50 protein-coding genes (2 of these 50 running past the window's edge) are annotated in these 56,555 nt (G+C 67.0%); 26 read left to right on the top strand and 24 right to left on the bottom strand.

The genetic code is table 11. The annotated features are described in order from the left end of the window. Positions 1 to 700, bottom strand: partial view of a glutathione S-transferase gene (locus AC56DV_RS18895; protein WP_496315784.1) — the 5' portion only. It extends 8 nt beyond the left edge of the window; only the first 700 of its 708 coding nucleotides appear in the window; its start codon is at positions 698 to 700; its stop codon lies beyond the left edge, outside the window. 111 nt (positions 701 to 811) lie between these two features. Between AC56DV_RS18895 and AC56DV_RS18890 the strand changes: the two genes are divergently transcribed. Further along, positions 812 to 1,573, top strand: coding sequence for a sulfite exporter TauE/SafE family protein (locus AC56DV_RS18890; RefSeq protein WP_496315783.1), 762 nt, complete (start codon positions 812 to 814; stop codon positions 1,571 to 1,573). On the opposite strand, the gene cueR is transcribed toward AC56DV_RS18890, so the two are convergent. The 8 genes from cueR to AC56DV_RS18850 all read right to left on the bottom strand — a co-directional run bounded on the left by cueR (position 1,563) and on the right by AC56DV_RS18850 (position 19,749). Continuing rightward, entirely contained in the window at positions 1,563 to 1,949 is a 387-nt protein-coding gene (cueR, locus tag AC56DV_RS18885) for a Cu(I)-responsive transcriptional regulator (protein WP_496315782.1), read from the bottom strand. The genes AC56DV_RS18890 and cueR overlap by 11 nt on opposite strands. A gap of 14 nt (positions 1,950 to 1,963) precedes the next feature. Further along, entirely contained in the window at positions 1,964 to 2,806 is an 843-nt protein-coding gene (locus AC56DV_RS18880; RefSeq protein ID WP_496315781.1) for a FecR family protein, read from the bottom strand. After that, the gene (locus tag AC56DV_RS18875; protein WP_496315780.1) at positions 2,775 to 6,350 is read right to left on the bottom strand and encodes a two-partner secretion domain-containing protein; all 3,576 of its coding nucleotides are present in this window, start codon (positions 6,348 to 6,350) and stop codon (positions 2,775 to 2,777) included. Before AC56DV_RS18875 ends, AC56DV_RS18880 begins: the two co-directional genes overlap by 32 nt. A 9-nt stretch (positions 6,351 to 6,359) precedes the next feature. Further along, a complete protein-coding gene (locus AC56DV_RS18870; RefSeq protein WP_496315779.1) occupies positions 6,360 to 7,937 on the bottom strand; it encodes a ShlB/FhaC/HecB family hemolysin secretion/activation protein in 1,578 nt (525 codons plus the stop codon). Positions 7,938 to 8,186: 249 nt separating this feature from the next. Beyond that, on the bottom strand, positions 8,187 to 14,630 hold the full coding sequence (locus AC56DV_RS18865; protein ID WP_496315778.1) for a YDG domain-containing protein: 6,444 nt from the start codon (positions 14,628 to 14,630) through the stop codon (positions 8,187 to 8,189). A 32-nt stretch (positions 14,631 to 14,662) separates the two neighbouring features. Then, positions 14,663 to 15,679: a ShlB/FhaC/HecB family hemolysin secretion/activation protein gene (locus tag AC56DV_RS18860; protein WP_496315777.1), complete on the bottom strand. Its 1,017-nt coding sequence runs from the start codon at positions 15,677 to 15,679 to the stop codon at positions 14,663 to 14,665. 124 nt (positions 15,680 to 15,803) lie between these two features. Continuing rightward, on the bottom strand, positions 15,804 to 18,068 hold the full coding sequence (locus AC56DV_RS18855) for a CHASE2 domain-containing protein (RefSeq protein WP_496315776.1): 2,265 nt from the start codon (positions 18,066 to 18,068) through the stop codon (positions 15,804 to 15,806). 13 nt (positions 18,069 to 18,081) lie between these two features. Next, the gene (locus tag AC56DV_RS18850; protein WP_496315775.1) at positions 18,082 to 19,749 is read right to left on the bottom strand and encodes an HD domain-containing phosphohydrolase; all 1,668 of its coding nucleotides are present in this window, start codon (positions 19,747 to 19,749) and stop codon (positions 18,082 to 18,084) included. Positions 19,750 to 20,036: 287 nt separating this feature from the next. Here AC56DV_RS18850 and AC56DV_RS18845 point away from each other — a divergent pair, with 287 nt between their 5' ends. The 22 genes from AC56DV_RS18845 to AC56DV_RS18740 all read left to right on the top strand — a co-directional run bounded on the left by AC56DV_RS18845 (position 20,037) and on the right by AC56DV_RS18740 (position 41,370). Further along, entirely contained in the window at positions 20,037 to 20,930 is an 894-nt protein-coding gene (locus AC56DV_RS18845; protein WP_496315774.1) for an MBL fold metallo-hydrolase, read from the top strand. A gap of 75 nt (positions 20,931 to 21,005) precedes the next feature. Further along, the gene (locus AC56DV_RS18840) at positions 21,006 to 22,655 is read left to right on the top strand and encodes a sensor histidine kinase (protein WP_496315773.1); all 1,650 of its coding nucleotides are present in this window, start codon (positions 21,006 to 21,008) and stop codon (positions 22,653 to 22,655) included. Between the two features lie 7 nt (positions 22,656 to 22,662). Next, entirely contained in the window at positions 22,663 to 23,385 is a 723-nt protein-coding gene (locus AC56DV_RS18835) for a response regulator (RefSeq protein WP_496315772.1), read from the top strand. A 264-nt stretch (positions 23,386 to 23,649) separates the two neighbouring features. Further along, positions 23,650 to 23,796 carry a Flp family type IVb pilin gene (locus AC56DV_RS18830; RefSeq protein ID WP_496315771.1) on the top strand — a complete coding sequence of 49 codons (147 nt, stop codon included), beginning with the start codon at positions 23,650 to 23,652 and terminating at the stop codon, positions 23,794 to 23,796. A 66-nt stretch (positions 23,797 to 23,862) separates the two neighbouring features. After that, entirely contained in the window at positions 23,863 to 24,042 is a 180-nt protein-coding gene (locus AC56DV_RS18825) for a Flp family type IVb pilin (RefSeq protein ID WP_082552129.1), read from the top strand. 80 nt (positions 24,043 to 24,122) lie between these two features. Then, on the top strand, positions 24,123 to 24,299 hold the full coding sequence (locus AC56DV_RS18820) for a Flp family type IVb pilin (protein ID WP_496315770.1): 177 nt from the start codon (positions 24,123 to 24,125) through the stop codon (positions 24,297 to 24,299). Then, positions 24,296 to 25,405 (top strand): phosphatase PAP2 family protein, encoded by a 1,110-nt coding sequence (locus AC56DV_RS18815; RefSeq protein WP_496315769.1) that lies wholly within the window; start codon positions 24,296 to 24,298, stop codon positions 25,403 to 25,405. The genes AC56DV_RS18820 and AC56DV_RS18815 overlap by 4 nt, the downstream gene beginning before the upstream one ends. Further along, a complete protein-coding gene (locus tag AC56DV_RS18810; RefSeq protein WP_496315768.1) occupies positions 25,398 to 26,033 on the top strand; it encodes a prepilin peptidase in 636 nt (211 codons plus the stop codon). The genes AC56DV_RS18815 and AC56DV_RS18810 overlap by 8 nt, the downstream gene beginning before the upstream one ends. Further along, on the top strand, positions 26,030 to 26,662 hold the full coding sequence (locus tag AC56DV_RS18805) for a methyltransferase family protein (protein WP_496315767.1): 633 nt from the start codon (positions 26,030 to 26,032) through the stop codon (positions 26,660 to 26,662). Before AC56DV_RS18810 ends, AC56DV_RS18805 begins: the two co-directional genes overlap by 4 nt. 14 nt (positions 26,663 to 26,676) lie before the next feature. Then, positions 26,677 to 27,996 carry a DUF8689 domain-containing protein gene (locus tag AC56DV_RS18800; RefSeq protein WP_496315766.1) on the top strand — a complete coding sequence of 440 codons (1,320 nt, stop codon included), beginning with the start codon at positions 26,677 to 26,679 and terminating at the stop codon, positions 27,994 to 27,996. A 36-nt stretch (positions 27,997 to 28,032) separates the two neighbouring features. Continuing rightward, positions 28,033 to 28,884 (top strand): Flp pilus assembly protein CpaB, encoded by an 852-nt coding sequence (gene cpaB / locus AC56DV_RS18795; RefSeq protein WP_496315765.1) that lies wholly within the window; start codon positions 28,033 to 28,035, stop codon positions 28,882 to 28,884. A gap of 81 nt (positions 28,885 to 28,965) precedes the next feature. Beyond that, positions 28,966 to 30,468, top strand: a complete 1,503-nt coding sequence (locus AC56DV_RS18790; RefSeq protein ID WP_496315764.1) for a type II and III secretion system protein family protein — start codon at positions 28,966 to 28,968, stop codon at positions 30,466 to 30,468. Between the two features lie 9 nt (positions 30,469 to 30,477). After that, positions 30,478 to 30,759 carry a hypothetical protein gene (locus AC56DV_RS18785; protein ID WP_496315763.1) on the top strand — a complete coding sequence of 94 codons (282 nt, stop codon included), beginning with the start codon at positions 30,478 to 30,480 and terminating at the stop codon, positions 30,757 to 30,759. 8 nt (positions 30,760 to 30,767) lie between these two features. Then, positions 30,768 to 32,054: a pilus assembly protein TadG-related protein gene (locus AC56DV_RS18780; RefSeq protein WP_496315762.1), complete on the top strand. Its 1,287-nt coding sequence runs from the start codon at positions 30,768 to 30,770 to the stop codon at positions 32,052 to 32,054. A gap of 8 nt (positions 32,055 to 32,062) precedes the next feature. Then, positions 32,063 to 32,572 (top strand): TadE/TadG family type IV pilus assembly protein, encoded by a 510-nt coding sequence (locus AC56DV_RS18775; RefSeq protein WP_496315761.1) that lies wholly within the window; start codon positions 32,063 to 32,065, stop codon positions 32,570 to 32,572. Continuing rightward, entirely contained in the window at positions 32,569 to 33,021 is a 453-nt protein-coding gene (locus tag AC56DV_RS18770; RefSeq protein ID WP_496315760.1) for a TadE/TadG family type IV pilus assembly protein, read from the top strand. The genes AC56DV_RS18775 and AC56DV_RS18770 overlap by 4 nt, the downstream gene beginning before the upstream one ends. A gap of 17 nt (positions 33,022 to 33,038) precedes the next feature. Next, positions 33,039 to 34,193, top strand: coding sequence for a CpaE/TadZ family protein (locus AC56DV_RS18765; protein ID WP_496315759.1), 1,155 nt, complete (start codon positions 33,039 to 33,041; stop codon positions 34,191 to 34,193). Between the two features lie 35 nt (positions 34,194 to 34,228). Next, on the top strand, positions 34,229 to 35,605 hold the full coding sequence (locus AC56DV_RS18760) for a TadA family conjugal transfer-associated ATPase (protein ID WP_496315758.1): 1,377 nt from the start codon (positions 34,229 to 34,231) through the stop codon (positions 35,603 to 35,605). Positions 35,606 to 35,644: 39 nt separating this feature from the next. Continuing rightward, positions 35,645 to 36,616: a type II secretion system F family protein gene (locus AC56DV_RS18755; protein WP_496315757.1), complete on the top strand. Its 972-nt coding sequence runs from the start codon at positions 35,645 to 35,647 to the stop codon at positions 36,614 to 36,616. Positions 36,617 to 36,640: 24 nt separating this feature from the next. Next, complete coding sequence (locus tag AC56DV_RS18750) at positions 36,641 to 37,579, top strand: type II secretion system F family protein (protein ID WP_496315756.1); 939 nt, start codon at positions 36,641 to 36,643, stop codon at positions 37,577 to 37,579. Between the two features lie 10 nt (positions 37,580 to 37,589). Further along, complete coding sequence (locus AC56DV_RS18745; protein ID WP_496315755.1) at positions 37,590 to 38,900, top strand: LytR C-terminal domain-containing protein; 1,311 nt, start codon at positions 37,590 to 37,592, stop codon at positions 38,898 to 38,900. 139 nt (positions 38,901 to 39,039) lie between these two features. Further along, positions 39,040 to 41,370 carry an Ig-like domain-containing protein gene (locus AC56DV_RS18740; protein ID WP_496315754.1) on the top strand — a complete coding sequence of 777 codons (2,331 nt, stop codon included), beginning with the start codon at positions 39,040 to 39,042 and terminating at the stop codon, positions 41,368 to 41,370. 15 nt (positions 41,371 to 41,385) lie between these two features. Here the strand turns inward: AC56DV_RS18740 and AC56DV_RS18735 are convergent, their stop codons facing one another. The 9 genes from AC56DV_RS18735 to rpsF all read right to left on the bottom strand — a co-directional run bounded on the left by AC56DV_RS18735 (position 41,386) and on the right by rpsF (position 47,668). After that, positions 41,386 to 41,850 (bottom strand): GNAT family N-acetyltransferase, encoded by a 465-nt coding sequence (locus AC56DV_RS18735; protein ID WP_496315753.1) that lies wholly within the window; start codon positions 41,848 to 41,850, stop codon positions 41,386 to 41,388. After that, positions 41,847 to 42,845 (bottom strand): bile acid:sodium symporter family protein, encoded by a 999-nt coding sequence (locus AC56DV_RS18730; protein ID WP_496315752.1) that lies wholly within the window; start codon positions 42,843 to 42,845, stop codon positions 41,847 to 41,849. Before AC56DV_RS18730 ends, AC56DV_RS18735 begins: the two co-directional genes overlap by 4 nt. 72 nt (positions 42,846 to 42,917) lie before the next feature. Further along, entirely contained in the window at positions 42,918 to 43,928 is a 1,011-nt protein-coding gene (locus AC56DV_RS18725) for an inorganic phosphate transporter (RefSeq protein ID WP_496315751.1), read from the bottom strand. A gap of 37 nt (positions 43,929 to 43,965) precedes the next feature. After that, complete coding sequence (locus AC56DV_RS18720; protein WP_496315750.1) at positions 43,966 to 44,592, bottom strand: DUF47 domain-containing protein; 627 nt, start codon at positions 44,590 to 44,592, stop codon at positions 43,966 to 43,968. Between the two features lie 91 nt (positions 44,593 to 44,683). Then, the gene (locus AC56DV_RS18715) at positions 44,684 to 46,069 is read right to left on the bottom strand and encodes a replicative DNA helicase (RefSeq protein WP_057157700.1); all 1,386 of its coding nucleotides are present in this window, start codon (positions 46,067 to 46,069) and stop codon (positions 44,684 to 44,686) included. Positions 46,070 to 46,178: 109 nt separating this feature from the next. Then, a complete protein-coding gene (gene rplI / locus AC56DV_RS18710) occupies positions 46,179 to 46,631 on the bottom strand; it encodes a 50S ribosomal protein L9 (protein WP_057157699.1) in 453 nt (150 codons plus the stop codon). A gap of 33 nt (positions 46,632 to 46,664) precedes the next feature. Continuing rightward, positions 46,665 to 46,955, bottom strand: a complete 291-nt coding sequence (rpsR, locus tag AC56DV_RS18705; RefSeq protein ID WP_008450941.1) for a 30S ribosomal protein S18 — start codon at positions 46,953 to 46,955, stop codon at positions 46,665 to 46,667. Between the two features lies 1 nt (position 46,956). After that, complete coding sequence (gene priB, locus AC56DV_RS18700; RefSeq protein WP_057157698.1) at positions 46,957 to 47,259, bottom strand: primosomal replication protein N; 303 nt, start codon at positions 47,257 to 47,259, stop codon at positions 46,957 to 46,959. Positions 47,260 to 47,290: 31 nt separating this feature from the next. Continuing rightward, entirely contained in the window at positions 47,291 to 47,668 is a 378-nt protein-coding gene (rpsF, locus tag AC56DV_RS18695; protein ID WP_056394461.1) for a 30S ribosomal protein S6, read from the bottom strand. Between the two features lie 164 nt (positions 47,669 to 47,832). Here rpsF and AC56DV_RS18690 point away from each other — a divergent pair, with 164 nt between their 5' ends. From AC56DV_RS18690 to AC56DV_RS18680, 3 genes are all read left to right on the top strand, one after another. Then, the gene (locus tag AC56DV_RS18690; protein WP_496315749.1) at positions 47,833 to 48,870 is read left to right on the top strand and encodes an RpnC/YadD family protein; all 1,038 of its coding nucleotides are present in this window, start codon (positions 47,833 to 47,835) and stop codon (positions 48,868 to 48,870) included. Positions 48,871 to 48,973: 103 nt separating this feature from the next. Beyond that, a complete protein-coding gene (gene lexA / locus AC56DV_RS18685; protein WP_496315748.1) occupies positions 48,974 to 49,630 on the top strand; it encodes a transcriptional repressor LexA in 657 nt (218 codons plus the stop codon). 12 nt (positions 49,631 to 49,642) lie between these two features. Further along, positions 49,643 to 50,269 (top strand): glutathione S-transferase family protein, encoded by a 627-nt coding sequence (locus tag AC56DV_RS18680; RefSeq protein ID WP_496315747.1) that lies wholly within the window; start codon positions 49,643 to 49,645, stop codon positions 50,267 to 50,269. Between the two features lie 12 nt (positions 50,270 to 50,281). Here the strand turns inward: AC56DV_RS18680 and AC56DV_RS18675 are convergent, their stop codons facing one another. The 6 genes from AC56DV_RS18675 to accD all read right to left on the bottom strand — a co-directional run. Next, complete coding sequence (locus AC56DV_RS18675) at positions 50,282 to 51,526, bottom strand: cystathionine gamma-synthase family protein (protein WP_496315746.1); 1,245 nt, start codon at positions 51,524 to 51,526, stop codon at positions 50,282 to 50,284. A 50-nt stretch (positions 51,527 to 51,576) separates the two neighbouring features. Continuing rightward, positions 51,577 to 53,100 (bottom strand): amidophosphoribosyltransferase, encoded by a 1,524-nt coding sequence (purF, locus tag AC56DV_RS18670; protein ID WP_496315745.1) that lies wholly within the window; start codon positions 53,098 to 53,100, stop codon positions 51,577 to 51,579. A gap of 39 nt (positions 53,101 to 53,139) precedes the next feature. Continuing rightward, entirely contained in the window at positions 53,140 to 53,628 is a 489-nt protein-coding gene (locus tag AC56DV_RS18665; RefSeq protein ID WP_496315744.1) for a CvpA family protein, read from the bottom strand. Between the two features lie 17 nt (positions 53,629 to 53,645). Continuing rightward, positions 53,646 to 54,689 carry an SPOR domain-containing protein gene (locus AC56DV_RS18660; RefSeq protein WP_496315743.1) on the bottom strand — a complete coding sequence of 348 codons (1,044 nt, stop codon included), beginning with the start codon at positions 54,687 to 54,689 and terminating at the stop codon, positions 53,646 to 53,648. Positions 54,690 to 54,711: 22 nt separating this feature from the next. Beyond that, complete coding sequence (gene folC, locus AC56DV_RS18655) at positions 54,712 to 56,001, bottom strand: bifunctional tetrahydrofolate synthase/dihydrofolate synthase (protein WP_496315742.1); 1,290 nt, start codon at positions 55,999 to 56,001, stop codon at positions 54,712 to 54,714. 74 nt (positions 56,002 to 56,075) lie between these two features. Next, a protein-coding gene (gene accD / locus AC56DV_RS18650; RefSeq protein ID WP_056394440.1) for an acetyl-CoA carboxylase, carboxyltransferase subunit beta crosses the window boundary here: on the bottom strand, positions 56,076 to 56,555 show its 3' portion. Its footprint extends 393 nt past the window's final position; the window shows 480 of its 873 coding nt (coding positions 394-873); its start codon lies off the right edge, out of view; its stop codon occupies positions 56,076 to 56,078.

Raw genomic sequence — 56,555 nt, 5'->3', positions numbered from 1 at the left:
GCTCGGGGTAGCGGCGGAAGATGCCGTCCTCGTTGAAGGGGATGCGGCGCCTGGAGGCCAGGTAGGCGGCGATGTTGGGGCGCCCGGCCACCATGCCGTGCAGCGCCACCAGGCCGGGCCAAGCGGGCTCCAGTTTCGCCATCGCTTTCGGGAAGGCGTAGCGCAGGCCTTCGATCAGCTGGAAGATCGACAGGTCCACGTAGCTGAGGCGCCTGCCCACCATGTGGCGGCCGCCGTTGTTTTGCAGGATGTGCTCGAAGTAGCCGAGGAACTTGGGAATGCGCTCGGCGGTGAAGTCGGCGGCGCGCTTCTTCGCTTCCTTCTTCTGGTCTTCGTAGTACAGATTGGTGGACACCGGGTGGTGCGTGTCGTGCGCTTCGTTGACGATGTCGGCGATGGTGAGCTGCAGCTGGTGCGCCCACAGCCAGCCCGCTTCGGCGCGCGGCGCCAGGCCGTGCCTGCGGCCCAGATAGAGCAGGATGTTGGCGGTCTGCCCGATCAGCAGCTCGCCCGCGCGCAGCACCGGCGGCGCAAACGCGGCGCGCACTTCTTCGGCCGGATCGATGGCCGCCTCGGTGGGCGGCATGCCGCCTTTGGCGCGCGCCACGTCCTTGTAGGCGGCGCCCGCCTCCTCCAGCGCCAGCCGCACGAATTCGCCTCGCCCCTGGATGGTGGGCCAGTAATACAGTTCATAAAACATCGCCCGCTCCCCGCATATTACTGAAACGGCCATCATGCCCGAAACCGGGCCAGCCCGGCGCGGCCAAGCAGTGGCCGAGCGGCGGCGGGCCCGCCCGGCTATAATCCCCGCATGCCTCCCGTCCCTCCCCTCGAACTCCACACCGTCCTCCTGATCGCAGCCGCCGGCCTGTTTGCCGGAGTGCAGAACGCCCTCGCGGGCGGCGGTTCCTTCATCACCTTCCCCACCCTGCTGCTGGCGGGCCTGAATCCGGTGGCGGCCAACATGACGTCCACCATCGCCATGTTCCCCAGCCAGACCACCTCCGCCATCGCCGGCCGCAAGCTGGTGGGCGGCGTGGGCGGGCTGTCGTTCAAGCAGCTGTTCGCCATCAGCGTAGTCGGCGGCGTGCTCGGCGCCATCCTGCTGATGGTGACACCGCCGGTGTTCTTCTCCAAACTGGTGCCCTGGCTGGTGCTGTTCGCCACCTCGGTGTTCGCCTGGGGCAGTTTCCGCAGCCAGCCGCTGCATGCGGTAAGCGGCATGCCGACCGGCGTGCTGGTGGCGGTGCAAAGCTGCATTGCGGTGTACGGCGGCTATTTCGGCGGCGGCATCGGCTTCCTGATGCTGGCCGCGCTCACCATCGCCGGCCAGCAGATCCGCATGGCTACGGCCACCAAGAACATGCTGGCCATGGCGATGAACGCGTCGGCGGCGGCGATCTTCGCCTTCTCGGGCATGATCAGCTGGCCCGCAGCGCTGGCGCTGTGCGCGGGCGGCATTGCGGGCGGCTTGTGCGGTTCCTGGCTGATCCACCGCATGCCGGAAAAACTGATGCGGGGCTTCGTGGTGGCGGTCGGCGCGGCGCTGACCGTGTGGATGTTTATTCGCTGAGCGTTTGCAGGATGGGGCAGTCGGGACGCTGGTCACCGTGGCAGCAGGACGCCAGCGTGGCGAGCGTGTCGCGCATCTCGCTCAGTTCGCGGATGCGCTGATTCAGCTCGTCCACGTGCGCCAGTGCAATGCGCTTGACGTCGGCGCTGGCGCGTGCGCTGTCCTGCCAGAGCGACAGCAGCTCGCGGATCTGCTCCAGCGAGAAGCCCAGCTTGCGGGCGCGCTTGATGAAGCGTAGCGCGTGCAGGTCCTTCTCGCCGTAGATGCGGTAGCCGGCCTCGCTGCGCCGGCTTTCACTGACCAGCCCTATGCTTTCATAGTAGCGGATCATCTTGGCGGTAACGCCCGATGCTTGCGCGGCCTGGCCGATATTCATCGCTTGCTCCCGGCTTAGCGTACTTCGCAGTCGACCGCGTTGGACTTGGGCTGCGAGGTGGTCCCGCTGACCGGCGGGGGAGCGGAGAATGCCGGCGGCGGCGTGAACAGGAGGCCCGGATTCTTCGGCACAATGACCGGCGGCTGCATGGGGTTCGGCGTGAAGCCGAACTGGCCAGCCGAAAATTGCTGCGCGCCGCCCCTGTTACTGACATTGATCAGGCCATCGATCACGTGCACGTACAGGCCGGGCGGCATGACCGCCGAGCTGGGCGGCGGCCGTATCGGCAGTTGCGCCAGTTGCAGCGGCGCGATCGGCATCACGCTGTCGCCCAGCGCGGCGGTGCTGGCGTTGAGCCAAGCTTGCAGCGAAGCCATGCCGCGTTGCTCCTCCTCCGGTACATACTCGGCGATGAAGGTGGTGCCGCGGATGCCGATGGTGGCGCTAGGCGTCTTCAGTTCGAACTTTTCCTTGTTGCGCTTGCCCAGCAGGCCGGTGACCGAACGCAGGCCGCCTTTCACCAGGCTGAAATTGGCGCTGTCTTCATCCGGCTTGGCGTTGTCGAAGGCGTAGCTGTCGATCTTCATCGTGGTGGCCGGCTTAAGCGTGATTTCGCTATTGTCGATGAAACGCACCAGGGCGTATGTGTTCTTTTCCGTCACCAGCGTATCGCCGCTTTCGACTTCGGACTTGAGCGACAGGATCTTGACCGCGCCGCTGGCCTTGCGCGCCATCAGCGGGCCGCTCAGCTGCACCACGGTGCCCGCAACTTGCGCCGCCAGGGCCAGGGTGCAACTGCACCACAGAACCAGCAGCAGCAAGGCTTTAGTTGCAGTACAGTTTTTTAACTGGCTCATTTTTGATTCCCGGTTTGTCGTTTGAGGCGAGTTCTTTTGTGTCCGATTTGCTGTCGGTCTTGTCGTCCGGCGTGGAGGACGCGGCGGCCGGGCCGCCGGTTTCCGAACGCGGAGTGCCGGCGGTGACGGTCTTGATGACTTCATTGGCCGCCAGTTGCACCGGCTTGACCGGCTCGCTGGCGGTTGGCGGCGACAGCACCTGGCACAGCGCCGAATTCGGCGCGATGGTGCAGATGTCCGCGCTCGGCGGCGGCGTAACCACCGGCGGTGTCACAGGCGGCGTGACCGGTGGCGTTACCACGGGCGGCTCGACCGGCGGCGTGACGACCGGCGGCGTGACGACGGGCGGCGTGACGACGGGCGGCGTCACTACGGGCGGCGTCACCGGCGGTTCGACGGGCGGAGTGACCACGGGTGGCGTCACCACTGGCGGCGTCACCGGCGGCTCGACCGGCGGCGTTACCACCGGCGGCGTTACCACGGGCGGCGTCACCGGCGGCGTGACCACCGGCGGCTCGACTGGCGGCGTCACGACTGGGGGCTCCACCGGCGGCGTCACCACCGGCGGCGTCACCGGCGGGTTCTGGTTTGCCTGGGTGACCAGCTTGCCCGGCGCGGTCTGCACCGTGGAACTGCTCAAGCCCTGGATGGACGCGCCGGCGGTCAGCGTAACGCTGCCGCTGCCGGAGCTGACCAGGGCGCCGCTGCCGAAACTCAGCACGTCTGTGGCGGCGCCGCTGGAACCTGCCACCAGCTCGATATCGCCAGAATCGGTGCGCACCGCACCGTTGATGGTCAGCGGGCTATGCGCGGCCAGGGTCACCTTGCCGGTGCCTGCGCTCACGGTGCCCGCAGCGTCCAGCAGCGTGGCGCCGGTATTGTGCAGCGTGATGGAACCGCCGTTGCCACTGGCCAGCATGAGCTTCTTGATAGTCAACTGGCCCGCTTGCGACGATGCCGGATTGGCCGCGTAGTTGACGTTGTTGATGTCGATCGAATGGCTGCCGCTGCTGGCCGTGCTCTGCGCGGACAGTTGCGACACCACCGTCGAAAGCGCGTTGCCGGCGGCGCCGATACTGCCGCTGGCGGTCATATCCAGCGCGCCGGCGGTGATCTTGCCGCCGCCGTTGCTGATGGCGCCCGCCTTCAGCACCAGCGTGCCGGCGCTTGCAACCACGTCGCCCGCCACCGACAAATCCTGCGCCGTATTCAGTTGCAGCGTATCCGCCTGGATCGCGGCCAGCTCGGCGGCCGACAGCATCAAGGCGCCGGTGCTGCCGTTACTGCTGCCGCCGCCCAGCTGGATGCCGGCGGTGTCGCTATAGGTGGACAGGCTGGCCAGGCCGCTGGCGGTGATGGCGCCCGCCGTGCTACCCAGATCCATATTATCCGAACGCAGCAGGACGTTCTGCGCACCCAGCCTGCCGCCTGCGCCGAACTCGATGCCAGCCGTGCTGCCGTAGGTGCCAAGCGACAGCGTGCCGTTGGCGCTGCTGGCCTGCACCGTGCTGTTGATGGCGATGTCGCCCCCGCTTTCGATAAAGAGGTTGCGCACCTTGCCCAGTTCCAGCGCGTCGGCCACGACCACGCCGCCGCCGGTGCCGCTGCTGCCGATGTTCAGGTTCAGCGCCGATACGCGCCCCAGGTCCGCCGGAGCCAGCGTCAGCTTGCCCGCGTCGGCGGTGTTCGATACCAGGATGGCGCGGTCCGCCGTGTACGGCACGAAGGACACCGAGGTGCCCTCGCCCGCACCGCCGCCGTCCACGCTGCCCAGCAGGCTGACGTTGTCCGCCATGAAGAAGAACAGCGGCGAATAGGCCGCATCGGAACTGCCCGTCAAACTGCCGTTGGCGCCGATCACGATGCTGCCGCCGGCCCTGTTGGTGTGCAGGTCCGCGTCGCCCAGGCCGACATGTACGGCCGCGTTCAGCGCCACGCTGGCGCCGCTCAGCACCAGGTTGCCGCCGTTGGTGGACAGGGCGCTATTGATGTTCACCGCGCCGGAACCGGTGGCGGTGTCGCCCAGGTTGGCCTGCAGGATGACCGGGCCGCCATTGGTGGTCAGCGCCGCGTTGACGTTGATGTTGCCGCCCGCCTGCGCCGACACGCCCACGCCCTGCGCCGCGATGTTGACGGCGTCCACAAAGGTGATGTCGCGGCGCGCTTGCAGCGCCACATGGGTGGTGGCGCTATTGATGGTCTCCGGCGCGATCGACGTGATGCCGCTCGCCTCGCCGGCGCCGAAATTGGCCACGTCCTCGCGCGTGGCGGTGCCGCCGGTGGCGATGGTAATGAATTCAGGATCCAGCAGCCACAGGCCGGCCTTCCCGCCCTGCGCCTGCGCGCGGGTATCGACGCGCACGCCGTCCACGTCCAGGAAATGGCCCGAGGTTTCCACCAGGCCGCCGTTGCCGCCCGCGCGGCCGCCGCGCGCCGACAGCATGCCGTGCGCGCGCGCCGCCTGGTCGCCCCAGACGATGATCTTGCCGCCGTCGCCGAACGCGGTGGCGTCGGCCGAAACGCTGGCGCTCTGGCTGACGAAGCTGAACTGCGCGTTCGGCACCGCCGCGTTTTTCCCCTGGTAGTCGCCGCCGATCAGCACCGTGCCGCCGCCGGCCGCGCCGCTGGCGTCCACCGCCGCGTCGCCCGCCAGGCCCACGCGCTCGCCCAGCAGCTGGATCTCGCCGCCCTTGCCCGCGCTGTTGGCGGCGCTGGTCTGGCTGCCCCCTTCCAGCAAGGTGGTACCGTTGACGCCGCTGGCTTTCAGCACGATCTTGCCGTTGGCGCCCAGCGCCGCGCTGTCCGCGTTGACGCGCCCGCGCTGGTTCACCAGCGCGCCGTAAATGCCGACCTTGCCGCCGGCCGCCAGCACCTGGCCCAGGTTCAGCGCCTGGTCCGCCGGCGCCGACAGCACCACGTGCACGTCCGGGTTGGCCGAGTCGACCAGTTGCACGCTCTTGCCCGCAGCCAGCACCACCTCGCCCTGCGGCGAGGTGATCACGCCGCTGTTCTCCACGCTGGAGCCAATCAGGTAGACCTGGCCGCCGCCCGGCGTGGTGATGCTGCCCTGGTTGACCACCTTGCCCGCGCCGTCGCCGCTGAAGTGCAGTTTGCCGGTCAGGAAGTCGTTATTGCTGATGGCCAGGCTGGAGGCCACCAGGCCGTTTACGTCCACCCGCGCATCCTTGCCGAACAACACGCCGTTCGGGTTGATCAGGTAAACCTTGCCGTTCGACTGCAGCGAGCCGAGGATCTTGCTGGGGTCCTGGCCGACGATGCGGTTCAGCACCTTGCTGTCGCCGCCCTGCTGGATGAAGCGGGTGATCTCGCCGGCATTGATGGAGAAGCTCTGCCAGTTGATGATGGTGTTGGGCGTGTTCGTAATCGAAAACACGTTGCCTTGCTGGCTGAATTGCGCCTGCCCCGCCACCACTTGCGGCGCCATGGGATGGGCATGCGCGGCTGCGCCAAAACAGGCGGCCACGGTGGCCGCCAGCAGTTTGCGCTTCAGATTAAGGTGGCTTGGAAAATACGCTCGCATCATCTAACTCATTCAATAAGACAGTCCCAGCCGCACATGCAGCCGGTTGGCGCTACCGCGCCCTGTTGCGCCCGCCTGGACCACATGGCCGTAGTCGAGCTGCAGGTTAAGGTAAGCGGCCATCAGCACGCGCAGGCCGAGGCCGGTGCTGCCTATCGTGGTGCTGTCCAGTTCGCCGGGCAGCGCATGGTTGCGCGTGAGGTGGGCGGTGTCGTAGAAGGCCAGCGCGCGGCACTGCCAGCGCTCGCTCTTGCAGAAATTCGGCGTGTACAGCTCCAGGTTGCCGCTCACGCCCTTGTCGTTGGATATTTCGCGCTCGGCAAAGCCGCGCACCGAACTGGCGCCGCCGGCGCCGAACTGCTCGCCGGGAATCAGCGCGTCCGCCGTGTACTGCCCGTTGACGATGGCGCGCACCTGCCAGTCCTGCGGCAGGCTGCGGCTGTAGCTGCCCGACAGGCGCAGCAGGTTGTAGTCGGTTTTGGCGCCCGTGCGTGCGCGCGTGAATTCGGCCTGCCCGCCGCGCGAACCGCCGGACACGTTGTGCAGCACGGTCACCGAGCCGCCCAGTTCGCCGAACGCGGCGCTCCAGTTGGCCACGTAGTTCACGCTCAGCGGATGCACCGTCACGTCGTTGCCCAGTTCGGTGCCCAGCGCCACCACGCTGTTCTTGAAGGCCTTGTGATCCACGCCGTACACCATGCGCGATTCAAGCTTGCCGCGCTTGGCCAGGCCCTGCGTATAGCGGGCGCCCAGCACGGTGCCCTTGCCGCTCAACGCCAGGTCGATCAGGCCGGCCGAGACGGTGCCCGAATCGACGTTGGAATAGCTGCCGAAGAAGTCCAGCGAGTCGCCCTGGCTGTAGAGCGGAATGTGGTAGCCCACGCCGTACACCTTCACGCGGCCCGGTTCTTCGGCGGTGGTAGTGTACTGCAGGCTGGCCACGTGGTCGCGTCCCCACAGGTTGGCGTTTTGCAGCATGAAGCCCAGGTGGGTCTTGCCGGTTTGTCCGGTGCCGGTGTTGTCGGCATTGAGCATGCCTTTCCAGGCGCTCTCGTCGGTCACTTCAAGGCGCGCGTCGACCTCGCCGTCGGTGTCGCCGCTTTGCAGCTTCAGGTTGACCTTTTTGGACGGGTTCTCGTTGGCCAGGCGCAGGTTGTTGGACACCTCGTTCAGGTTGGGCGTGCGGCCTTCCTGCAGCGCGGGCAGGCTGCGGCGGATATTGGCCTCGTCGAAATAGCGGTTGTTCTGCACTTTGACGCGGCCGATCCTGGTTTCCACCACTTTCAGCAGCACCACGCCCTGATTCAGCTCCTGCTCCGGCAACTCCACCGTCACCACGTTGTAGCCGCGCGCGTGATACGCCGCTTCCAGTGCCTCCAGCGCGCGCTGCACGTCGCCGAAGTCGCGCCGCTGGCCCGTAAACGGCGCCACCAGGCGCTCCACCTCGGCCTGGGGCAGCAGGGTGTTGCCCTTCACGTCGAAGCGGCTGATCTCGAATCGGATGTCGTTGCCGGGCTCTTGCGCACAGGCGGCGCTAACTGCGGCGGCTAGCAAGGTGCCCGCGAAAACGCGCGCTAGTTTCAATGTCATATAGGCTCTTGGAGTTGTTTTGGTGCTGCGCTGGTGCGATTATTACCCAGGACCAAGGCAATTCCGCTGATTTTGCTGAAAAATCAAGGATATTGTCGTTCCAGAAGACACATCCAGTGTGCCGATGGCGAAATGCTAGCACGAATTGGCAATTTAATTCCCAATTGAAACAAATATTGCTTTAGGGGCGATTGCCAGGCGAGCGGGACGAACCTCGCTGGTCCGTCCTTCCGCTTAGTTGCAGCACAGTCAATTGCAGTACATTTTCTTGGTGACCTCTTCCTTGATCCCGGTCTTCTCGGCATCAAGCGCGCTCTTGCCGCTTTGCTTGTCCTCTTTCTTGTCGGATGATCCACTGTCGGGGGCTTCGGACGTGGCGCTGCCGCCCGAACTGCTGCCGGTGCCGGTGCCAGCTTGCTCGGCAGAAGCGGTGGATGGCTTGACGGCGGGCGCGGTGGAGGCTGAGCTGCCGATGGCAGTCGACGTGTTGATGATGTTGACCGTGGAATTGGATGCCTGGCCGGCCGGCTGGGTCGGGTCGTTCTGCGCTGCCGCAGCCGCAGCGTCCGCCGCTGCCTTGGCTGCCGCCGCATCGGACGCGGCTTTGGCCGCAGCGTCCGCTGCGGCTTTGGCTGCCGCGTCGGCCGCCGCCTTGGCCGCCGCATCGGCCGCCGCCTTGGCTTGCGCATCCTCAGCCGCCTTGGCCGCCGCGTCCGCCGCCGCCTTGGCCGCCGCGTCCGCCGCCGCCTTGGCCGCAGCGTCCTCTGCAGCTTTAGCCGCCGCCTCCGCCGCTGCCTTGGCCGCCGCTTCCGCCGCAGCCTTGGCCGCTGCTTCCGCCGCAGCCTTGGCCGCCGCTTCCGCCGCAGCCTTGGCTGCCGCTTCCGCCGCAGCCTTGGCTGCCGCTTCCGCCGCAGCCTTGGCCGCTGCTTCCGCCGCAGCCTTGGCCGCTGCTTCCGCCGCCGCCTTGGCCGCCGCTTCCGCCGCCGCCTTGGCCGCCGCCTCCGCCGCCGCCTTGGCTGCCGCCTCCGCTGCCGCCGCCGCGCCGTCATAGATGTCCGCCACGGTGCCGGCCTGGAACATGCTGGCCGGCACGTTCACCGAACCGCTGGCTGCCGCCAGCCGCGCCGGACCGCTGCTTGAAATGGAGGTGCCGCTGGCCGCCGTGATCGAACCGGCCTGCGCCAGCACGCTGATGCTGCCCGCAGTACTGGCCAGCACCCCGCCCAGCTGCACGCCGCTGCCGGCGTTCAGGCTGATATCGTGCGTGGCCAGCAATTCGGATGCCCCGGCCAGCGTGATCCCGGTGCTGGCCGACAGGCTGATGCTGTCGGCGGCGATCTCGTGGCCGACCCAGACCGGGCTGTGCGCCGTCAGCGACACGGCCCCTGCCAGCGCGCTCAGGTTGCCGGTGGTATGGATACCGCCAACGTTGTCGACCACGATGCCGCCCCCCGTGGTGGCCAGGTTGCCGACGCCCAGTTCGTCGCTGCCGCTCAGCACGTTGCGCAGGCTGATGCCGCCGCTGCCGCTGTTGCTGCCGCTGAAGTTGTGCACGTGGTTGGCGCTGTTGTCCAGCGTGGTGCCGCTGGCCGACACCGTGTGCAGGCTGCCGGTGCTGAGCGCGCCGCTCTGTGAAATGCTGCCGCTTTGCGCCGTCAGCGAAATGGCTTCCACCGCCGAGATGGCGCCCACCGCCAGGTTGCCGCTGGCCTGGTTGATGATGATATTGCCCGGCGTGGCAATGCTGCCGCCGGTCTGCGTGTACTGCGTGCCGACCGCCAGCGTACCCAGCCCGCCGATGGCGCCGCCGCTCAGGTTGAAGGCGCTGGCCGCCAGGTTGCCGCTGCCGCCCAGCGTGCCGCCGCTTTGCGCATAGCTGCCGGCAGCCAGCGAACCGGTGAGGCTCAGGCTGCCGCTGTTCAGGCTCACCGAGCCGGCCAGCACGGAGGCGTCGCCACTCTGCTTTCCCAGCGTGAGCGCGCCGCCGTTGATGGCCAGGCTCTGGCCGTTGCTGGCGGTGAGGCTGCGCAGGAAGGTATTGCCCGCGTCGTAAGTGACGACGCTGCCGCTGCCCCCATTCAAGAAGACGTTCAGCACATTGTTCGCATCCGGTATGGCACCGCCGTACCAGTTGGCGCCGTCGCTCCACAGGCTGCTGGCGCCGCCGATCCAGCTGACCGAATCAAGCTGGGTGATGTTGGCGCTGAGGGCGGGCGCGGTCACGGTGTAGTTGGCCGCGTCGCTGCCGGTCAGCGCCAGGCCGGACACGGTGACCGTCTTGCCGGTGCCGACGTGCCGGTCGGCAAAGGCGCCGCTGGCGTTGCCGGAGCTGAGGGCCACCGCGTCGCCGCTCACCGCGCCATACAGCTGGCCGCCTTCCACCAGCGAGAGCGCGGCGTTGGTGCCGCCGTTGTAGACCCGGGAGACGGCGCTGATGCCGCCCACCGTCAGCGCGGCAGGCGTGACATTGGCCGTGATGCCCGATGGCACCGAAGCCACTTGGTAATTGCCGCCGTCCGCGCCGGACAGCCCCGGCATGCCTTCAAACGACACCGGTTTGCCGGAGCCGGCGTTCTTGTTGTCGAAATAGGCCGTATAAGCACCGAGCTGTACCGTGTCGCCGCCGAGCACGCCGCTGAAGGCGGCGCCGCTCACCTGGGCCAGCGAACTGCCGTTGTAGACCCGGTCCACGCCACTGATGGAGGTGATGGCGAGCTGCGCCGGCGTGATGTCGGCCAGCACCGTGGTATAGGGCAGATAGTTGCCGGCGTCGCCGCCGCTCAGGGTCAGCGGCACCTTGACCGTTTTGCCCTCGCCCACGTTCTTGTTGCTGAAGGTGTAGCCGCTGCCCAGCACGGCGCCGACGTCGTCGTTGCCGATGCCGGCCGCCGTCAGCGTGCCGCTGATGCTAGCGGCAACGGTGGCGTCGTAGACACGGCTGACGCCGCTGATGCCGCTCACCGTCAGCGGCGCGCGCGTGATGTCGGCGCCGGCGCTGGTGGCTGCGCCCAGCACGTAATTGCCGGCGGCGGCGCCGGTCAGCATGCCTTCGCTCAGCGTGAGCGCCTTGCCGGTGCCGGCGTTCTTGTCGGCGAACACGGCCGAGAAACTGGCGCCCAGCGCGTCGCCGGCGACGGCGTTGCCGAAGGTGACCGCCTGGTTGGCCGCGTTCAGCGCCAGCGTGCCGTCGTAGACCTTGCTGCCGCCCACCTGGGCCGTGACGGTGCGCGGCGTGATGCTCAGCTGCGCGCTGCCGGCGTAGCCGATGTCGTACTTGGTCGACCACAGGCCGCCGACGGCGTAGGTGCCCACGTTGCGCGCCCCGGCCCAGCCCAGGGTGCCCTGCGTGGCGGTATCGCCATCGACAAAGCCGGCGCTGCTGCTGGTGCCGCTGAAGACGGCGCCGGTGACGCCGTCGTAGACCTTGGTTGTATCGCCGCTGACGGTCACGGTAAGCGGTTTCAGCAAGCCCTTCAGCAGTGGCGTGGTATGGCCTTCGTAGATGCGCCATACCGGCGAGCTTGTGAAATCGAAGCCGGTGAAGCTGGACTGCTGCATCATTTGCGCCGTCGTCAGCGCCGTGGCGCCGCTGGCGTCGCTGGTGGTGCCGGCCTTGACGGAATCGAAGTAGCCGTTCGTCACGCTGCCGCTGGTTACCAGCCCGACCAGGCCGTTGACGAAGCTGAATCCGGTGCCATTGATGGTGCTGCTGCTGAAAGCGTTGGCCACGGTACCGGCGTGGTTCTCGCCCAGCAGGCCGCCCATGTTGTACGGCACCACAGTGGGGCTGGCGTGCGCGCTGATGACGCCGCTGGCGTACACGTCCTGGATGCTGCCATTTCGGGCGTAGCCCGAGGTGTTGCGTCCCACCAGGCCGCCCACGTTGCGCCCGCCCTGCACGCTGCCGGAAGCATAGGACTCGCTGATGGCGCCGCCCGCGTTGTCGCCCACCAGGCCGCCGATGATCTCGCCGCTGGAACTGACGCTGCCGGTGGCGTACGAGTTATCGATACTGCCGTTGCCGCTGATGTCGGAATAGTTGGCGCCCACCAGGCCGCCGGCATAGCCCTGGCCGGTAGTGGTGACGCTGGCGCTCGAGTGCGAGCCGGTGATGCTGCCGAAGTTGTAGCCCACCAGGCCGCCGATATTGGAAGCGTACTGCACTGCATAGCCGCCGCTGACCGCGCCGCTGCTGCTGGCGTTGACGATCTGCGCGCCGCTGTAGCCGGCCAGGCCGCCCACGTTGCCGATGCCGCTGACCGTGCCGCCGACTTTCACATTGTTGATGCTGCCGTTGTTGCTGGCTCGGCCCACCAGACCGCCGACATTCATACTCCCGGCCACGCTGGCGCCGCTCAGCGCGAGGTTGCGGATGCTGCCGCCGTCCAGATAGGAGAACAGGCCGATGTTGGTGTCGCTCGGCATGGCGATCTTCAGCCCGCTGATGGTTTTGCCGCCGCCGTTGAAGTCGCCGCTGTAAGCCATGTCGCTAAAGCCGATCGGTCGGAAGCCTTTGGCCTCGTTCCAGCCCGCCGTGCCGCTGGCGTCGATGTCGCGGTCCAGCACATAGGAATGACTAAGGTTCAGGCTACCCACGCCCTGCAGGCCGTAGATATCCGCCAAGGCATAAGGCGTGTCGCCACTGCCATTGCCGCCCATCACGCGCAGAAAGCTGCCGCCGGAGATGCGGAAATCTCCCGCGCTGAAGGCCGGCAACGTCGAGATCTCTTGCTTCCAGTCACCGCCTTTGAGTTCGAACAGGCCGCTCACCGCGACCGCGCCGGTGGCGCTGATATCGCCCGCAGCGTCCAGCACCAGCGTCGGCGTGCTAACCGCCGCGCCCAGCGCAATATCGCCCGTCGCGAGCAAGGAGGCCCCCCCCGCAGTGACCGGTCCGCTCACGCTGAGATTGCCGCTGGCCGCCGTCACGGTCAGCGTTCCCGCCACATTGCTGGCACCAAGGTTGACCTGCGCGCCGGCGAGCGTGGCCGTGCCGTTACCGGTGTTTAGCGTGACCGGGCCAGCTATCTGGTTGCCGCTGTTGTTCAGCACGATATCGCCGGCGGCCAGCGCGCCCAGGCTTTTCACGGTCAGGCCGTCGATCGGGCTGGTGACTTGCACGATGCTGCCGCCGGCTTGCAGGCTGAGGGCGGCGTCGGACGCGGTGATGGCCGCTTTCAGGTGGATGTCCTTGTCGGCGTTCAGCGTCAGGCTGCGGCTGGTGGTCCAGGCCAGCGGGCTGATGACGTGGATCGAGCCTTCGCCGGTGCCGTCCGGGTTGGTGGTCTTGATGGTGACGTCGGTGGTCTGCAGCGCGGTTTGCAGCGCGCCGGTGGTCAGCAGCGAATCATGCACGGCGCCGGCCGGCAGGAACACGCCGGCCGCCTCGCCCAGCTGCGGCGCGCCGTTCAGCATGCCGCCGTAGAAGGCGGTGCCGGCGTCGGACGCGATGTAGATGTCGGTCGGGTCCAGCAGCAGGGTGCCGGTCTTGCCGCCCGGCGCCTGGGCGCGGGTGTCCACCTTGCCCTGCATGTCGAGATAATGGCCGGAGGTTTCCACCAGGCCGCCGTTGCCGCCCTGGGCCCCGCCGCGCGCCGACAGGCTGCCGAACACGCGCGTGGCGCCGTCGCTCCAGGCGATGATCTTGCCGCCGTCGCCCTGCCCGGTGGCGTCGGCGCGCACACTGGCGCCTTGCGCGATATGGGTTTGCTGCGCGCGCTGCACCGCCCCCGTGCCCTGGTAATCGCCGCCGATCAGCACCGTGCCGCCGCCGGCCGCGCCGCTGGCGTCCACCGCCGCGTCGCCCGCCAGGCCCACGCGCTCGCCCAGCAGCTGGATCTCGCCGCCCTTGCCCGCGCTGTTGGCGGCGCTGGTCTGGCTGCCCGCTTCCAGCAAGGTGGTACCGTTGGCGCCGCTGGCTTTCAGCACGATCTTGCCGTTGGCGCCCAGCGCCGCGCTGTCCGCGTTGACGCGCCCGCGCTGGTTCACCAGCGCGCCGTATATGCCGACCTTGCCGCCGGCCGCCAGCACCTGGCCCAGGTTCAGCGCCTGGTCCGCCGGCGCCGACAGCACCACGTGCACGTCCGGGTTGGCCGAATCGACCAGTTGCACGCTCTTGCCCGCCGCCAGCACCACCTCGCCCTGCGGCGAGGTGATCACGCCGCTGTTCTCCACGCTGGAGCCGATCAGGTAGACCTGGCCGCCGCCCGGCGTGGTGATGCTGCCCTGGTTGACCACCTTGCCCGCGCCGTCGCCGCTGAAGTGCAGTTTGCCGGTCAGGAAGTCGTTATTGCTGATGGCCAGGCTGGAGGCCACCAGGCCGTTTACGTCCACCCGCGCATCCTTGCCGAACAACACGCCGTTCGGGTTGATCAGGTAAACCTTGCCGTTCGACTGCAGCGAGCCGAGGATCTTGCTGGGGTCCTGGCCGACGATGCGGTTCAGCACCTTGCTGTCGCCGCTCTGCTGGATGAAGCGGGTGATCTCGTTGGGATTGATCGAGAAGTTCTGCCAGTTGATGATGGTGTTCGGCGTGTTCGTAATGCTGTACAAATTGCCTTGCTGGAGGAAGCTGGCTTGGCCGGCCACGACTTGCGGGGCGCTGGGATTGCCGTAGGCGGAACCGTAGCAAGCTGCAATCAACACCGCCAGCAGCTTGCGCCGCATGCCTTGGGGAACCGGACCTGTCATCATCGTTGACCTCATTGTGCGTATCTTTTTGCGAGTCACCAGCCCAGGTCCAACCTGATGTGCAGGCGATTCTTATCCTGTAGCGGCACCTGGCTGGAACGCAGCACATGGCCGTAATCCACTTGCAAATCCACGTCGCGGGACAGGCTGACGCGCAGGCCCACGCCCACGCTGCCGATCGCCTTGGTGCGCAGCTCGCCGCCCTGCTCGCGGTTGCGCTTGATCAGTCCCTTGTCATAAAAAACCAGCGCGCGGCAGCGCCAGCGCGCGTCGCCGCACAACTGTGGCGAGTATATCTCGACATTGGCGGTCAAGCCGCTGTCGTTTGCCAGGTCGCGCGCGCTGAAACCGCGCACCTGCGCGCCGCCGCCCACGGCGATCTGCTCGCCCGGCACCAGCGCGTCGCGCGTGTACTGGCCGTTCACGGCCGCGCGCACCTGGAAGTCGCGCGGCAGCTGCCGGGTCAAGCTGGCCGCCAGCCGCACGATGCTGTAGCCGGCGTCCGCGCCGGGGCGCGCCCGGCTGAAATCGGCCTGCCCGCCGCGCGGGCCGCCGGCAAGGTTGCGCAGCACCGTCACCGAACCGCTGGCCTCGCCCTGCCCGAACAGCCAGTTGCCGCTGTAGTTCACGGTGAGCGGATGGACCGTCACGTCGTGGCCCGCCTCGCTGTCCTGCTGCCAGCCGTCGGCGCGGAAGGCCTTGATGCCGGCGCCGTAGTTCAGGCGCGACTCATGGCCCTCGCCCTTGGCCAGCAGCTGGCTGTAGCGCGCGCCCAGCATGGCGCCCTTGCCGCCCTCGGCCCAGGCCCGGTCTTTCCAGGCATAGTCGGTCTGGTTGTAGCCGCCGTACAGGTCCAGCGTGTTGCCCGGCGCCGCCAGCGGCAGCCGGTAGTCCAGCCGCACGCCGCCGCCACTGTTGTCCAGGCTGACCGATCCGGTCAGGGCCGGCTTTACCTCAACGCTCTGCGCCGCGTCCTGTCCGGCCGGGTAAGCCGCGCCCGAGGCGGCGGCCAAAGCCGCAGCAGCCAGCAGTTGCACGACGCGGCATCGCATGATGGTCTCCGCCCGGACTTGACCTGAGAGAAATACTTATTACTCTCAGTTTAGTCCGAATTGCGTCTTCCGTCCGCTTTTTTTGATGAGCTGATGTATTTCCACACAGATACTTTACGCTTGTTTATTTCGTATCAAAGGTGGTGACGCCGTCCCAGTCCGCCGCCGGCGGGTGCGCGCGGTAGTGGCCGATGCGTTCCAGATAGAGCTGGTACAGGCCGTGCGGCGCGGCCAGCTGCAGCGCTTCCAGCGCCGCCTGCGCCGCGTCCCACTGCTGGCTGCGCACCAGCGCCAGCGCCGCCTGCCAGGACGCCAGTTCCGCGCGCGCCGCCTGGCCCAGCTCCGAATCGCGCGCCAGCGGCTCGAAAATGGCCACCGGCTCGTTCTTGCCCTTGACCCGCACCAGGTCCAGCTCGCGGTAGGCGAATTCCGGCGCCTCGGCGCGGGTCGCCTCGCCCACGGCGATGCCCACGCCGTACACCTTGGTGATGCCTTCCAGGCGCGAGCCCAGGTTGACCGCGTCGCCCATGACGGTATAGGCGCGGCGGATCTGCGAACCCATGTCGCCCACGTGCATCTGGCCGGTGTTGACGCCGATGCCGATTTTCAGCTCGGGCCAGCCGCGCTTGAGGAAGTCCTGGTTCAGGCGCTGCGCGCTGGCCTGCATCAGCAGCGCGGTGGCCACGGCGCGGCTGGCGTGGTCGGGGAAGGCCACCGGCGCGCCCCAGAAGGCCATCACCGCGTCGCCGATGTACTTGTCCAGCGTGCCCCGGTGACTGTCGCGGATGTCGGTCGACATGGCCGTCAGGTACAGGTTGATGTATTCGCGCAGCGCCTTCGGCGTCAGGCCCTCGGAGATGGTGGTGAAGCCGCGCACGTCGACGAACATCACGCTCAGCTCGCGGCTTTCGCCGTCCATATTGTATTTTTCCGGGTTCTCGGCCATCTCGGCCACCAGCTCGGGCGCCACGTATTCGCCGAAGCGCGACACCAGCGCGCGCCCGCGCCGCACCTCGAAGAAATAGCCCCAGGCCACGTTCAGGATGAACAGCGCCAGCGCCAGCACCAGCATGGACGAGACGTTGAACACCAGGTCGTGCGCGCTGTAGAGGTAAAAGTTGACGGCGCCGGCCGCGCCGATGGCCAGCAGCGACAGCAGGATGGACCAGAGCGGCGCCAGCATCGGCAGCGCCAGCGTCAACAGCAGCCCCAGCACCACCAGTTGCCCCGCTTCCACGCCGGAGGCGTAATCGGGACGCAGCTTGAAGCTGCCGTCCAGGATGGAGCTGATCATGTTGGCGTGGATTTCCACCCCCGGATACTGGGCGTTGACCGGCGTGGCCCGCAGGTCGTTCAGGCCGGGCGCGGTGGTGCCCACCAGGACGATGGCCCCGGCCAGCTGCTCGGCCGGCACCGCGCCGCGCAGCACGTCGGCCGCCGACACGTAGCGGTAGCCGCCGCCCTGCGGGCCGCCGGGGCCGCGGTACTGCACCGTGGTGGTGAGCCCCTCGCCGACCGGGATGCGGATATTGCCTTCCTCGTGGAACAGGGCGATGGCGTCCAGGCCGCCGTTGGCGCGCTCCGACTCGGACAGGGTGTCCACCGCGCCCTCGAACAGCGGCGCGATCGAGCGCGCGCGCAGCGCCACGGCGGTGGTGGCCAGGGACAGCGTGGGGTAGTAGCCCTTGCCGATTTTCTGCAGCAGCGCGGTGGAGCGCACCACGCCGTCGCGGTCCGGCATCGCGGTGAAGATGCCGGCGCCGACGGCCGCTTGCTGCAGGCGCGGGATGTTGGCCTCGTAGCCGGTCACCGCGTAGGCGTGCACGGTGCGGCCGTTCAGGGCGTCCTCGGTGAAGGCGGGCTTGGGCAGCATGCCCCTGGCCTGGGTGCCGGACAGGCTGTAGCCCAGCACCACCGGCTGGCCCTGCATGGCTTGCGCCAGCAGGCCGTCGTAATCGAGCTGCGGCTGCAGGCGCGCCAGCTGGCCTTGCAGGCCGGGCACCTGCTGCAGCTCGCCCCGGGCCAGCCGCTGCAGCACGTCGTAGCCGGAACTGGTGTCCGGCTCGGGGAAGGAAACGTCGAAGCCGACCGCCGCCACTTCGTATTTCACGGTCAACTGCTCGACCAGCCTGGCCATCACGTTGCGGCTCCACGGGAAGCGCCCCACTTCGGCCAGGCTTTTCTCGTCGATGTCGACGATCACCACGCGCGGATCGAGCACCGGCGTCTCGAGCCGCATGCGCAGGCCGGACATGAACGTGTCCATGCGGTCCAGCGTGTCCATGTGCAGCACGTTGGCCGTGTGCAGGATGGCGGCGGTGCACAGCAGCAGCCCCAGCGCCCAGCGGGCGCCGTACTTGCGCAGGAGTTTCAGCAACGCGGACACCATGGCGCCGGCCACGTCAGGGAACGTAGCCGGGGATCTTGGATTCGTCCACCTGGTCCAGCTGGCGCGCGTCCACGTTCTTGTGCGCGAACTCCAGGTAGACCTTGGAACGGATGAAGATGTCGAACAGGTCCGGGTCGATATGGCCGTTCAGGCTGAAATTGCCCAGGATGCGCAGCGACTCCGACAGCGGCTTGCCTTTTTTGTAAGGCCGGTCGCGCGCGGTGAGCGCCTCGAAGATGTCGGCGATGGCCATGATGCGCGCCTGCACCGACATCTGGTCCTTGGTCAGCCCGCGCGGATAGCCCTTGCCGTCCATCCGCTCGTGGTGGCCGCCGGCGTACTCCGGCACGTTCTGCAGGTGCTTGGGCCACGGCAGCGACTCGAGCATGCGGATGGTGACTGCGATGTGGTTGTTGATTTCCTTGCGTTCCAGCTCGGTCAGGGTGCCGAAGCGGATGTTGAGGTTCTCCACCTCCTCGGCGGTGAGGAAGTCCTGCTCCTCGCGCACGAACGGCGGCTCCTCGGCGCCCGGCTCCTTCTTGAACACGCGCGGGCCGGTCCAGCGGCGGCCGGCGATGCGGCGCACGCGCTCCTGGTCTTCCGGCTTCATGCCCTCGCCGCCCACATTGGCCACGCGCAGGAACTGGCGCTCCTGCTCCAGCTGCGCCAGCTCCTCGGCCAGCGCGGCGTCGATGGCGGCATGGGCGGCCGCGTCGCCGCCGGCCAGCTTGGCTTTCAGCGCGCGGATTTCCGCGTCCCGCATCAGCACCTCGAAACGGGTGCTGACCATGTGGATGCGGTCGAAGATGGTTTCCAGCTTGGTGCCCTTGTCCACCACGTGCACCGGCGTGGTGATCTTGCCGCAGTCGTGCAGCAGGCCGGCCAGCCACAGCTCCTTGCGGTCGCCGTCGTTCATGCGGAAATCGGCCAGCGGGCCGCTATCGGTGTTGTGCACCGCCTCGGCCAGCATCATGGTCAGCTCGGGCACGAACTGGCAATGGCGGCCGGTGTAGGGCGATTTTTCGTCGATGCCGATGTTGATCAGGTTGACCAGCGCTTCCAGCAGCTCTTCCAGCTGCTGGATCAGGCGCTGGTTGGTCAGCGCCACCGCCCCCTGCGCGGCCAGCGCTTCGATAAAGCGCTGGTCGGTCGGCGAGAAGGCGCGGATCTCGCCGTTGCCCGGGTCCTTCGCGTTGACCAGCTGCAGCACGCCCACCAGCTCGCCCTCGTGGTCGGTCATCGGCACCGTCAGGAAGGACTTCGAATGGTAGCCGCGCTGCTGGTCGAACGAGCGCATGCCGGAAAAGTTGAACACGTCCGCCTGGTACACGTCCTCGATGTTGACCGAGAGCCGGAAGTTGGCCGAATAGGCCGCCACCGAGGACAGGTTCTTGTCGCCCTGCTCGTCGAACAGCGGCACGGCCGGGATGTCGATCCGGTCGCCGTGCGCCCCGCCCTGGCGGATGCCCAGCGTGTCGTTGACCGAGATGTGGAAGCACAGGCTGGCGCCGTCCGCGCTGGGGCGGTACAAGGTGCCGCCGTCGGCATGCGTCATGCCTTTGGCCACCATCAGGATGCGCTCCAGCAGCTCGTCCGTCTCGTGGCTGGCGCCGAGGGCCACGCTCAGTTCGGTCAGCTGATCCAGCCTTTGGGCGATTTGTATGTGGTTCAGCTCTTGCATGGTGTTTTTTGTAATCTTTTTAAAGCACTGGCGTATAGTGCGAGTGTAGCCGCAGCGCAAGCCGCTGTACATTGGAAATGCGCTGAAATCACCCCGCTGTGATTCCACAGACGACACCGCGCCGCGCGCGGCGCTCAATTTCGCAACTTTTGGCCCAGAATTGATGAAAAAAAGGCTATCATCCAAGCGGGATCGCCACTTGTCTGTTCCATCATGATTCTTATTGAACAGACAACAGAAGAGCGGCAGTGACAGGACATGAGCGGGTCGAGTTAAGGGTAGAGAGCATGAAATTCAAATTTTGGGGGGTACGCGGTTCCATCCCGTCCCCGGGTCCGCGCACCACGCGCTACGGCGGCAACACCACCTGCATCGAAGTGCGCAGCGACGACGACACGCTGATCATCATCGACGGCGGCACCGGCCTGTTCGCGCTGGCGCAATCGCTGATCGCCCAAAAGAAAACCCCGGTGCAAGCCAATATCTTCATCACCCACAGCCACTGGGACCATATCCACGGCCTGCCCTTCTTCACCCCGCTGTTCATCAAGGGCAGCCGGGTGCGCCTGCACGGCACCACCGACCCGGACACCGGCAACGGCATCGAGCACGTGATGGGCGTGCAGCTGCAAAACAGCTATTTCCCGGTCAGCGAAACGCAGATGGACGCCACCATCGAATACCGCACGCTGGCGGTAGGCGAAGCCATCGAGGTGGGCGACGCCATGGTGTCGAACGTGATGATGAACCACCCGGTGATCGACCTGGGCTACCGCATCGACTGCAACGGCAAGTCGGTGTTCTTCACCGGCGACCACGAGCCGCACTACAACATCTACCCGGAACACCACCCCGAGCACGCAGCCTACCAGGAACACATCGAGGAACGCGCGCGCGCGCTGGAAGACAAGGTGCGCGGCGTGACCGCGCTGATCGTGGACTGCTCCTACACGCGCGAGGAATATCCGGCCAAGCAGGGCTGGGGCCACGGCACCTTCGACTCGGCCTTCGACATGGCCATCAAGGCCGGCGCCAAACAGCTCTATTGCACCCACCACGAACCGACCCGCAGCGACGACGAACTGGAGGCCGTGTTCGCCGAAGTGATGGCGCGCCGCGCGCCGCTGCCGGAGGGCTTGCAGGTGATCCTGGCGTACGAGGGCCTCGAGGTGATGTTGTAAAAATGCTATTTTCGCGTAGACAAGCGCGGACCGCCCCGTTAGACTGATCCATGTTGCACTGCGGCGGAGGGAACAGTGAGCGAACACAGCGCTATCCAATCCTGGCAAGACCCAGCCGATGCGGTCATGGTCAACCGCATGCGTTCGCTGCTCTCGGCGTCCTGCCTGCTGACCCTGTATATCGATCCGGGCGCCATGGGGCGCACCAACGACTTCGCCGCGCCGGTATTCGCCGCCTTCCTGGTCTACAGCCTGGCGCTGGACTACAGCCGGGCGCGCAGCTGGGCGCGCGCGGTGGCCTGGGTGGACGTGGTGTGGTTCTACCTGATCGTGCTCAGCACCGGCGGCTCCACCAGCTTCTTCTACCCCTTCTTCTTCTTCGCCATCCTGAGCGCGGCCTTCACTTCCGGCCTGGCCGCCGGGGCCCGCATCACCATCGCCTCCACCCTGCTGTTCGCCAGCACCGCCGCCTTCGCCACCAGCGAGGACGAGCTGGCGCGGGTGCTGCTGCGCGCCACCTTCATGCTGGCGCTCGGCTATATGATTTCGCACTGGGGCGGCCTGGTGGTGTCGCAGCGGCGCCGCCTGGAACTGCTGCACGAGGTGAGCCGGCAATCGAACCCGCGCTTCGGGGTCGACCACACGGTGGCCTCGGTGCTGGACAAGACTCTGGCCTTCTACGGCGCCGGCACCTGTTTGCTGCTGCTGCGCGACACCGGCACCAATGAATGGATGCTGCGCACCGCCAACGCCGACCAGCCCGGCCACGCGCTGCACGACAAGCGCCTCAGCGCCGAGGCGGCCGAACCGCTGCTGTGCGTGCGCAGCGGCCAGGTGCTGCTGTACCAGCGCCCGCTGTGGCGCTGGCTGCGGCGCGGCCACGAGGCGCACGAATGCCAGCGCGACACCCACAGCTGGAGCCGGGTCGATCCGGCGCCGGCGGGCCGCCTGGCCGAACTGATGGACGCCATTTCCCTGATCGCGGTGCAGGTGCCGCTGCGCCAGGGCGAGGGCTGGCTGATCGTCGCTTCCCGGCGCGACCACAGCCAGCAGGACGCGCTGTTCCTGCTGCAGATCGCCGGGCAGGCCTTCCCCATCATCGAAAACATCGCCCTGCTCGACCGCATGGCCTCGGAGGCGGTGCTGCGCGAACGCGAGCGCATCGCGCGCGACATCCACGACAGCACCATCCAGCCCTACATCGGCCTGCGCCACGGCGTGAGCGCCCTGCGCAAGCGGGCCGCGCCGGACAATCCGCTGCTGCCGGACCTGGACGCGCTGCTGGACATGATGGGCCAGGTCATCGTCGACCTGCGCCGCTTCGCGCAGACCTTCCGCAGCGGCGAGGCGCCGCGCGAACCGGAGCTGCTGGTGGCGCTGCGGCGCCAGGCCAGCCAGGTCAAGCAGTTCTACGGCATCGACATCACGGTCGACAGCACCGGCCAGCTGGCCGTCAACGACCGCCTGGCGGCCGAGGTGTTTCAGATCGTCAACGAGGGCATGAGCAATATCCGCAAGCACACCGAGGCCCGCAACGGCGCCGTCACGCTGGCCTGCGACAAGGGCGAACTGCGGGTGCGCATCGAAAACGACTGCCGCAGCCTGACCCAGCCCGACTTCCTGCCGCAATCGATCGCCGAGCGCGCCTTCGCGCTGGGCGGCAGCACCCGCGTGCACGCCGGCGCCGGCCGCCGCACGGCGATCGAAGTGGTGATTCCAGTCTGAACCGCCGATGGCTACCCCGACCGCTCCGCCCACCCGCGCCACGCCCGCCACACCCGCCGCGCCGGCGCGCATCCGCGTGCTGCTGGTGGACGACCACAAGACCATCCTGTGGGGCCTGGACCGCCTGGTCGGCAGCGAGGCGGACGGCATGGAAGTGGTGGGCGCGGCCTCCGACATGGCCGGCGCGCTGGCGCTCACGGCGCAGCTGGCGCCGGACGTGGTGGTGCTGGACCTGGACTTGAACGGCAGCAGCTCGCTGGAGATCCTGCCCACGCTGGCGGCGGCGCCCGGCACGCGGGTGCTGGTGCTGAGCGGCACGCGCGACCGCGAGCAGCTCGACCAGGCGGTGCTGCGCGGCGCGCGCGGCGTGGTGGGCAAGGACGCGGCGCCGGAAATCATGCTGAAAGCCATCCGCAAGGTGCACGAGGGCGAGCTGTGGCTGGAGCACGGCATGCTGGGCCGCATCTTCGAGGAGATGCGCAAGCCGGCCCACAATGCGCCGCCGCAGGCCGACCGCCTGGCCAGCCTGACCATCAAGGAACGCAAGATCTGCCAGCTGCTGGCCGAGGGCGGCGGCGCCGTCAACAAGGCGCTGGCCGAACAGCTCTACATCTCCGAACACACGCTGCGCAACCACCTGACCGCCATCTATCACAAGCTGGGCGTGACCAACCGCCTGGACCTCTACATCTACCTCACCACGCCCCCGAACGGCCGCCACGACGGCTGATTTCGCGCGACTGTTGTTTTTTGCCAAATTCTCACACTTTGTCACAGCCCGACACGGGAAATGGCGCGCTTTCATTCGGAGGCTACCGCCCTGAAAGCCGCGCCGTTACGTGCTTCCGTGACAAATGTCCTGCCTGTTGGAAATGAAAATAGGCAGTGTGTCATGCCCGAAAAAAGGACATTCGTCTGATGTAGCTCAATACCCCCAGGAATATATTGTTTCCATGGCGGCGCTAGTTAAGCACCGCCCCGCGAGGAGAACAGCATGCGTACAGCAGACAGCCGGCCGGTCTCCCCGAGGGGCTTCCTCGGCAGCGAAGAGGGCGCCACGTTTTACGAAGCGGTACTGCTGGCGGCACTGGTGAGCGTGGTCATCATCATCGTGCTGCTGGCGCTGGGCAAGGGAATCTGAACCGCCGCACCGCGGTTGCAGAGGTTACACATCGGGGTGCATTTTTTTTAACCAAGGAGAATCATCATGCAAGCAATCCAAAAGTTCTGGCAGCAAGAAGACGGTGTCACCGCGATCGAATACGGCCTGATTGCAGCACTGATCGCTGTCGCCATCATCGTCGGCGTCACCGCTGTGGGCACCAAGCTGAACACGATGTTTACCAACATCAGCACCAAGATCAGCGGCGTCACGCCAGCTGCCTGAGCAAAGATGGCGGTTCCGGGACGGGGCCAGCCCCCGTTCCGGGCCACCGGACACCACCTACCAGCCACAGCGAGGCCATCATGAAACGCCGCCTGCTCCGCTTCCCCCGCAACGACTCGGCTGTCACCGCCATCGAATACGCGCTGCTGGCCGCCCTGATCGCGGGTGTGGTCATCGTCGGCGCCACCGCCTTCGGCGACGCGCTCGGCCAACTGTACATCTATGCCAGGGACTTGATCGTCCTTGCCCTGCCATGAAATCCCTGACGACATCGGCGCCGGCAACCCTGCTGCGCGAGCTGGCTCCCGCGCTGCGCGCGCACCGCTGGCTGGCCCTGGCAGTGGCCGTGCACGCACTGGCCGCCGCCGCCATCCGCGCGCGCTACCACAGCGGCGCCGGGATCGGCACGCTGCTGGCCGGCTACGCCTCCTCGCTGCTGGTCGGCCCGCTGTTCGCGCTGGCCGGCTACGCGCTGTATGTCATGCTGTTCATCCGTCCCCGCCTGCTGCTGCGCCACCTGGGCCGGCAGCTGCGCGGCTACCTGAGCCGCGAGCGCGTGCTGTTCGCGCTGCCGGCCATGCTGCTGCTGTCGGTGTTCGCCGGCAGCTTCACCGAATTGAAAGCCGCCGTGCCGCTGATACAGCCGTTCGCGCTGGACCGCCGCCTGGCCGAACTCGACCTTGCGCTGCACGGCGGCGTCGCGCCCTGGGTCTGGCTGCAGACGGTGTTCGGCCATCCGCTGCCGACGGCCGCGCTGAACCTGGCCTACCACCTGTGGTTCTTCATCATGTTCGCGCTGATGTACTGGCTGGTGTTCAGCAGCGAGCGGGCCGCGCTGCGCATGCAGTTCCTGTTCAGCTTTGTGCTGTCCTGGGCCCTGCTGGGCAACGTGCTGGCGGTGCTGATGTCCTCGGCCGGGCCGTGCTACTACGGCTACGTGCTGGACGGCCCCAGCCCTTACGCCGCCCAGATGCAGGCGCTGTACCAGGCCGACCGCGAGGTGCCGCTGCTGGCGCTGCGGGTGCAGGAACTGCTGTGGCAGGACTACCGCCATGGCAGCAATATGTCCGGCATGGCGATCTCGGCCATGCCCAGCATGCACGTGGCCAGCTCGGTGCTGATGGCGCTGGCCGGCTGGCGCCTGAACCGCGCCGCCGGCATCGCGCTGACGCTGTTCGCGCTGCTGATCATGGCCGGCTCGGTGCACCTGGGCTGGCACTACGCGGTGGACGGCTACGTGGGCGCCATCGGCGCGGCGCTGCTGTGGAAACTGGCCGGCTGGCTGCAGCAGGTGTTGCCCCAGCCTGCGCCGCATCCGGCAAGCGGCGGCGCGCTGCCGGCAGGGAGGCCATATCATGGCTAACCCGGTGATCGATTCAGTCGCCGGCCTGGCCGCCAGGCTGGCCGCCGATCCGCGCATGGCGCTGCCGCTGTTGCTGCTGCTCGGCCTGCTGGCCGCCGCCGTCTGGCACGACGTCAAGGCGCGCCGCATCCCCAACGCGCTGGTGCTGCCGGGCGCGCTGGCCGGACTGGCGCTGCAGGGCGTGCTGCCGGCGGGCGCCGGCCTGTACAGCCAGCCCTTCGGCGCGCTCGGCCTGCTGCTCGGCCTGGCCGGCATGGCGCTCGGCCTGGCCATGCTGCTGCCCATGTATATGCTGGGCACCATGGGCGCCGGCGACGTCAAGCTGCTGGCCATGGCCGGCGCCTTCCTCGGCCCGCAGCAGGTGCTGGGCGCCGGCCTGCTGTCGCTGCTGGCCGGCGGCGTGCTGGGCCTGGCCGTGGCCGCCCGGCGCGGCGACCTGGCGCGGGTCTGGAACAATCTGCGCACCATGCTGCTGTCGACCGTGCTGCGCCGCATTGGGGGCGGCGGCGTCAGCGTCGATGCCCCCGCCACCCCTACCGGCCAGCTGCCGTACGCCATCGCCATCGCGGCGGGCACCGCCTTGCAGCTGCTGTTGTCCGATCTCCCTGCCTGGAGCGACCTGCTATGAAAACGACGACCTCCCCCCTGCGCACGCTGTTCGCTTCGCGCGCCCTGCACGCCTGCGGCGCCCTGCTGCTGGCCGGCGTCTGGATCACGTTCTGCTACAGCCACCTGCTGGCCTGGCAGCACAGCGGCGACGCCAGCTACCTGCTGTTCGCCGGCTCCGAGTCGCTGGTGGCCATGCTGTTCCTGCTGCGCGACCGGCCGGCCGCCGTGTCCGGCGCGCCGCTGGACTGGCTGCTGGCCCTGGCCGGCACCGCCACCCCGCTGCTGTTTACGCCGGTGGGCAACGGCGCGCTGCCGGGCGGCGCGGCGCTGATCGCCGCCGGCGTGCTGCTGCAGATCGGCGGCCTGCTGTCGCTGAACCGCAGCTTCGGCCTGGTGGCCGCGCGCCGCACCGTCAAGACGGGCGGCCTGTACCGGGTGGTCCGCCACCCGCTGTACGCCAGCTACCTGCTGATGTACGTGGGCTATGTGCTGGTCAACACCAGCCTGGCCAACCTGCTGCTGGTGCTGCTGGGCGTGGCGCTGCTGATGGCGCGCATCGTGCGCGAGGAGCGCTTCCTGGCGCGCGACCTGCAGTACCTGGGCTATATGGACCAGGTGAAGTACCGCCTGATTCCCCTGCTGTTCTAAGACGAGGCCATGCCATGCCAGCCGATACCGATCAAGCCGTCCTGCCCCATCCGCTCAAGGCCGCGCCGCGCAAGCCCGCGCCGCGCACCGTGGAGGAAACCGGCCTGCCCTTCCTGTTCCTGACCGAGCTGCTGGGCAAGATGCTGGCCCTGCGCGGCCAGCTGCGCCTGCCGGAACTGGCCGCGCTGAGCAAGCTGCCGCCCAGCGTGCTCGATCCGCTGCTGACCTTCATGCGCGCCGAGAAGCTGTGCGAGATCGGGCGCCGCGGCCAGAGCGGCACCGACGCCGACCTGTACTACAACCTGACCGAAGCGGGCCGCCTGCGCGCGCTGGAGGTGATGCGGCGCGACGCCTACGCCGGCCCGGCCCCGGTCACGCTGGCCGACTACGCGGCCCAGGTGCAGCAGGACAGCGTGCGCCACGTGGGCATCTCCCGCGAGCGCATGCAGGCCATCCTGGGCCACCTGGTGATCAGCCCCGAGCTGCTGGGCCAGCTGGGCGCGGCGCTCAACTCCGGGCGCGCCATGTTCGTGCACGGCCCGGCCGGCAGCGGCAAGACCTACCTGGCCGAGCGCCTGCGCCTGCTGCTGCAGGGCGAGATCACGCTGCCCTACGCGCTGATGGTGGACGGCGCCGTGATCGCGCTGTACGACCCGCTGGTGCACAGCATGATAGAGGAAGGCCTGCCGCCGCCCGGCATGTTCGACCGCCGCGCGCCGCGCGACCAGCGCTGGCTGCGCAGCACCCGCCCGGCGGTGCTGACCGGCGGCGAGCTGACGCTGGACATGCTGGACCTGCGCTTCGACGCCGGCTCGCGCCTGTACCTGGCGCCGCCGCACCTGAAGGCCAACGGCGGCGTGTTCATCATCGACGACCTGGGCCGCCAGCGCTGCTCGCCCAGCGAGCTGATGAACCGCTGGATCGTGCCGATGGACCGCCACCTCGACTTCCTGTCGCTGCAAAGCGGCTACAAGTTCCCCATTCCGTTCGACGTGACCGTGGTGTTCTCGTCCAACCTGGCGCCGGCCGACCTGGCCGACGCGGCTTTCCTGCGCCGGCTCGGCTACAAGATCCACGTCGGCGCGCTGACCGAGGCGCAGTACCAGCGGGTATTCCAGCAGCAGTGCGAACAGCTGGCCATCCCGTATGCCGAGGAGCACTTCCGCTACCTGCTGGACCAGCTGCACGGCCCGCAGCAGCGCGCGCTGATGGCCTGCTATCCGCGCGACATCCTGGGCCAGGTGTGCGACCTGGCGCGCTACCAGGGCTGCACACCGCAACTGGGCCGGCCGGTGCTGGACTGGGCCTGGAACAATTATTTCACTGGCGCCTGAACCCGGCGCAACGCCGGCAAGGCAGAGGAGACGGACATGAGAAACACACGCGCTTTGGTGATGATGCTGATCGCCGTAATCCTGGCCGGCGGCGCCGTGCTGGTGGCGGCACGCTGGATCAGCGGACAGGCCGCCAGCCAGGCCGGCACCGGCAAGGTGGCGGTGGCGCTGGTCGATATCGCGCTGGGCTCGCGCCTGAACCCGGACATGGTGCGGATGGTGGACTGGCCGGCCAACGCCATGCCGCCCGGCGCCATCAGCGACCCCAAGCTGCTGGCCTCGCGCGTCACGCGCTCCAGCCTGCAGCGCGGCGAGCCGCTGATGGAAGGCAAGCTGGCGCCGCCCGGCACCCAGGGCGGGCTGTCGGCGGTGGTGGCCGAGGGCAAGCGCGCCATGACGGTGCGGGTCAACGACGTGGTGGGCGTGGCCGGCTTCGCCCTGCCCGGCAACTTCGTCGACGTGCTGGTCAACACCCAGGAGGACGGGCCGCGCGGCATGAAGGACGCCAGCATCTCCAAGATCGTGCTGGAACGGATACTGGTGCTGGCCATCGCCCAGGAGGCCGGGCGCGACGAGACCAAGCCCAAGGTGGTCAACGCGGTGACGCTGGAACTGTCGCCGCAGCAGGCCGAGCGGCTGGACCTGGCGCGCAGCGTGGGCACGCTGTCGCTGGTGCTGCGCAACCAGGCCGACCCCGACCCGGTGCGCACCGCCGGCGCCACCAAGGCCAGCCTGCTGGACTCCAAACCGGCGGCCGCGCCTGCCGCGCCGGCCCCGGCGCCGGCCCGCGCCGCGGTGCTGGTGCGGCCCCGCGCAGCGCAGCCGCCGCGCGAAGCCGACATGGTGGAAGTGATGCGCGGCACCGCCGTCAGCTATGAACGCTATTGAACGCCATTGAATGCCATGAACACCACGAACGCCATGCACGCCATTGAGCAGCCGCTTCGGCCAGCCACAGGAGACCATCACATGAAACCACTCAGCACAAGGGCGCCGGCGGCGCGCCGGCACCTTCTGGCCATCGCGGCCTGCCTGGCGGCGGCCAGTCCGGCCGCCGCCCTGGCCGCCGCAGCAGCAGCCGGCTGCGAAGGCGTGACCACGGCGGGCGAGCCCGGCAAGGTGCAGGAGGCGCCGCGCCGCCTGCCGCCGGCCAAGGGCCCGGCCCACACCACGGCCGTGTCGCTGGCCGAGGGCCGCTCCGTGCTGCGTCCGCTCGACGCGCCGGTGGCGCGCCTGTTCGTCAGCGATCCCTGCGTGCTGGACGCCAAATACATCCAGCCCAACCAGCTCTACCTGATCGGCAAGCGGCCCGGCGCCGCCAACGTCATCATGTGGAACCAGCAGGGCGACGCCAGCATCCTGGACGTGACCGTCAGCATGGACACCGCCGTGCTCAAGGCCAGCTACGCCATGCTGCCGGAAAAGGTGAGCGAGTCGATCCGCATCACGCCGGCCGGCGACACCATCATCGTGTCCGGCACGGTGGCCGACGTGGTGCAGGCCGAGCAGGTGCTGGCGCTGGCCAATGCCCACCTGCAGCGCGGCCGCGGCCAGGGCGGCAAGGAGGAAGGCCAGGGCCAGTCCGCCGCGCCCAAGGTGGTCAACATGCTCAACATCGCCGCGCCGCAGCAGGTGATGCTGGAGGTGAAGGTGGCCGAGGTGTCCAAGACCCTGGTCGACCAGCTCGGCGCCAGCCTGGGCGTGAGCCGCACCGTCGGCTCCTGGACCTACTCGCTGCTGACCAACCTGCTGAGCAACAATCCGGCGCTGGTGGACGGCTTCAACAACCGCAACGGCAACTTCCTGACCCTGGACGCGCAAAAACGCGACGGCCTGATCAAGGTGCTGGCCGAGCCCACCATCATGGCCATCAGCGGCCAGGAGGCCAGCTTCCTGGCCGGCGGCAAGATCTTCATCCCGGTGGCGCAGAACAACAACGGCGGCCAGCAGACCATCACGCTGGAAGAGAAGGAGTTCGGGGTGGCGGTCAAATTCACGCCCACCGTGCTGGCCGGCGGCCTGATCAACCTGAAGGTGGCGCCCGAAGTGTCCGACCTGAACAAGGAAGGCGTGGGCATCACCGCCACCGGCGTCAACACCACCGCCATCCTGCCCTCGTTCACCACGCGCCGCGCCACCACCACGGTGCAGCTGCGCGACGGCCAGAGCTTCGCGATCGGCGGCCTGATCAAGAACAACGTGACCACCAACGTCAAGGCCTTCCCGGTGCTGGGCGAGATCCCGGTGCTGGGAGCGCTGTTCCGCAGCAGCGACTTCCAGACCGACCGCAGCGAGCTGGTGTTCGTCATCACGCCGCGCCTGGTGCAGCCGCTGCCGCTGGACTACAAGCTGCCCACCGACGGCTACATCCAGCCCAGCCGCAGCGAGTTCTTCTTGCAGGGCAAGCTGGAAGGCAAGCCGCCGGCCAGCGCCGCCGCCCCCGCCGCCGCCGGCGGTTTCGACCTCAAATAGGAGTCCATCATGAAGACCTCCAGCATGCTCCTCCCCGTGCTAGCCGCCCTGGCCGGCTGCGCCCAGCAGTCGCCGCGGCTCGACGCCCAGATGGATCAGTCGGTGCGCCTGCTCAACGTGCAGCAGGTGCGCTATCCGGCCGCCGGCCGCCAGGCCGCGCCGGCCGACGGCATCGACGGCCGCGCCGCCGCCAGCGCCTACGCCCAGTACCAGAAGTCGTTCCTGGCGCCGGAACCGCAGCCGCAAGCGTTCACCATTGGCATCGGCGGCGGCGCCGCCAAAGGCAAATAGGCGCCGCCATGTTCTCCTTCCTGCCCCCAGCCCGGCGGCGCCAGCGCGGCGCCGTGGCGGTCATCGCCGCCATCGCCCTGCCCATCCTGATCGGCTTCGCCGGCCTGGCGCTGGACGGCGGCCGCCTGTACATGCAGAAGACCGAACTGCAGAACGCGGCCGACGCCTGCGCGCTGGCCGCCTCGCGCGAACTGACCTGCGACCCGTCGGCCGGCGCCTGCGCCGCCAGCTTCCTGATCAACGCGGAGAACGCCGGCCTGGCCGTGGCCGGACGCAACCGCATCGACTTCCAGGGCAGCCCGCTGGGCGCGGCGCAGCTGAGCGCGGCCGACATCACCTTCAGCACCACCTACGGCCCGGCCTCGTCCTACCTGTCGCGCGCGGCCGGCGCCAGCCCGGCCTCCAAGTACGTGCGCTGCCAGCCGCGCCAGACCGGCGTGCTGCCCTGGTTCATGCAGGTGCTGGGCGTGGGCGCGCAATCCATCAACGCCGAGGCGGTGGCCTCGCTGACGCCGGCCCAGAGCAATTGCGCGATCCCGATCGGCATGTGCATGACCAGCACCGGCACCGCCGCCGATCCCTTCAACGGGTTGACGGTGGGCCAGTGGGTAACCAGCAAGCTGAGTTCCTCGGCTACTGGCAGCTTCGACTGGATCGACTTCACGCCGCCGGGCGGCGGCGCCAGCGAACTGGCCAACCTGTTCAAGGGCACCGGAGCCTGCAGTACACCGGCGGCGGGCACCAACGTGGGCGAGCAGGGCAACAAGGCCAGCCTGTCGACCGCCTGGAACACCCGCTTCGGCCTGTACAAAGGCAGCGACAGCGCCTCCAAGCCCGGCAGCGGAACGCCGGACTACACCGGTTACGGCTACTCGCCGACAAACTGGCCGTCCAAGTTCAACGCCTATGCCGGAACCAGCGGCGCCACCCCCAACTTCCTGGCGGCGCGGCTCGAGTTCAAGGCCTACGACGAGATCGCGACCGGCATCACGCCGCCCGGGGGTACCAAGGCGCCTGCGCAGCCGGCCGAACTGCAGCAATACGGCGCCGACCGCCGCCTGGTGACCGCCCCGGTGGTCGATTGCGCGGCCTGGGCCGGCGGCACCGGCTCGCAGCAGGTGCCGGTGCTGGGCTATGCCTGCGTGCTGATGCTGCACCCGATGGGGACGGACAACGACGAGGTGTTCCTCGAGTACCGCGGCAAATCGACCGACCTGTCCAGCGCCTGCGCCACCTCCGGCGCGGTGGGCGGTCCCAGCAGCATGGGGCCGCTGGTGCCGGCCCTGGTGCAATAGGAGCGGCCATGCGCACCGCCACCCTGCCCCTGCCCCGTCTCTGCCGCAGCCCGGCGCTGCGGCGCCAGGCCGGCACCGCCGCCATCGAGCTGGCCATCCTGGCCACCGTGCTGGTGCCGCTGACCCTGGGCGTGACCGAACTGGGACGCGCCATGTACCAGTACAACTCGCTGATCAAGGCCACCCGCGACGCCACCCGCTACCTGTCCGGCCAGGGCCCCGGCGACGCCGCCGACATCGGCATCGCCCAGTGCCTGGCCGTGTACGGCACGCGCGACTGCAGCGGCAGCGCGCTGCTGCCCGGCCTGACCACGTCCATGGTCAGCGTGTGCGACAGCACCAGCTGCGCCGGCACGCACGCCAACCAGGCCACCGGCAGCGGCGTGATCAACCTGGTCACCGTCACCATCAGCGGCTACACCTTCACCCCGGTGGTGCCGCTGCCGGTATTTACCAACCTGAGCGGCGCCAGCATCACCTTCAGCGACGTCAGCACCACCATGCGGCAGATCCTATGAAAACGCCAACCCTATCGCGCCGCGCCGCCCGCCAGCGCGGCACCACCGCAGTCGAATTCGCCATCGTGGTGGCGCTGTTCCTGATGCTGTTGCTGGGCATGATGGAAATGGGCCGCATGCTGTACTACTGGAACGCCGGCGTGGAAGCGACCCGCCTGGGCGCCCGCGTGGCGGCCGTGTGCGACATCAACGACAGCGCCATCAAGACGCGCATGCAGAACATCCTGGACATCCTGCCCACGGCCCAGATCAGCGTGTCCTATGCGCCGGCCGGCTGCGATCTGAACACCTGTACCAGCGTCACCGTCAGCGTGCTGGCCGGCACCACGGTGGCCACTTACATCCCCTTTGTCCCGCTGGCGTTGACGTTGCCGGCGTTTAGCACCACGCTGCCGCGCGAAAGCATGCGCAGCGCCATCGACGGCATCGCCAACCCGGTGTGCGATTGACCTCAAGGAGCAGCATCATGCGTATCATCGTAGTGTCGCAAGCGGAAAAAAATCTGCTGGAAATAGCCCGGCTGCTGCGCGAGCGCAGCACCGCCGACGAGATCGACGTGGTGGCCGGCCCCCTGTCGCGGCTGCAGGAGCCGCGCGGCGCGGCCGTGCTGCTGCTGCAGCAGGCCACGCTGGACAACGCCGACCTGGAGCAGCTGGAAGTGCTCAGCAGCCGCAACCCGGCCATGGCCATCGTGCTGGTGTGCCAGCCGCAGCCGGCCGAGTTCCTGCTGCGCGCCATGCGCAGCGGCGTGCGCGAAGTGCTGGCCGCGCCGCTCGACCCGTCGCAGCTGCAGGCGGCCATGCGCCGCATCGAGGACAAGCTCAGCGCCACCAACCGCTCGCTGGGCAAGGTGCTGGCCTTCATCTCCTGCAAGGGCGGCAGCGGCGCCACCTTCCTGGGCACCAACCTGGGCTACGCGCTGGCCACCCAGGAGAACAAGCGGGTGGCGCTGCTGGACCTGAACCTGCAGTTCGGCGACGCCTCGCTGTTCGTCTCGGACCGCAAGCCGCTGGCCACGCTGTCCCACGTGGCGCAGCAGATCCACCGCCTGGACGCGTCCTTCCTGGCCGCCTCCATGGTGCAGGTGTGCCCCAACTTCCACGTGCTGGCCGCGCCGGACGACCCGGCCCAGGCCAACGACGTCAAGCCCGAGCACGCCGAGCAGCTGCTGCAGCTGGCCCGTCTGCATTACGACTTCGTGCTGCTCGACATCGGCCGCAGCCTGGACGCGGTGAGCGTGCGCGCGCTCGACCACGCCGACATGATCTTCCCCATCCTGCAGCTGACCCTGCCCTACATCCGCGACGGCAAGCGCCTGCTGGGCCTGTTCCGCTCGCTCGACTACAGCCGCGACAAGATCCACCTGATCGTCAACCGCTACGCCGCCAGCGGCGAGATCCGCCTGAGCGACTGCGAGGAAGCGTTCGGCTCGCCCATGTACAAGACCGTGCCCAACCACTACGAGGCGGCCGCCGCCTCGGTCAACCAGGGCGTGCCCATCCTGCAGCTGGCGCGCACCAGCCCGGTCTCGCGCGCGCTGCTGGAGATGGCGCGCACCCTGGTCGGCGACAACGCCGAAGAATCGCGCAGCTGGCTCTCGCGCATGCTCAAGCGCGCCTAACCCCGACATCCACGCCCCTATAGGAGAAGCCCACCATGACCACGGAATCCCAATCGCTGCGCGACCGCCTCACCAACGGCGGCTCGGCCTTCGGCAGCACCGCGCCTTACGCGCTGCCCAAAGCGGGCGGCGTCGACAGCACCACCTACCAGGCCCTGAAGCACCGCACGCACCAGGCCTTGCTGGACCGCGTGGACCTGGAGGGCATGCAGCAGCTGAGCAAGGGCCAGATCCGCGACGAACTGGCGGTGCTGGTGAGCCGCCTGCTGGACGAGGACACCGTGGTCATCAACGACGCCGAGCGGCGCAGCCTGACGCGCGACATCCAGTACGAGGTGCTCGGCTTCGGCCCGCTCGAGCCGCTGCTGTGCGACCCGAGCGTGTCCGACATCCTGGTCAACACCCACAGCCAGGTGTACGTGGAGCGCGGCGGCCGCCTGGAGCTGAGCGAGGTGCGCTTCACCGACGACTCGCACTTGATGAAGATCATCGACAAGATCGTCTCGCGCGTGGGGCGCCGCATCGACGAGTCCAGCCCCATGGTGGACGCGCGCCTGCCGGACGGCTCGCGCGTAAACGCCATCATCCCGCCGCTGGCAATCGACGGCCCCATCATGTCGATCCGGCGTTTCGCCGCCGAGCCGCTGCGCCTGGCCGACCTGGTGGAATTCCAGAGCCTGACCGGCGGCATGGCCACCGTCCTGCAGGGGCTGGGCAAGGCCAAGGTCAACATCCTGATCTCGGGCGGCACCGGCAGCGGCAAGACCACCATGCTCAACGTGATCTCCGGCTTCATCAGCCACAGCGAGCGCATCATCACGGTGGAAGACGCGGCCGAACTGCAGCTGCAGCAGCCCCACATCGTGCGGCTGGAAACGCGCCCGCCCAACATCGAGGGTAAGGGCGAGGTGACGCAGCGCGCGCTGGTGCGCAACGCGCTGCGCATGCGGCCCGACCGCATCATCCTGGGCGAGGTGCGCGGCGGCGAGGCGCTCGACATGCTGCAGGCCATGAACACCGGCCACGAGGGCTCGATGGCCACCATCCACGCCAACAATCCGCGCGAGGCGCTGACCCGGCTGGAGAACATGATCAGCATGGCCGCCGCCACCTTGCCGGTGAAAGCCATGCGCCAGCAGATCAGCTCGGCCATCGGCGTGGTGGTGCAGGTGGCGCGCCTGACCGACGGCAAGCGCAAGGTGCTGTCGATCGCCGAGATCACCGGCATGGAGGGCGAGGTGATCACCATGCAGGAAGTGTTCAGCTTCAAGCAGAGCGGCGTCGACCAGAGCGGCAAGGTGATCGGCGCCTTCCGCGCCAGCGGCGTGCGGCCGCGCTTTTGCGAACGCCTGAAAAGCTTCGGCGTGACGGTGGACGAGGCGCTGTTCGATCCCAGCCGGGACCTGAGCTAACGAAGCCGGCGGCCACGCTGGCAGACAAGGAGCAGCATCGTGGACTATCTCTATTACATGTTCGGCATCCTGATCTTCATTGCCGTGGTGCTGGCGGTGGAAGGCCTGTTCCTGGGCTGGAACGCCACCCGCGGCCCCGAGGCGGAACGCATCGCGCGCCGCCTGCGCATGATGTCGGCCGGCGCCAACGGCCAGGGCAGCTCGATGATCAAGCAGCGCCTGCTGAGCCAGTCGCCGCTGATGCAGCGCCTGCTGCTCGGCATGCCGCGCGCGCACCAGCTCGACCGGCTGCTGGAGCAGTCCGGCCTGAGCTGGAGCGTGTCGCGCCTGCTGATACTGATGGGCCTGAGCGTGCTGCCGGTGGCGGTGGCGGCGCTGTGGGCCGGCCTGCCGCCGCTGCTGGCGCTGGCCGTGGGCGCGGCCGGCTGCCTGCTGCCGCTGCAGTACGTGCTGCGCTGCAAGCGCCGCCGGCTGCAGCAGATCGACCAGCAGCTGCCGGACGCGCTCGACCTGATCGGCCGCGCGCTGCGCGCCGGCCACGCCTTCCCCACCGCGCTCAACATGGTGGGCAACGAGATGCGCGACCCGCTGGCCGGCGAATTCGCCACCGCCTTCGACGAGGTCAACTTCGGCATCGCCATGCAGGACGCGCTGATGAACCTGGCCACCCGGGTGCCCAGCACCGACCTGCGCTACTTCGTCATCGCCGTCACCATCCAGCGCGAGACGGGCGGCAACCTGGCCGAGCTGCTGGACAACATCAGCACCATCATCCGCGAGCGCATCAAGCTGCTGGGCCAGGTGCGCGTGCTGTCGGCCGAGGGCCGCATGTCGGCCTGGGTGCTGGGCCTGCTGCCCTTCGGCGCGGCCGCCATGATACAGCTGGCCAACCCGGCCTTTCTGAACGTGCTGTTCACCGATCCGGCCGGGCGCATGATGCTGGGCTTTGCCGGCGGCCAGATGCTGCTGGGCTTTTTCGTCATGCGCAAGATGATCCATATCCGCGTGTAAAACTTGTAGAAGCTGGAGTCCGCCATGAGTCCATTCCAATTAGCCAGCCTGGCCCTGCTGTTCGTGGCCGTGTTCGGCGCCGTGCTGCTGGTGCTGAGCCGCCTGTCGCGCAACCCGGTGCAGCAGCGCCTGGCCGAAGTCGGCGAATCCGTCGGGCGCAAGCGGCGCGCGCCGGGGCCGTGGAGCGCGCGCATGACGCGCTGGGCTTCCGCGCTGGGGCAGCTGTCGGCGCCCGAGAACAGCTGGGAGAATTCAGCCATCCGCACCCGCTTCATGAACGCCGGCCTGCGCCACCCGACTGCGCCCACGCTGTATTTCGCGGCCAAGACGGCGCTGGCCATCGCCCTGCCGCTGGCGCTGTACCTGGGGCTGAACGTGGGCGCAGGCCGGCTGGAAGGCAACTCACTGCTGATGTGGCTGCTGATTGCGGCAGCCGCCGGCTACTACCTGCCCAACCAGCTGCTGCGCATCCGCGTCAAGCAGCGCCAGCGCGAGATCTTCGAGAGCTTCCCGGACGCGCTGGACCTGATGACGGTGTGCGTGGAAGCCGGCCTGGCGATCGACGCCGCGCTGGGCCGGGTGTCGCAGGAGATCAGCCTGCGCAGCGCCGTGCTGAGCGAGGAGCTCAAGCTGGTGACGCTGGAGCTGCGCGCCGGCAATCCGAAAGACCGCGCGCTGCGCAACCTGGCGCTGCGCACCGGCGTGGACGACGTCGACGCGCTGGTGGCCATGCTGATCCAGGCCGAGCGCTTCGGCACCAGCGTGGCCGATTCGCTGCGGGTGCAGTCCGAAACGCTGCGCACCAAGCGCCGCCAGCGGGCCGAGGAGGCCGCCGCCAAGATCGCGCTGAAGCTGCTGTTCCCGCTGATTTTCTTTATTTTCCCGTCCCTGCTGGTGGTGTTGATGGGGCCGGCTTTCATCCAGATCTACCGGGTGCTGCTGCCCGGCATGAGCAGCCAATAAGGAGTCTTCCATGTCCTGCGAATTCCTCTTCCCCGACCGCACCGGCCGCCTTGCCGGCATGCCCCGCCGGTCCCGCATGTCCCGGCTTCCCTCGCCGCTGCTGGCCGCTTGCGGCGCGGTATTGCTGCTGGGCTGCGCGGCGCCGCCGCCGCAGTCCACCGCGCTGGCTGTGCAGCCGCTGCTGCGCATGCAGCACAGCGGCGACCAGGGCGCGGCCGCCTGGTACCGGCTCGGCAAATACCACCAGGAGCGCGGCCAGATCGGCCTGGCGATGGGCGCGTACGCGCAGTCGCTGGCGCTGGACGGCCGCCAGCTCGACGCCCGCATGGCGGTCGCCGCCATCGATGCGCGCCATGGCCGCCTGGCCGAAGCGCGCGACGCCCTGCTGGCCCTGGTGGACGACTACCCGGCACAGGCGCAGCTGAGCAACAACCTGGGCTATGTATACCACCTGATGGGGGATCAGCAAGCGGCCATCGCCATGCTGCGCCGCGCCTTGGCGCTGGACGCCGCCAGCACCCGCGCGCAGGACAACCTGCGCCTGGCCGAAGCAGCGGCCGCCGCCGGCGCCGCCAACGCTCAGCTGGCCGCCGCGCCTGCGACTGCGCCAACGTCGACGCCGTCAGCGGCCGCGCCTGCGCCGCTCGCCGCAGCGCCCACCGTTCCCGCATTCTCCGCCGTGTCCGCCCTGCCCGGCGCACCTGCCGCGCCCGCCGCGCCTGTCCCGGCGCCGGCTTTGACAGCGGCGCTGCCGCCCGAGGCTATCGATGCCGGCTTGCCGCCGCCGACGCGCGCCGAACTGCGCGCGGTGCAGGAGCAATTGCGCCAGCTACAGCTGCGCCAGGCGGCGACCGAGGCCGCCGCCGCCGCGCCGCCGCCCGCTGCCCCCACTGCACCCGCCCTGCCAGCCATGCCCGCCGTGCCAGCCGTTCCAGCCATGCCGGCCGCTTCCGCCCAGCTGCTGGCGCAGTTGGAAATCGCCAACGGCAACGGCGCGCCCGGCCTGGCCAAGCGCTTCCGCCGCGCACTGGCGCAGCTGGGCATCCCGGTCGAGCGCCTGAGCAACGACAAGCCCTACCGCCAGCAGCACACCACCATCGAGTACCGCCCCGGCTACCGCCAGCAGGCGGCCGAACTGCAAGCCGCGCTGCGCGGCCAGGCCACGCTGCAGGACGCCGGCCCGCGCACGCGCACCGAGCTGCGCCTGGTACTGGGCAAGGACGCGCCAGCCCAGCTGGCCAGCGCGGAAAGCGCCGCCACGCTGCTGGCCGCGCTCGGCCCCGGCATCGGCACCAATAAGAACACGGGCATCAGCGATTGAGCAAGCGATCGAGCAATCGACTAAGCACGCTACTAAGCACCAACCAACAAATCCAACCACATCGGGGTGGCACATGCGAGACATATCGAGGTACCTACGACCAGCACGATTCCTGTTTGCCGCCGTCCTGGCGGGCGCGTTGACCGCCTGCGGCGGCGGCGGCAGCGGCCCCAACGGCGGATGCGTCACCCTTGACGCCGGGCGCGATCCAGCCCTGCCGTCCTGCGGCGGCAGCACCAGCGCCCCGTCCAGCACTGCCTCCACGTTGGCCATGGCCCTGACCGATTCGGCCGGCGCCGCCATCACCTCCATTTCGCAGTCGCGCAGCGGCATCCTGGTGCTCACGCTGAAAGACGCGCGCGGCAATGCCGTGCCCAACGTGACCGTCACCGTCGTCAGCACCGACAAGACGGCCGTCTTCACCCCCGCCGCCGGCAGCGCGCTGACCGACGCCGGCGGCGTGGCAAAAATCGGCCTGAACGCGGGCACGCAAGCGGGCGCCTTCACCGCCACCGCCACCGCCGCGCTGGCTGGCGGCAACATCACCTCGCAAGTGAGCTACGCCGTCAGCGCGCCGGCCAGCATGGTCACGCTCGGCCTTGCCGACACCGGCGGCGCCGCCACCAGCGCCATCTCGCCCGAGCGCAGCGGCACGCTCTCCGCCACCATCAAGGACAATGCCGGCGTGCCGCAGCCGAACGTCGCGGTCACATTTACCAGCAGCGACAAGACTGCCGTCATGGAGCCGCCGTCCGGCACCGCACTGACCGACGCAAGTGGCGTAGCCAAGGTCGGCATCCTGGCCGGCACGCAGGCGGGCGCCTACACCGCGCAGGCCGCCGCCAGCCTGGGCACTGCACCGGCATCGGCCTCGCTGAATTACAGCGTGGCGTTCAAGACGCTGGCGCTGAGCAGCCTGGCCATGACGCCGTCCACGCTGTCGGCCGGCGGCAACGCCAGCGTCACGGTGACGGTGCAAAGCGACGGCGCGCCCTACACGCCGGTGCTGCCGGTGAGCTTCAGCTCGCCCTGCGTCGCCGCCGGTAAAGCCGTCATCGGCTCGCCCGTGCTGACGCAGAACGGCGTGGCGACCGCCAGCTATTCGGACCGCGGCTGCGGCGTTGCCGACACCATCACCGCCAGCGCCACGCTGGGCGGCGCCACCGTCACCAAAACCGCTACCCTGACGGTACTGCCGGCAGCCACCGGCTCCATCAAGTTCGTCAGCGCCAACACCACCAATATCGCGCTCAAGGGCACTGGTGGATTCGGACGCCAGGAAGTGGCCACGCTGATCTTCCAGGTGCAGGATGTGACGGGAAACCCGGTCTCGGGCAAGCAGATCGACTTCGTGTTCTCCGACTCGATGGCCACCAGCACCATCGGCGGCCTGACATTGAGCCCCTCGTCGGCCACCTCGGCTGCGGATGGCACCGTCACCACGCTGGTCACGGCCGGCACCATACCGACTTCGGTACGGGTGCTCGCCAGGGTGCGGGACACGGAAACCACCACCTTGTCCAACATCCTGGTGATTTCCACCGGCGTGCCGGACAAGGCCCACATTTCGCTCTCCTCCTCCATCGGCAACTGCGAAGGGTACGATTTCGATCAGCTGTGCACCTACGTCACCGCCGCCCTGGGCGACCATTTCGGCAACCCGGCGCCGGACGGCACCGCCATCAACTTCAGCACCAATTCCGGCACCATCGGGGCGTCCTGCGTGACCGGTTCGCTGCCGCCGCCCGGCGCCACGCCGACCGGCCAGACCACCAATTCCCGCGTGGGTCCGGGTTCGGGCAATTGCACGGTTGAACTGCGCTCGGGCGCGCCGCGCAAGACGGACGGCAAGCTGGTGGTGCTGGCATATGCACTGGGAGAAGAAAGCCTACTCGACAGCAACGGCAACAACGTCTACAACGCCGGCGAGCCATTCGTCGACCTGAGCCCGGACATATTCCGCGACGACAACGAGAATCACGTGTGGAATCCGGGCGAGCCCTGCATTGGTCCGAACTTGAACGGCTTGTGCAGCACGCCCGGCGACGGCCTCTACAACGGCGTGCTGCGCTCGCCGCAGACGCGCAGCGCGTACGCCCAGTACATCTGGGCCGAACTGGGGCAGATCTTTTCAGGCAGCCGGGCCGTGATCAGCTTCTCGCCGGCCGCACCCGTGTGCAACGCCAATCTGACTGCCGATATCCTGGTGACCGTGAAGGACGAGAACAACAACATCATGCCGGCAACCACGGTGCTTGATTTCAGCGCCCTCTTTGGCCTGATTTCTCCGCCCGTCCTTCCGGGCAGCATCAAGGTGCCGAATGTTGTGCGGGCAGTCGGCCAGTCCATCATCCCACCGTCGTACCTGATCACGGTAGGGTGTCCGTCACAGGAATCGAAGGGGAAATTCACCGTGACCGTCACCACGCCGAACGGCGTGACCACCACCGCAAACACCACCATCAACTGAAGATGGCAGCCCGGGTCACAGCTGCTTTTCGAAGCAGGCCGACTCGGGCTTGACGGCGTAGCGGCCGAAGTTGGGAATCAGGCGGTAGCCGCGCGCCTCATAGAAGGCCACGGCGCGCGTGTTGACGCGGCGCGTCGACAGCCGCAGTGCCTGGTAGCCCAGCGCTGCGGCTTCCTGTTCCAGGAAGGCCAGCAGCGCGCGGCCGATGCCCCCCCCTTCGCCGGGCCGCGCATACATGCGCTTCACTTCCGCAATGCCCTGTTCCAGCGGCCTGAACGCGCCGCAGCCCACCGCCTCGCCGCGCCCGTTGCGCGCGACGGCAAAGCGCGCCAGCGGGCCGCGCACGTCGTCCGCGTCGAAGGACGACTGGCCGCTGTCGCCGGTGATGGCCGCCAGCACGGCCGACAGTTCCGCCATCAGCAGCAGCGCATCCGGCGATCCCGGATCGGCCGCCTGCACTTGCACCGCCGGGACGCTCATTGCCCCGCCCCCGCCCGCTCGGCGCGGCGCGCGAAGCGCTGCGCCAGCACCGCGCACGCCATCAGCTGGATCTGGTGGAACAGCATCAGCGGCAGGATCACCACGCCCAGCGACGAGGTGGCGAACAGCACCTTGGCCATCGGCACGCCGCTGGCCAGGCTCTTCTTGGAGCCGCAGAACACGATGGTCACCTCGTCCTCCCGGCAGAAGCCGAGCCGGCGGCTGAGCCAGCCCGTCAGCGTCAGCACCACCGCCAGCAGCAGGCAGCACAGCAGCGTCAGCGCCAGCAGCGCCGGCACGCCGGTCTTGAGCCACAGCCCCTCGCTGACGGCCTGGCTGAACGCCGTGTAGACCACCAGCAGGATGGCGCCCTGGTCCACGTACTTCAGCATCGGCTTGCGGCGGTCCACCCAGGCGCCGATCCAGGGCCGCAACAGCTGGCCAGCGATGAAGGGCAGCAGCAGCTGCAGCACGATGGACAGCACCGCATCGGCCGAGGACTTGCCCGCCGGGCCGTGCACCACCAGTGCGCTGACCAGCAGCGGCGTGAGGAAGATGCCAAGGAAGTTGGACGCCGAGGCGCTGCACACGGCGGCCGCGACGTTGCCGCGCCCGACGGCGGTGAACGCGATCGAGGACTGCACGGTGGACGGCAGCATGCACAGGAACAGCATGCCCAGGTACAGGTCGGGCGTGAGCACCGTCAGCGCCAGCGGCTTGAGCAGCAGGCCCAGCAGCGGAAACAGCACGAAGGTGCAGCACAGCACCAGCAGGTGCAGGCGCCAGTGCGTCATGCCCGCCACGATGGCGTCGCGCGGCAGCTTGGCGCCGTGCAGGAAGAACAGCGCGCCGATGGCCACCGTGGTGACCAGGCCGAAGCCCTCGGCGACGCGGCCGGCGGCAGGCAGGAAGCTGGCAATGGCGACAGTGAGCAGCAGGGCGAGCGTGAAATTGTCGGGCCGCAGGCGGCGCAGAAGAGCGAGGATCGAAGACATACCCGTATTCTAGCAGCCGCGGCCGGGGCGAAAAAAAAGGGAGCCGCAGCTCCCTTTCCTGTCCTTCCGGTATTACATGATGTGCTTGCCGACCCACCAGGCGATCGCCGCCACGAAGGCCGAGGCCGGGATGGTGAAGATCCAGGCCCACACGATGTTGCCCGCCACGCCCCAGCGCACCGCCGACATTTTCTGCGCCGAGCCCACGCCGACGATGGCGCCGGTGATGGTGTGGGTGGTGGACACCGGCACGCCCATGGCGGTGGCCACGAACAGCGTCATGGCGCCGCCGGTTTCGGCGCAGAAGCCGCCCACCGGCTTCAGCTTGGTGATCTTCTGGCCCATGGTCTTGACGATGCGCCAGCCGCCGAACAGCGTGCCGAAGCTGATGGTGCCGTAGCAGGCCACGATGACCCAGGTCGGCGGCGCCGTATCGGTCGCGGCCACGTGGCCGGAGGCGATCAGCAGCATCCAGATGATGCCCATGGTTTTCTGCGCGTCGTTGCCGCCGTGGCCGAGGCTGTAGGCGGCCGCCGACGCCATCTGCAGGCGGCGGAACCAGGTGTCGACCTTGCGCGGCGTGGTGCGCACGAAGATCCACGACACCAGCAGCATCATCAGCGAGCCGAGCACGAAGCCCAGCAGCGGCGCGACGACGATGAAGGTGACGGTCTTGATCAGGCCGCCGGAGATCAGCGCGCCGGTGCCGGACTTGGCCACCGCCGCGCCCACCAGGCCGCCGATCAGCGCGTGCGACGAGGACGACGGGATGCCGTAGTACCAGGTGATCAGGTTCCAGGCGATGGCGCCGACCAGGGCGCCGAAGATGACGTAATGGTCGACCACGGTGGGATCGATGGTGCCCTTGCCGATGGTGGTGGCGACCTTCAGCCCCACCACGAAGATGGCGATGAAGTTGAAGAAGGCGGCCATCGCCACGGCCGACTGCGGCTTCAGCACGCCGGTCGAGACCACGGTGGCGATCGCATTGGCGGCGTCGTGGAAGCCGTTCATGAAGTCAAACACCAGCGCCAGGAAGATCAACAGGCACAGCGCGTAGATGCTGATTTGTAGGGTTTGCATGGATTGTTCTTTTCAGTTCTTTTCAGGACAGCACGGCTTACGCGTTTTCGACAACGATGCCTTCGATGATGTTGGCCACGTCTTCGCAGCGGTCGGTGACCGTTTCCAGGATTTCGTAGATGGCTTTCATCTTGATCAGGTTGCGCACGTCCGGCTCGTCGCGGAACAGCTTGGACATGGCGGCGCGCATCACATGGTCGGCGTCCGATTCCAGGCGGTCGATCTCTTCGCAGATGGCGACGATCTGGCGCGAGTTGTCCATGTTGTGCAGCAGGGCCACCGCTTCGCGGACCTTCTCGGTGCAGGCCAGCACCAGTTCGGCCAGGCGCTTGGCTTCCGGCGTGACCGAGTGCAGGTCGTACAGCGACACGGTCTGGCCGGCGTCTTCCATCAGGTCCAGGATGTCGTCCATCTTGGTGATCAGCTTGTGGATGTCGTCGCGGTCGATCGGGGTGATGAAGGTCTTGTGCAGCATGTCCACCGTGGCGTAGGTGATCTTGTCGGCCTGCTTCTCGATGCCCTCGATCGCGTGCACGCGGTTTTCCAGGTCGTCGAAGTTGGTCATCAGGGCCAGCATTTCCTTGGCGCCTTTGACGCACAGGTCGGCGTGCTGGTTGAACAGATCAAAAAACTTGCCCTCGGTGGGCATCAGGCGTCCAAACATATCAATCTCCAATCAAGAATCATCATTACTGCAGGCAGCCGCCAGGCGGCGGCCTTAGAAAAGTTACGGGTACTGCGGGGGAAGGTAAAGCTTAGTCGCCCTGGTAGGTCGTCAGTGCACCGCTGTAATTGCCGAACTTGGTGTACATGCCCATCCAGGTCAGTCGTATTGCGCCGATCGGACCGTTACGCTGCTTGCCGATAATGATCTCGGCCGTGCCTTTTTCGGGCGAGTCGGGGTTGTAGACTTCGTCGCGGTACAGGAAGATGATGACGTCCGCATCCTGTTCGATAGCGCCGGACTCGCGCAAGTCCGACATCACCGGGCGCTTGTTGGGGCGCTGTTCCAGCGAACGGTTCAGCTGCGACAGCGCGATGACGGGACAGTGCAGTTCCTTGGCCAGGCCCTTGAGCGAGCGCGAGATTTCGGAAATCTCGGAGGCGCGGTTGTCGCCCGGCTTGCTGCCCTGCATCAGCTGCAGGTAGTCGACGATGATCAGGCCGAGCTTGCCGCACTGGCGCGACAGGCGGCGCGCGCGGGCCCGCATCTCGATCGGGTTCAGCGCCGGCGTTTCATCGATGAACACCTGGGCGTCGTTCATCTTCTGGATCGCGTTGGTCAGGCGCGGCCAGTCCTCGTCGTTCAGTTTGCCGGTACGTAGGCGGTGCTGGTCCAGCATGCCCACCGAGCCCAGCATACGCATGGCCAGCTGGGTGCCGCCCATCTCCATCGAGAAGATGGCCACCGGCAGGCCGGCGTCGACCGCCACGTTCTCGCCGATGTTGACCGAGAACGCGGTCTTGCCCATCGACGGACGGCCGGCCACGATCACCAGGTCGCCCGGCTGCAGGCCGGAAGTCATGCGGTCCAGGTCGATGAAGCCGGTCGGCACGCCGGTGATTTCGCTGGAATTGTCGCGCGAGTACAGCTCGTCGATGCGCTCGACCACCTGGGTCAGCAGCGGCTGCACCGCCAGCCAGCCTTGCGCGCCGCGCGCGCCCTGCTCGGCGATGGCGAAGATCTTCGATTCGGCCTCGTCCAGCATCTGCTTGACCTCTTTGCCCTGCGGGCTGAAGGCCTGGCCGGAAATCTCGTCGGCCACGGTGATCAGCTGGCGCAGGATGCCGCGGTCGCGCACGATCTCGGCGTAGCGGCGGATGTTGGCGGCCGATGGCGTGTTTTGCGCCATGGCGTTCAGATAGGCCATGCCGCCCACCTCGTCCGCCTTGCCCAGCATGGACAGCGCTTCGAACACGGTCAGCACGTCGGCCGGCTTGGAGCCGTTGATCAGGCGGACGATCTGTTCGAAGATGATGCGGTGATCATAGCGGTAGAAGTCGTCGGGATTCATGAAATCCGCGATACGGTCGAACGCGGCATTGTCGCGCAGCAGGCCGCCGATGACGGACTGTTCTGCTTCGATGGAATGCGGCGGAATGCGTAGCGAATCTACCTGTGGATCGGAGGGGGTGTTCATGGCGCGAATTATACCTGCTTCGGTGCAAGGGCAAAAAATAAAAAAGCCGGGCAAGCCCGGCTTTTCTATATGTACAACAGTCTATCCGTAGATTTCTCTACAACTAAACTTAGGCAGCTTCGCCAACGACGGCAACGGTCACGTCGACCACTACGTCGGTGTGCAGCGATACCGAAACGGCGTGCTCGCCGGTGACTTTCAGCGGGCCGTTAGGCATGCGCACGGCAGCCTTTTCAACAGCGAAACCAGCTTTGGTCAGCGCTTCGGCGATGTCGAAGTTGGTCACGGAACCGAACAGGCGGCCGTCAACACCGGCTTTTTGCGAAACGGTCACGGTCATGCCGTTCAGTTTCTCGCCTTGGGCTTGAGCGGCAGCCAGTTTAACGGCAGCAGCTTTTTCCAGTTCGGCGCGCTTGGCTTCGAATTCAGCCACAGCGGCGGTGGTGGCGCGGCGGGCCAGCTTTTGCGGGATCAGGAAGTTACGTGCGTAGCCGTCCTTGACCTTAACCACGTCGCCCAGGTTGCCGACGTTAACAACTTTTTCCAACAGAATGATTTGCATAGTTCTCTCCAGTTTCTAATCTGACTGCGCTAATTAAGCGTGGTGCAGATCGGTGTACGGCAGCAGGGCCAGGTAGCGAGCGCGCTTGATGGCGGTGTCAACTTGACGCTGGTAGTGCGCCTTGGTACCGGTCAGGCGTGCTGGCATGATCTTGCCGTTTTCCTGGACGAAATCTTTCAGCGTGTCTACGTCTTTGTAGTCCACTTGCTCAACGTTTGCAGCGGTGAAGCGGCAGAACTTCTTACGTTTGAACAGAGGATTCTGTTGCTTGCGCTTTTCTTTCAGCTTGAGCTTGTTTTTGTCGAACTTTTTACCGAATGCCATTTTAGGCTCCTGTATCTAATAAACTAAAATCAATGATGTGAAACACCAGGCTTCTGCTATTGCGGTTTTTCTTGGCCAGGAATCCTGTGAACCGATAAACACCACCCAGGGGCGCCGCTTCGAACCGTTTTGCCAGATCCCCTGCCGCCAGGGCCGGGACTTCGAATTCGGTGAGGCGGGCGATGCCTGCCTCCATCTGCTGCGAACTGTGCTGCAAGGTTGCAGTGACAATCGGCATGCCGGCCGGGGTGTACCTGATGGTGTCCCGTTCGGTGATGAGGGCGGTTACCTGTAGCTGGTTCAGTTCAGTTCCTGGTCAATACTCGACTGGCCGATTAGGCCGCTGCAGCTGCTTGTGCTTCGGCGCGATGGCTCTTGGCCGCGTCTTCACGTTGTACCGACTTCATCATCGGCGAAGGAGCGGTTTCCGCTTTCTTCATTTTCACGGTCAGGTGACGCAGCACGGCATCATTGAATTTGAATGCGGTTTCCAGCTCGACCAGGGTCTCGTTGTCGCACTCGATGTTCATGCAGATGTAGTGTGCTTTAGCCAGTTTCTGGATCGAGTAAGCCATTTGACGGCGGCCCCAATCTTCCACGCGATGTACGTTACCGCCGCGCGAGGTCACGCTGGCTTTGTAACGTTCGATCATCGCGGGCACTTGCTCGCTTTGGTCCGGATGGACGATAAATACGATTTCATAGTGACGCATGAAAACTCCCTTAAGGACTGTGAATATAGCCCACCCCGGCGTCAAGACGGGTGTGGGAAGAGGTAAGCCCGCGACTATAGCGCCTTTCCGCTGAAAAATCAAGCAGCAGCCCGCCTTGACCCCGCGCAAAGCCGGCCACCCCGGCTGCGCGCATGCTACCAGCCATGGAACCGCCCGCCGACGACTACGACACCCCATGGAAGACCGCCGTGATGCGCTATTTCCGCGAATTCATGGCTTTCTTCTTCCCCCAGGCGCACGACGCCATCGACTGGAAACTGGGCTACAGCTTCCTGGACCAGGAACTGTCGCAGATCGCGCGCGACGCCAGCCTGGGCCGCAGGCGGCTCGACAAGCTGGTGCAAGTGCGCGGGCGGGACGGCGCGCATCAGCTGCTCTACATTCATCTCGAGATCCAGCGCCGCCGCGAGATGGAATTCGCCGCGCGCATCTTCACCTATCACTACCGCCTGTACGACCGCTTCCAGTGCCCCATCGCCACGCTGGTGATCCTGGCCGACCCCTCCCCAGCCTGGCGGCCCGACTGGTTCGGCTACACTGCGCTCGGCTGCGAAACCAGTATCCACTACCCCACCGTCAAGCTGATGGACTACTGGCCGCACCTGGAAAGACTGCTAGCCAGCCATAACGCCTTTGCGATCTTGACCGTGGCCCATCTCATGACACTGCACACGCGCCACCAGCCCCAACTGCGCTTCGAGTGGAAAGCAAGGCTGGCCACACTGATGCACGAACGGCAATGGAGCACGCAGCGCATCCTGGACCTGTTCGATGTACTAGACTGGATGATGGCAATACCCGCGCCGCTTCAGCAACAGTTGGGTGCGAAAGTTGTTGAGCTTGAAAGGAGCATGACTATGCCATTCGAAAATCTCATCATCAAGATGCACAAGCAAAGGGCCCGTGAGGAAGGCCTCGAGGAAGGGCGTCAGGCGGGCCGCGCAATAGGCCGGGAAGAAGGCCGGGAGGAAGGCCGGGAGGAAGGCCGGGAACAGGGCCGGGAAGAAGGCCTGCTGGCAGGACACCGGGAAGCACTGACGCGGCTGCTAAAGCTGCGGTTCGGTCCGCTGCCGCCGGACACTACGCGGCGTATCGAGCAGGCATCGAAGGCCGACTTGGCCAGCTGGGAGGGGCAGATTCTGCGTGCGGACGCTCTGGATGACGTATTTGACGGCCGCTAAGTGAAAATATTTCGCGAGCAGCAATGAAATCCCTTGCATTAGCGCTCACACTGTACAAAAATACAGTCTGTCTATATCCACAGCTCTCAGAGCGAAACGCACCATGATCAAGCTCACCGCACGCCAGGAACAAATCCTTAATCTGATCAAGGATGCCATCGACAATACCGGCTTCCCGCCCACCCGCGCCGAGATCGCCAACGAACTGGGCTTCAAATCGGCCAACGCCGCCGAGGAGCACCTGCAGGCGCTGGCGCGCAAGGGCGCCATCGAGATCGCGGCCGGCACCTCGCGCGGCATCCGCCTGCTGGGCGCGCATGCCGAAAGCGCCGCCACCAAGGTGGCCAATGCGGCCGCCGCCGCCGCGTCCAACATGATGTCGCTGCCGCTGATCGGCCGCGTGGCCGCCGGTTCGCCCATCCTGGCCCAGGAAAACCTGGAAACCAGCTACAGCGTGGACCCCGCCCTGTTTTCCGCCAAGCCCGACTTCCTGCTCAAGGTGCGCGGCGAATCGATGCGCGACATCGGCATCATGGACGGCGACCTGCTGGCCGTCAAAAAGGTGGACAGCGCCAAGAACGGCCAGATCGTCGTGGCCCGCATCGGCAACGAAGTGACGGTCAAGCGCTACCAGAAGACCGGCTCCACCATCGAGTTGTTTCCTGAAAATCCGGATTTCAAAGTAATCACCGTCAATCCGGAGGCGGACGAGTTCGCGCTGGAAGGACTGGCGGTCGGCCTGCTGCGCAGCTGGCACTAAGAAAGAGCAACAATGGGTGCTTTCAAACTCTACGGCAATTGCGAGTCCGGCCACAGCTACAAGGTGAAGCTGGCCATGGAAGTGGCCAAGGTGCCGCACGAGTATGAAGAGATTGACCTGCGCCTGGAGCGCGCCGGGCGCCCCGAGCCTTTCCGCAGCCTGTCCAGGTACTGCGAAGTGCCGCTGCTGGTGCATGACGGCCAGGCCTACGTGCAGTCGAACGCCATCCTGCTGCACCTGGCCGAACACCTGACAGCGTTTGGCGGCGAAACGCAGCAGCGCCTGGAGCGCGTGCGCGAATGGCTGTTCTGGGAGGCCAACCGCATCGGCTTCTCGATGGCGCACCTGCGCTATGGGCAGAAGTTCGATCCGGCGGCCTACGCCGGCACCGTGCTGCCGTGGTTCCGCAACCGCTTCAACGCCGACATCGAACGCCTGGAGGAAGAACTGTCCGACGGCCGCGCCTTCCTGCTCGACGACCACGTCAGCATGGCCGACTTTTCCATCTGCGGCTATATGTACTGGCCGGAGCAGGCCAACGTCGGCTACCCGCCGCGCGTGCAGGCCTGGCTGGACCGCATCGCGGCGCTGCCGGGCTGGCGCCATCCATATCACATGGAAGGCGCGCAGCCCTGGTAACGCCGCCTGCGCTTAGCAGGCTTCCAGCGCGCAGCTGAAGTCTTCTAGCAAATCAGCCGTGTCCTCGATGCCGACCGACACGCGTATCAGCGATTCCGCAATCCCCATCGACGCCCGGCGCTCCGCGCCCATCTCGTAGAAGATGGTGTGCGCCACCGGGATGATCAGCGTGCGCGTGTCGCCCAGGTTGGAGGCCGGCACCGCCAGCTTCAGGCGGTTCAGGAAATCGAAGCAATCGATGCCGTCCTTCAGCTCAAAGCTCAGCAGCGAACCATGCGCGCGGAACAGCTCCGCCGAGATGGCGTGCTGCGGATGCGACTTCAGGCCCGGGTAGTACACCGCCGCCACGCGCTCGTCCGATTCCAGCAGTTCGGCCAGCGCCTTGGCGTTGGCGCAGGTGCGCTCCATGCGCAGCGCCAGCGTTTCGGCGCCGACCGCGATGTGGTGCGCCGCCTCCGGCCCCAGCGAGGCGCCGAAGTCGCGCAAGCCCTTGGCGCGGATCTGCGTGATGCCCCACTGCGCCGGCGCCGCCTTCTTGTAGTTCTCGAAAATGTTCGGGAACCGCGTCCAGTCGTAGGCGCCGGTGTCGGTCAGGCTGCCGCCCAGCGCATTGCCGTGGCCGCAGATCGACTTGGTCAGCGCGTTGACCACCAGGCCGGCGTGCACCGACTTCGGCAGGAAGAGATACGGCGTGGTCATCGTGTTGTCGACGATGTAGAGGATGCCGCGCTCCTGGCACAGCTCGCCGATCCGCTTCAGGTCCGCCACTTGCGTACGCGGGTTGGCAATGGTTTCGACGAACACGATGCGGGTATTCGGCTGGATGGCGGCCGTCACATTGGCCACGTCGGTGGCGTCGACGAAATCGACCGCCACGCCCTGCCCCGCCACGGTTTGCCACAGCGAGTTGGTGTTACCGAACAGGAAGGACGACGACACCACGTGGTCGCCCGCGCGCAGCAGCGCCTGGAACACGGCGCCGATGGCGCCCATGCCGGTGGCGAAGCACAAGGTGGCCACGCCCTGCTCCATCTTGTTCACCTTGTCTTCCAGCGCCGACACGGTGGGATTGCCCTGGCGGCCATAGCGGAAGCCCGGCTCCTTGCCCTGGAACACCGAGGCCAGCTGGCGCGCGTCGCCGTAGCCGAAGGCCACCGAGGTGTGCACCGGCTTGTGCAGCGAGCCGTGCTCGATGCCCTTCTGGCGGTCGTTGTGCAGGATGGTGGTGGTGAAACCGTAATTTTTCTTTTCTGTCATGATCTTCGGTCAAAAAAAAGCCCGGTGCCGTGGGGCACCGGGCTGCGACATCAGCCTTCGGCGGTCGCTGCGTTCAGGTTCAACTGGGTGCGGCCGGTATCCTCCGCCGCAGCCGGTTTCGGGTTGTGGCGGTTGTATTCCAGCTTGTCCAGGTAGTCCGGCGACACGTCGCCGGTGACGTAGATGCCGTCGAAGCACGACGCTTCGAACTTGGTCAGCTTCGGATTCACGTCGGTGATCGACTGTTTCAGCGCGTCGATGTCCTGGTACACCAGGTAGTCGGCGGTGATTTCCTTGCACACTTCCTCGGTGGTGCGGCCGTAGGCGATCAGCTCGTCGCGCGTCGGCATGTCGATGCCGTACACGTTCGGGTAGATCACCGGCGGCGCGGCCGAAGCGAAGATCACTTTCTTGGCGCCGGAGTCGCGCGCCATCTGCACAATCTCGCGCGAGGTGGTGCCGCGCACGATGGAGTCGTCCACCAGCAGCACGTTCTTGCCCTTGAACTCGTGCGGGATGGCGTTCAGCTTCTGGCGCACGGATTTCTTGCGCGCCGCCTGGCCCGGCATGATGAAGGTGCGGCCGATGTAGCGGTTCTTGATGAAGCCTTCGCGGTATTCCACGCCCAGGCGCAGCGCCAGCTGGATCGCGGCCGGACGCGACGAGTCCGGGATCGGCATCACCACGTCGATCTCGCCGTCCGGGATTTCACGCTTGATCTTGTCGGCCAGGTACTCGCCCATCTTCAGGCGGGTGGCATACACCGAGGCGCCGTCGATCACGGAGTCCGGACGGGCCAGGTAGACGAATTCGAACACGCAAGGATTGAGCTGCGGGTTGTCGGCGCACTGGCGCGCGTGCAGCTGCTTGTCGGCGTCGATGAAGATGGCCTCGCCCGGCTCCACGTCGCGCACGAAGCGGAAGCCCATGCCTTCCAGCGCCACCGATTCGGAGGCGATCAGGTATTCGGTGCCCTGCTCGGTTTCATTGATGCCCAGGCACAGCGGGCGGATGCCGTTCGGGTCGCGGAAAGCCAGCAGGCCGACGCCGGCGATCTGCGCCACGGCGGCGTAGCCGCCCTTGACGCGGCGGTGCAGCACGGTGACGGCCTTGAAGATGGCGTCCGGGTCCAGGTTCAGGCCGGTAGTGGCGGTCTGGATTTCATGCGCCAGCACGTTCAGCAGCACTTCCGAGTCGGAGTCCGTGTTGATGTGGCGGCGGTCGTTCTTGAACATTTCCTGCTTCAGCTGTTCCCAGTTGGTCAGGTTGCCGTTGTGTGCCAAAGTGATGCCGAACGGCGCGTTGACGTAGAACGGCTGCGCTTCCTCTTCGCTGGACGAACCGGCGGTCGGATAGCGGCAGTGGCCGATGCCCGAATTGCCTTGCAGCGAACGCATATTGCGGGTGCGGAAAACGTCACGCACCAGGCCGTTGGCCTTGTGCATGGAAAACATGCTGCTGTGATTGGTCGCGATGCCCGCCGCGTCCTGGCCGCGATGCTGCAGCAGCAGCAAGGCGTCATACAGCATTTGATTGACGGGTTGATGGGATACGACGCCGACGATGCCACACATGGTAGTGCTCCTGGACTGGTACTACGGATTTAAAGAATTCTAAAATTGCACATGCTGCGCGAAGGCAGCGGGCAGGAAAGGCTTCACGGTGCGCGCTCCGGTCTCCGCGAGCGGACTCAATAGCGCGTTCTTCCAGAAATCCTGCTGCGGGATCGTGGTCATGCCGCACAATATGACTGCGGCCAGCACGATTACAAGCCCCCGCCCCAGGCCGAACAGGCCGCCCAGGCCCCGGTCCGCCAGGCTCAGGCCGCCCGCCTTGATCAACGCATCGACTGCCATGCCCAGCAGTCCCATCAGGATGCGCACGCCGATGAACAATACGATAAACGCCAGGATCAGGCGCACCACTTCGCCCGGCACCAGTTCCGGCAGCATCTTGGCCAGTTCGGCGCCGTAGGCGTTGGCCACCACGAAGGCGACGATCCAGCTGGCCAGTGAAATCATTTCCTTGACCAGGCCGCGCAGGGTGCTGATGACAACGGAGGCGATCAGCACGAATATCACCAGGTAATCGAATAGCGTCACGTCGGCACAAACTCAGGTCAGGAGGTGGCCAGGGAGCTGCTCAGGCCGATTTTGCTCAACTTGGCGCGCACTTTTTCGGCTTCCTCTTTGTTCGGGAACGGGCCGACGCGGATACGGGTCAAGGCGCCGCTGGCTGTGGTCACCTTCTGCGTGAAGGACTTGATGCCGGCTTCCTTCAGCTTGCTTTGCAATTCGTCCACTTTTTCCTGCGTCGCCACGGCGGCCACCTGCACCAGGTACTTGGTATCCGACGGCTTGTCTTCCAGTATGGCCATGGCGCGCGCGGCGTCCTCGGTTTTCGGCTTGACGTCGGCTTCCGCCTTGGCGCGCTTGGCGTCGTGCTCGGCTTTGGCCTTGGCGTCCGCTTCCGCCTTGGCGTGCCGGATTTCCTCGGCCTTGGCCTTCGCGTCGGCCTTGGCCTTGGCTTCCGCCTTGGCCTTGGCTTCCGCTTCCAGCTTGGCTTCGGCGGCGCGGCTGCCTTCCTTCAGGCTTTCCTTGACGCTGTCCTTCGGCTTGGCCAACTCGGCATGCGGCCTCAGCTCGGTCGCCACCGGCGCGGTCACGGCGGCAACGGGCGCGCCGGGCGCAACCGGTGCGGCAGCGGCAGCCGGCTTGGCGGGCGGTGTTTCCTTGACAATTTCCTCGGTCTTGTCGAGCGCATCGGCGGCATTCACGGCGGACGGCGGCGCTGCTGCCGGCGCGGCCGCTGCGGAAGCGGCATCGGCCGGCTTGTCTTTGGCTGGGATCTGGATGGCGATGTCGGACGCCAGCGGCTTGGGCTCGGAGTCCAGCAGCATCGGCAAGCCGACTGCAACCGCCAGCGCCAGGGCGATCGCGCCCACCAGGCGGCGGCGCGCGCGTTTCTTTTCGGGCAAGACCGGATCGGCGGCCCCATCCTTGGCGCGGCTGCGGCGCACGCCGTCGGTGTTGCGGTCGGCGGCGCTGGCACGCTTGGATTTGGCCCGCTCCAGCGCGGCCGTGTCGGCTGCGCTGGTGTAATAGCCGCTGTCCTGGCCAGCGGCTTCCTGCTTGTTTTTACTGAGTTTCGAGAACAAGCCCATGCGTGATTTTCAGTCGGTGATGTCAGTGAAGTGCAGATTTTCGCGCTGCCATGACGCCGGCAACGGTCAGGAAAGATCCGAAGACCACAATTCTATCATTCTCGCTGGCACGACTCATCGCATTTGCAAAAGCTTGTGCCGGATCGTCGAATATATGCACGGTGCGTTCCGGCTTGTCTTCCTGGATCAGCTGCACCTTGGCGGCCAGTTCCGAGCCGCTCGCCGAGCGCGGCGACGGCAGCGTGGCCAGGCACCAGTGGTCCACGTGCTCGGACATGGCCTTGATGACGCCGTCGATATCCTTGTCGTGCATCGAGCCGAACACGGCGAAGGTGTACGGGTGGTAGCCCATATTGCCCAGGTTCTGGTTCAGCGCGGACGCGGCGTGCGGATTGTGCGCCACGTCCAGGATCACGGTCGGGCGGCCCGGCAGCACCTGGAAGCGGCCCGGCAGCTCCACCGTCACCAGGCCGGTGCGCACTTCCTGCGCGCCCACCGGCAGTTCGATCCTCAGCGCTTCCAGCGCGGCCAGCACGGCCGACGCGTTCAGCAGCTGGTTGGCGCCGCGCAGGCTGGGGTAAGCCAGCGAATTGCGGCGCTGCGAACGGCCGCCGTAGTTCCACTGCTGCTTGTCGCCGGAATAGTTGAAATCGCGGCCCATCAGCCACAGGTCGGCGCCGATGCCCTCGGCGTAGTCGATCAGCGACTTCGGCGGCACCGGGTCGCTGCAGATGGCCGGCTTGCCGGAGCGGAAAATGCCGGCCTTCTCGTAGCCGATCTGCTCGCGGTTGTCGCCCAGGTAATCGGTATGGTCGATATCCACGCTGGTGACGATGGCAACGTCGGCGTCGATCACGTTGACCGCGTCCAGGCGGCCGCCCAGGCCCACCTCCAGGATCGCCACGTCCAGCCCCGCGTTGGCCATCAAGTGCATGATGGCCAGGGTGGTGAACTCGAAATACGTCAGCATGGTGTCGCCGCGCGCGGCTTCCACCACGTTGAAGCTGGCCACCAGCGCCTCGTCGCTGGCCAGGTCGCCGTTGACGCGCGCGCGCTCATTGAAGTCCAGGAAGTGCGGCTTGATGTACAAGCCCACCTTGTAACCTGCGCGCAGCAGGATCGATTCCAGCATGGCGCAGGTGGAGCCCTTGCCGTTGGTGCCGGCCACCATGATGACCGGGCAGCCGAAGGCCAGCGCCATGCGTTCCTTGACGGCGCGCACGCGGTCCAGGCCCATGTTGATTTCAGTGACGGCGTGGCGCGATTCGATCAGCGCGAGCCATTCGGGCAGAGTAGTCGGGAGTGTAGACATCGGGGAGGACTTCCAGGCGGGGAAGGCGCGCGGCCCGTTGAAGCAGGCCGCGCGCCGGGCAGTACGTTCAGATCTCAGGCCAGCACTTCAACAGCCTGGCTTTGCAGCAGCGCCAGCAGGCGGGCAATTTCTTCGCGCATCTTGCGGCGGTCGACGATCATGTCGACGGCGCCCTTCTGCACCAGGAACTCGGCGCGCTGGAAGCCTTCAGGCAGCTTCTCGCGCACGGTGTTCTCGATCACGCGCGGGCCGGCAAAGCCGATCAGCGCTTTCGGCTCGGCGATCACCACGTCGCCCATGAAGGCGAAGGAAGCGGACACCCCGCCCATGGTCGGATCGGTCAGCACGGAGATGAACGGCAGCTTCTTCTCGGACAGCTTGGTCAGCATGGAGGTGGTTTTCGCCATCTGCATCAGCGACAGCAGGCCTTCCTGCATGCGCGCACCGCCGGTGGCGGTGATGCAGATGAACGGCACCTTCTGTTCCAGGGCCACCTGGGCGCCGCGCGCAAAGCGCTCGCCGACCACGGAACCCATGGAGCCGCCCATGAACTC

It is taken from the genome of Massilia sp. BGA-UO-ETr-WB1, from assembly GCF_059567845.1.
This window is presented reverse-complemented; position numbering and strand designations above follow the sequence as displayed.

What these genes read in the sequence shown, in the direction of transcription:
- AC56DV_RS18880 (WP_496315781.1), bottom strand. Translation starts at nt 2,806, where the DNA reads ATGAGCCAGTTAAAAAACTGTACTGCAACTAAAGCCTTGCTGCTGCTG.
- AC56DV_RS18865 (WP_496315778.1), bottom strand. Translation starts at nt 14,630, where the DNA reads ATGATGACAGGTCCGGTTCCCCAAGGCATGCGGCGCAAGCTGCTGGCG.
- AC56DV_RS18830 (WP_496315771.1), top strand. Translation starts at nt 23,650, where the DNA reads ATGCGTACAGCAGACAGCCGGCCGGTCTCCCCGAGGGGCTTCCTCGGC.
- AC56DV_RS18730 (WP_496315752.1), bottom strand. Translation starts at nt 42,845, where the DNA reads ATGTCTTCGATCCTCGCTCTTCTGCGCCGCCTGCGGCCCGACAATTTC.
- AC56DV_RS18820 (WP_496315770.1), top strand. Translation starts at nt 24,123, where the DNA reads ATGAAACGCCGCCTGCTCCGCTTCCCCCGCAACGACTCGGCTGTCACC.
- AC56DV_RS18805 (WP_496315767.1), top strand. Translation starts at nt 26,030, where the DNA reads ATGAAAACGACGACCTCCCCCCTGCGCACGCTGTTCGCTTCGCGCGCC.
- AC56DV_RS18690 (WP_496315749.1), top strand. Translation starts at nt 47,833, where the DNA reads ATGGAACCGCCCGCCGACGACTACGACACCCCATGGAAGACCGCCGTG.
- AC56DV_RS18775 (WP_496315761.1), top strand. Translation starts at nt 32,063, where the DNA reads ATGCGCACCGCCACCCTGCCCCTGCCCCGTCTCTGCCGCAGCCCGGCG.
- rplI (WP_057157699.1), bottom strand. Translation starts at nt 46,631, where the DNA reads ATGCAAATCATTCTGTTGGAAAAAGTTGTTAACGTCGGCAACCTGGGC.
- AC56DV_RS18680 (WP_496315747.1), top strand. Translation starts at nt 49,643, where the DNA reads ATGGGTGCTTTCAAACTCTACGGCAATTGCGAGTCCGGCCACAGCTAC.
- rpsR (WP_008450941.1), bottom strand. Translation starts at nt 46,955, where the DNA reads ATGGCATTCGGTAAAAAGTTCGACAAAAACAAGCTCAAGCTGAAAGAA.
- AC56DV_RS18860 (WP_496315777.1), bottom strand. Translation starts at nt 15,679, where the DNA reads ATGCGATGCCGCGTCGTGCAACTGCTGGCTGCTGCGGCTTTGGCCGCC.
- AC56DV_RS18660 (WP_496315743.1), bottom strand. Translation starts at nt 54,689, where the DNA reads ATGGGCTTGTTCTCGAAACTCAGTAAAAACAAGCAGGAAGCCGCTGGC.
- cueR (WP_496315782.1), bottom strand. Translation starts at nt 1,949, where the DNA reads ATGAATATCGGCCAGGCCGCGCAAGCATCGGGCGTTACCGCCAAGATG.
- AC56DV_RS18875 (WP_496315780.1), bottom strand. Translation starts at nt 6,350, where the DNA reads ATGATGCGAGCGTATTTTCCAAGCCACCTTAATCTGAAGCGCAAACTG.
- AC56DV_RS18870 (WP_496315779.1), bottom strand. Translation starts at nt 7,937, where the DNA reads ATGACATTGAAACTAGCGCGCGTTTTCGCGGGCACCTTGCTAGCCGCC.
- AC56DV_RS18735 (WP_496315753.1), bottom strand. Translation starts at nt 41,850, where the DNA reads ATGAGCGTCCCGGCGGTGCAAGTGCAGGCGGCCGATCCGGGATCGCCG.
- cpaB (WP_496315765.1), top strand. Translation starts at nt 28,033, where the DNA reads ATGAGAAACACACGCGCTTTGGTGATGATGCTGATCGCCGTAATCCTG.
- AC56DV_RS18815 (WP_496315769.1), top strand. Translation starts at nt 24,296, where the DNA reads ATGAAATCCCTGACGACATCGGCGCCGGCAACCCTGCTGCGCGAGCTG.
- AC56DV_RS18725 (WP_496315751.1), bottom strand. Translation starts at nt 43,928, where the DNA reads ATGCAAACCCTACAAATCAGCATCTACGCGCTGTGCCTGTTGATCTTC.
- AC56DV_RS18770 (WP_496315760.1), top strand. Translation starts at nt 32,569, where the DNA reads ATGAAAACGCCAACCCTATCGCGCCGCGCCGCCCGCCAGCGCGGCACC.
- AC56DV_RS18855 (WP_496315776.1), bottom strand. Translation starts at nt 18,068, where the DNA reads ATGGTGTCCGCGTTGCTGAAACTCCTGCGCAAGTACGGCGCCCGCTGG.
- rpsF (WP_056394461.1), bottom strand. Translation starts at nt 47,668, where the DNA reads ATGCGTCACTATGAAATCGTATTTATCGTCCATCCGGACCAAAGCGAG.
- AC56DV_RS18890 (WP_496315783.1), top strand. Translation starts at nt 812, where the DNA reads ATGCCTCCCGTCCCTCCCCTCGAACTCCACACCGTCCTCCTGATCGCA.
- AC56DV_RS18850 (WP_496315775.1), bottom strand. Translation starts at nt 19,749, where the DNA reads ATGCAAGAGCTGAACCACATACAAATCGCCCAAAGGCTGGATCAGCTG.
- folC (WP_496315742.1), bottom strand. Translation starts at nt 56,001, where the DNA reads ATGTCTACACTCCCGACTACTCTGCCCGAATGGCTCGCGCTGATCGAA.
- AC56DV_RS18785 (WP_496315763.1), top strand. Translation starts at nt 30,478, where the DNA reads ATGAAGACCTCCAGCATGCTCCTCCCCGTGCTAGCCGCCCTGGCCGGC.
- AC56DV_RS18810 (WP_496315768.1), top strand. Translation starts at nt 25,398, where the DNA reads ATGGCTAACCCGGTGATCGATTCAGTCGCCGGCCTGGCCGCCAGGCTG.
- AC56DV_RS18800 (WP_496315766.1), top strand. Translation starts at nt 26,677, where the DNA reads ATGCCAGCCGATACCGATCAAGCCGTCCTGCCCCATCCGCTCAAGGCC.
- AC56DV_RS18760 (WP_496315758.1), top strand. Translation starts at nt 34,229, where the DNA reads ATGACCACGGAATCCCAATCGCTGCGCGACCGCCTCACCAACGGCGGC.
- AC56DV_RS18780 (WP_496315762.1), top strand. Translation starts at nt 30,768, where the DNA reads ATGTTCTCCTTCCTGCCCCCAGCCCGGCGGCGCCAGCGCGGCGCCGTG.
- AC56DV_RS18835 (WP_496315772.1), top strand. Translation starts at nt 22,663, where the DNA reads ATGGCTACCCCGACCGCTCCGCCCACCCGCGCCACGCCCGCCACACCC.
- AC56DV_RS18745 (WP_496315755.1), top strand. Translation starts at nt 37,590, where the DNA reads ATGTCCTGCGAATTCCTCTTCCCCGACCGCACCGGCCGCCTTGCCGGC.
- AC56DV_RS18715 (WP_057157700.1), bottom strand. Translation starts at nt 46,069, where the DNA reads ATGAACACCCCCTCCGATCCACAGGTAGATTCGCTACGCATTCCGCCG.
- AC56DV_RS18750 (WP_496315756.1), top strand. Translation starts at nt 36,641, where the DNA reads ATGAGTCCATTCCAATTAGCCAGCCTGGCCCTGCTGTTCGTGGCCGTG.
- AC56DV_RS18675 (WP_496315746.1), bottom strand. Translation starts at nt 51,526, where the DNA reads ATGACAGAAAAGAAAAATTACGGTTTCACCACCACCATCCTGCACAAC.
- AC56DV_RS18845 (WP_496315774.1), top strand. Translation starts at nt 20,037, where the DNA reads ATGAAATTCAAATTTTGGGGGGTACGCGGTTCCATCCCGTCCCCGGGT.
- AC56DV_RS18720 (WP_496315750.1), bottom strand. Translation starts at nt 44,592, where the DNA reads ATGTTTGGACGCCTGATGCCCACCGAGGGCAAGTTTTTTGATCTGTTC.
- AC56DV_RS18765 (WP_496315759.1), top strand. Translation starts at nt 33,039, where the DNA reads ATGCGTATCATCGTAGTGTCGCAAGCGGAAAAAAATCTGCTGGAAATA.
- AC56DV_RS18825 (WP_082552129.1), top strand. Translation starts at nt 23,863, where the DNA reads ATGCAAGCAATCCAAAAGTTCTGGCAGCAAGAAGACGGTGTCACCGCG.
- AC56DV_RS18790 (WP_496315764.1), top strand. Translation starts at nt 28,966, where the DNA reads ATGAAACCACTCAGCACAAGGGCGCCGGCGGCGCGCCGGCACCTTCTG.
- purF (WP_496315745.1), bottom strand. Translation starts at nt 53,100, where the DNA reads ATGTGTGGCATCGTCGGCGTCGTATCCCATCAACCCGTCAATCAAATG.
- lexA (WP_496315748.1), top strand. Translation starts at nt 48,974, where the DNA reads ATGATCAAGCTCACCGCACGCCAGGAACAAATCCTTAATCTGATCAAG.